Annotated in this window: 42 protein-coding genes, 1 tRNA gene and 2 pseudogenes (2 of these 45 running past the window's edge); 27 read left to right on the top strand and 18 right to left on the bottom strand. The window is 64.2% G+C overall.

Annotated elements, in window-relative coordinates:
- On the top strand, positions 1-134 hold the final stretch of the coding sequence (hisF, locus tag AC1DK9_RS08075; protein WP_476860872.1) for an imidazole glycerol phosphate synthase subunit HisF. The gene continues 643 nt to the left of window position 1, outside the view; 134 of the gene's 777 nt are visible here — the last part of the coding sequence; the start codon falls outside the window, past its left edge; it ends in the stop codon at positions 132-134.
- A gap of 128 nt (positions 135-262) precedes the next feature.
- Here the strand turns inward: hisF and AC1DK9_RS08070 are convergent, their stop codons facing one another.
- Positions 263-907: a TIGR03085 family metal-binding protein gene (locus AC1DK9_RS08070; protein ID WP_476860871.1), complete on the bottom strand. Its 645-nt coding sequence runs from the start codon at positions 905-907 to the stop codon at positions 263-265.
- Between the two features lie 144 nt (positions 908-1,051).
- Between AC1DK9_RS08070 and hisI the strand changes: the two genes are divergently transcribed.
- The 11 genes from hisI to pyk all read left to right on the top strand — a co-directional run bounded on the left by hisI (position 1,052) and on the right by pyk (position 16,527).
- Positions 1,052-1,528 (top strand): phosphoribosyl-AMP cyclohydrolase, encoded by a 477-nt coding sequence (gene hisI, locus AC1DK9_RS08065; protein ID WP_476915564.1) that lies wholly within the window; start codon positions 1,052-1,054, stop codon positions 1,526-1,528.
- Positions 1,529-1,601: 73 nt separating this feature from the next.
- The gene (locus AC1DK9_RS08060) at positions 1,602-3,170 is read left to right on the top strand and encodes an anthranilate synthase component I (protein WP_476915563.1); all 1,569 of its coding nucleotides are present in this window, start codon (positions 1,602-1,604) and stop codon (positions 3,168-3,170) included.
- Entirely contained in the window at positions 3,167-3,793 is a 627-nt protein-coding gene (locus tag AC1DK9_RS08055; RefSeq protein WP_476915562.1) for a Trp biosynthesis-associated membrane protein, read from the top strand. The genes AC1DK9_RS08060 and AC1DK9_RS08055 overlap by 4 nt, the downstream gene beginning before the upstream one ends.
- Before the next feature lie 79 nt (positions 3,794-3,872).
- A complete protein-coding gene (locus AC1DK9_RS08050) occupies positions 3,873-4,160 on the top strand; it encodes an HGxxPAAW family protein (RefSeq protein ID WP_138769525.1) in 288 nt (95 codons plus the stop codon).
- 2 nt (positions 4,161-4,162) lie between these two features.
- The gene (gene trpC / locus AC1DK9_RS08045) at positions 4,163-4,978 is read left to right on the top strand and encodes an indole-3-glycerol phosphate synthase TrpC (protein WP_476915561.1); all 816 of its coding nucleotides are present in this window, start codon (positions 4,163-4,165) and stop codon (positions 4,976-4,978) included.
- Between the two features lie 94 nt (positions 4,979-5,072).
- Positions 5,073-6,434: a tryptophan synthase subunit beta gene (trpB, locus tag AC1DK9_RS08040; protein WP_476915637.1), complete on the top strand. Its 1,362-nt coding sequence runs from the start codon at positions 5,073-5,075 to the stop codon at positions 6,432-6,434.
- Complete coding sequence (gene trpA, locus AC1DK9_RS08035; RefSeq protein WP_476860864.1) at positions 6,431-7,255, top strand: tryptophan synthase subunit alpha; 825 nt, start codon at positions 6,431-6,433, stop codon at positions 7,253-7,255. The genes trpB and trpA overlap by 4 nt, the downstream gene beginning before the upstream one ends.
- A 3-nt stretch (positions 7,256-7,258) precedes the next feature.
- A complete protein-coding gene (lgt, locus tag AC1DK9_RS08030) occupies positions 7,259-8,605 on the top strand; it encodes a prolipoprotein diacylglyceryl transferase (RefSeq protein WP_476915560.1) in 1,347 nt (448 codons plus the stop codon).
- A gap of 264 nt (positions 8,606-8,869) precedes the next feature.
- A complete protein-coding gene (gltB, locus tag AC1DK9_RS08025; RefSeq protein ID WP_476915559.1) occupies positions 8,870-13,486 on the top strand; it encodes a glutamate synthase large subunit in 4,617 nt (1,538 codons plus the stop codon).
- Positions 13,479-14,936 (top strand): glutamate synthase subunit beta, encoded by a 1,458-nt coding sequence (locus AC1DK9_RS08020; protein ID WP_476915558.1) that lies wholly within the window; start codon positions 13,479-13,481, stop codon positions 14,934-14,936. The genes gltB and AC1DK9_RS08020 overlap by 8 nt, the downstream gene beginning before the upstream one ends.
- 91 nt (positions 14,937-15,027) lie before the next feature.
- Positions 15,028-16,527, top strand: coding sequence for a pyruvate kinase (gene pyk / locus AC1DK9_RS08015; protein WP_476860860.1), 1,500 nt, complete (start codon positions 15,028-15,030; stop codon positions 16,525-16,527).
- A gap of 97 nt (positions 16,528-16,624) precedes the next feature.
- Here the strand turns inward: pyk and AC1DK9_RS08010 are convergent, their stop codons facing one another.
- A complete protein-coding gene (locus tag AC1DK9_RS08010; protein WP_056739732.1) occupies positions 16,625-17,230 on the bottom strand; it encodes an ANTAR domain-containing response regulator in 606 nt (201 codons plus the stop codon).
- A gap of 207 nt (positions 17,231-17,437) precedes the next feature.
- Between AC1DK9_RS08010 and AC1DK9_RS08005 the strand changes: the two genes are divergently transcribed.
- A tRNA-Leu gene (locus tag AC1DK9_RS08005) sits at positions 17,438-17,519 on the top strand.
- 284 nt (positions 17,520-17,803) lie between these two features.
- On the opposite strand, the gene AC1DK9_RS08000 is transcribed toward AC1DK9_RS08005, so the two are convergent.
- Together AC1DK9_RS08000 and AC1DK9_RS07995 are read right to left on the bottom strand one after the other, a co-directional pair.
- Entirely contained in the window at positions 17,804-18,526 is a 723-nt protein-coding gene (locus AC1DK9_RS08000) for an ABC transporter ATP-binding protein (RefSeq protein WP_476915557.1), read from the bottom strand.
- 511 nt (positions 18,527-19,037) lie between these two features.
- A complete protein-coding gene (locus AC1DK9_RS07995) occupies positions 19,038-21,362 on the bottom strand; it encodes a heavy metal translocating P-type ATPase (RefSeq protein WP_476915556.1) in 2,325 nt (774 codons plus the stop codon).
- 201 nt (positions 21,363-21,563) lie between these two features.
- On the opposite strand from AC1DK9_RS07995, the gene AC1DK9_RS07990 reads away from it, so the two are divergent.
- Positions 21,564-22,286: a VIT1/CCC1 transporter family protein gene (locus AC1DK9_RS07990; protein ID WP_476915555.1), complete on the top strand. Its 723-nt coding sequence runs from the start codon at positions 21,564-21,566 to the stop codon at positions 22,284-22,286.
- A gap of 233 nt (positions 22,287-22,519) precedes the next feature.
- Here AC1DK9_RS07990 and AC1DK9_RS07985 read toward each other — a convergent pair whose 3' ends face one another.
- From AC1DK9_RS07985 to AC1DK9_RS07975, 3 genes are all read right to left on the bottom strand, one after another.
- Complete coding sequence (locus tag AC1DK9_RS07985; protein WP_476915554.1) at positions 22,520-24,052, bottom strand: 2Fe-2S iron-sulfur cluster-binding protein; 1,533 nt, start codon at positions 24,050-24,052, stop codon at positions 22,520-22,522.
- Positions 24,049-25,041, bottom strand: coding sequence for an FAD:protein FMN transferase (locus AC1DK9_RS07980; RefSeq protein ID WP_476915553.1), 993 nt, complete (start codon positions 25,039-25,041; stop codon positions 24,049-24,051). The genes AC1DK9_RS07985 and AC1DK9_RS07980 overlap by 4 nt, the downstream gene beginning before the upstream one ends.
- A gap of 329 nt (positions 25,042-25,370) precedes the next feature.
- Positions 25,371-25,733, bottom strand: coding sequence for a hypothetical protein (locus AC1DK9_RS07975; RefSeq protein WP_476915552.1), 363 nt, complete (start codon positions 25,731-25,733; stop codon positions 25,371-25,373).
- A 133-nt stretch (positions 25,734-25,866) separates the two neighbouring features.
- Between AC1DK9_RS07975 and AC1DK9_RS07970 the strand changes: the two genes are divergently transcribed.
- Positions 25,867-26,550: a response regulator transcription factor gene (locus tag AC1DK9_RS07970; protein ID WP_476915551.1), complete on the top strand. Its 684-nt coding sequence runs from the start codon at positions 25,867-25,869 to the stop codon at positions 26,548-26,550.
- 11 nt (positions 26,551-26,561) lie between these two features.
- Entirely contained in the window at positions 26,562-27,956 is a 1,395-nt protein-coding gene (locus tag AC1DK9_RS07965) for a sensor histidine kinase (protein WP_476915550.1), read from the top strand.
- A gap of 111 nt (positions 27,957-28,067) precedes the next feature.
- Here the strand turns inward: AC1DK9_RS07965 and AC1DK9_RS07960 are convergent, their stop codons facing one another.
- Positions 28,068-29,021 (bottom strand): alpha/beta hydrolase, encoded by a 954-nt coding sequence (locus AC1DK9_RS07960; protein WP_476915549.1) that lies wholly within the window; start codon positions 29,019-29,021, stop codon positions 28,068-28,070.
- Between the two features lie 975 nt (positions 29,022-29,996).
- On the opposite strand from AC1DK9_RS07960, the pseudogene AC1DK9_RS07955 reads away from it, so the two are divergent.
- A pseudogene (locus tag AC1DK9_RS07955) lies at positions 29,997-30,266 on the top strand (HAD family hydrolase); the annotation flags it as partial.
- A 23-nt stretch (positions 30,267-30,289) separates the two neighbouring features.
- On the top strand, positions 30,290-30,487 hold the full coding sequence (locus AC1DK9_RS07950) for an HAD family hydrolase (RefSeq protein WP_476915636.1): 198 nt from the start codon (positions 30,290-30,292) through the stop codon (positions 30,485-30,487).
- A 44-nt stretch (positions 30,488-30,531) separates the two neighbouring features.
- Here the strand turns inward: AC1DK9_RS07950 and AC1DK9_RS07945 are convergent, their stop codons facing one another.
- Positions 30,532-31,551, bottom strand: coding sequence for a protein kinase domain-containing protein (locus tag AC1DK9_RS07945; RefSeq protein WP_476915548.1), 1,020 nt, complete (start codon positions 31,549-31,551; stop codon positions 30,532-30,534).
- A 178-nt stretch (positions 31,552-31,729) separates the two neighbouring features.
- On the opposite strand from AC1DK9_RS07945, the pseudogene AC1DK9_RS07940 reads away from it, so the two are divergent.
- Positions 31,730-32,028, top strand: a pseudogene (locus AC1DK9_RS07940) (recombinase family protein); the annotation flags it as partial.
- A 919-nt stretch (positions 32,029-32,947) separates the two neighbouring features.
- Here the strand turns inward: AC1DK9_RS07940 and AC1DK9_RS07935 are convergent.
- The 7 genes from AC1DK9_RS07935 to AC1DK9_RS07905 form a co-directional block, all read right to left on the bottom strand.
- Positions 32,948-33,805 carry a class II fructose-bisphosphate aldolase gene (locus AC1DK9_RS07935; RefSeq protein ID WP_476915547.1) on the bottom strand — a complete coding sequence of 286 codons (858 nt, stop codon included), beginning with the start codon at positions 33,803-33,805 and terminating at the stop codon, positions 32,948-32,950.
- Entirely contained in the window at positions 33,796-34,791 is a 996-nt protein-coding gene (locus tag AC1DK9_RS07930) for a 1-phosphofructokinase family hexose kinase (protein ID WP_476915546.1), read from the bottom strand. The genes AC1DK9_RS07935 and AC1DK9_RS07930 overlap by 10 nt, the downstream gene beginning before the upstream one ends.
- Entirely contained in the window at positions 34,788-35,969 is a 1,182-nt protein-coding gene (locus tag AC1DK9_RS07925; RefSeq protein ID WP_476915545.1) for an SIS domain-containing protein, read from the bottom strand. Before AC1DK9_RS07925 ends, AC1DK9_RS07930 begins: the two co-directional genes overlap by 4 nt.
- Positions 35,970-36,122: 153 nt before the next feature.
- Positions 36,123-37,118 carry an ROK family protein gene (locus AC1DK9_RS07920; RefSeq protein WP_476915544.1) on the bottom strand — a complete coding sequence of 332 codons (996 nt, stop codon included), beginning with the start codon at positions 37,116-37,118 and terminating at the stop codon, positions 36,123-36,125.
- A gap of 7 nt (positions 37,119-37,125) precedes the next feature.
- Complete coding sequence (locus AC1DK9_RS07915) at positions 37,126-37,962, bottom strand: carbohydrate ABC transporter permease (protein ID WP_476915543.1); 837 nt, start codon at positions 37,960-37,962, stop codon at positions 37,126-37,128.
- On the bottom strand, positions 37,962-38,903 hold the full coding sequence (locus AC1DK9_RS07910; RefSeq protein WP_476915542.1) for a carbohydrate ABC transporter permease: 942 nt from the start codon (positions 38,901-38,903) through the stop codon (positions 37,962-37,964). The genes AC1DK9_RS07915 and AC1DK9_RS07910 overlap by 1 nt, the downstream gene beginning before the upstream one ends.
- Positions 38,904-38,909: 6 nt before the next feature.
- Positions 38,910-40,235: an extracellular solute-binding protein gene (locus AC1DK9_RS07905; protein WP_476915541.1), complete on the bottom strand. Its 1,326-nt coding sequence runs from the start codon at positions 40,233-40,235 to the stop codon at positions 38,910-38,912.
- 213 nt (positions 40,236-40,448) lie between these two features.
- Between AC1DK9_RS07905 and AC1DK9_RS07900 the strand changes: the two genes are divergently transcribed.
- From AC1DK9_RS07900 to AC1DK9_RS07870, 7 genes are all read left to right on the top strand, one after another.
- On the top strand, positions 40,449-41,207 hold the full coding sequence (locus AC1DK9_RS07900) for a DeoR/GlpR family DNA-binding transcription regulator (protein WP_476915540.1): 759 nt from the start codon (positions 40,449-40,451) through the stop codon (positions 41,205-41,207).
- Between the two features lie 193 nt (positions 41,208-41,400).
- Complete coding sequence (locus AC1DK9_RS07895; RefSeq protein WP_476915539.1) at positions 41,401-42,576, top strand: ROK family protein; 1,176 nt, start codon at positions 41,401-41,403, stop codon at positions 42,574-42,576.
- Positions 42,577-42,710: 134 nt separating this feature from the next.
- The gene (locus AC1DK9_RS07890; RefSeq protein WP_476915538.1) at positions 42,711-44,159 is read left to right on the top strand and encodes an APC family permease; all 1,449 of its coding nucleotides are present in this window, start codon (positions 42,711-42,713) and stop codon (positions 44,157-44,159) included.
- A complete protein-coding gene (locus AC1DK9_RS07885; RefSeq protein ID WP_476915537.1) occupies positions 44,156-45,190 on the top strand; it encodes an ROK family protein in 1,035 nt (344 codons plus the stop codon). The genes AC1DK9_RS07890 and AC1DK9_RS07885 overlap by 4 nt, the downstream gene beginning before the upstream one ends.
- Positions 45,191-45,195: 5 nt before the next feature.
- A complete protein-coding gene (locus AC1DK9_RS07880) occupies positions 45,196-45,930 on the top strand; it encodes a glucosamine-6-phosphate deaminase (protein WP_476915536.1) in 735 nt (244 codons plus the stop codon).
- Between the two features lie 1,077 nt (positions 45,931-47,007).
- On the top strand, positions 47,008-48,093 hold the full coding sequence (locus AC1DK9_RS07875; protein WP_476915535.1) for an AAA family ATPase: 1,086 nt from the start codon (positions 47,008-47,010) through the stop codon (positions 48,091-48,093).
- The gene (locus AC1DK9_RS07870; RefSeq protein ID WP_476915534.1) at positions 48,086-50,620 is read left to right on the top strand and encodes a S8 family peptidase; all 2,535 of its coding nucleotides are present in this window, start codon (positions 48,086-48,088) and stop codon (positions 50,618-50,620) included. Before AC1DK9_RS07875 ends, AC1DK9_RS07870 begins: the two co-directional genes overlap by 8 nt.
- A 167-nt stretch (positions 50,621-50,787) precedes the next feature.
- Here AC1DK9_RS07870 and AC1DK9_RS07865 read toward each other — a convergent pair whose 3' ends face one another.
- Together AC1DK9_RS07865 and AC1DK9_RS07860 are read right to left on the bottom strand one after the other, a co-directional pair.
- The gene (locus AC1DK9_RS07865; RefSeq protein ID WP_476915533.1) at positions 50,788-51,543 is read right to left on the bottom strand and encodes a hypothetical protein; all 756 of its coding nucleotides are present in this window, start codon (positions 51,541-51,543) and stop codon (positions 50,788-50,790) included.
- Positions 51,544-54,466: 2,923 nt separating this feature from the next.
- Entirely contained in the window at positions 54,467-56,815 is a 2,349-nt protein-coding gene (locus AC1DK9_RS07860; RefSeq protein ID WP_476915532.1) for a vWA domain-containing protein, read from the bottom strand.
- Positions 56,816-57,465: 650 nt separating this feature from the next.
- On the opposite strand from AC1DK9_RS07860, the gene AC1DK9_RS07855 reads away from it, so the two are divergent.
- A protein-coding gene (locus AC1DK9_RS07855) for a helix-turn-helix domain-containing protein (protein ID WP_476915531.1) crosses the window boundary here: on the top strand, positions 57,466-57,671 show its 5' portion. 175 nt of this gene lie beyond the right edge of the window; the window shows 206 of its 381 coding nt (coding positions 1-206); its start codon is at positions 57,466-57,468; its stop codon lies off the right edge, out of view.

Genomic DNA, 57,671 nt, shown 5'->3' with positions numbered 1-57,671 from the left:
CCGAGCACTTCCCGCCGGCCGTCGCTGCCGGCGCCGACGCCGTCCTGGCCGCCTCGGTATTCCACTTCGGCCCGCTCGACATGATCGCCCAGGTCAAAGCCGCTATCCGCGAGGCAGGCTTCGAAGTCCGCTGACCTTGTTGCGTTTCGGGAGGCCCGGGCCGGGCCGCCGGTACGCGAAAGCCCTGGCAATCAAAAAAGCTGGCACAGAAAAGCGGGGCCACCCTTCCGGGTGGCCCCGCTTTTGCGTGTCTAAGCCGCGTCTAGAGACCGACTTCGGCCGACTGCAGCAGCGCGACGGCGTCCGGCTGGCCCTCGAAAGTCACCAGCGCGTGCCGGGTCCGGCCGTGCGCGTGCATCAGGAGTTCGCCCGGTTCGCCCACGATCGCGACCGAGACGGGGGCGCGTTTGGCAACATGACGCGGTCCGGACGGTCGCACCAGCACGATGCCCAGGTCCACACCGCGGTAGAGGATGGCGGCGCGTTTGATCAATTCGTCCCAGAGCGCGTCGGAGTACGCCTCGTCCAGGGCCCGGGGCGCCCAGCGGTCCACCGCGCGGCGGACGTCCTCCGTGTGCACGAAGTACTCGATCAGGTTGGAGCTCTCGTCCAGGGCCTTGATGCGCATGGGGGAGAGGGCGGGCGGCCCGGCGCGGAAGGTGTTGACCAGCTTCGCGTAAGCCTCCGGGGTCCGGACGTTCGCGGCGAGCTCGGCTGTTGCCTCGTCCGAGGCCTTGGACAGCCGCTTGATCAGCAGCCCCAGGCCAACGCGGGCTTTGCGCTCCCGCAGGTACAGGTGGGCCGCGAGATCGCGGGTTTGCCACCCCTTGCAGAGCGTGGGGGAGTCAGGACCGGCCGCCAGCAGGGTTTCGGCCAGAACTTCTCGGGACGGATCGACGAAATGCATCACTTGTGAAACTAGCACGAGAGGCCCGCCTCTGGGCACAGGAAGCGCCGTGGTTTCGGCCGCAGCGCGCTTTTGACCGGCATGTTAAGCGTGGTGCTGCCAGCGCCGGGCGGCGGCCGGTCCGGAGGCACTAGACTTGAGCTGATGTCTGAGCAGCCCGCCCCCGCCCCAGCCCCGCTGAACACCGCGCAAGACAACGTGGAAAATTCCCTCCCGGGTTCCGCTGCCGCGGGTCCTTCCGTGCCGGATTCGGCGCACGCCGCCGGGCCGCTTCCCGCCGGTCTCGCCGAGTCCCTGAAGCGGGACAGCGCCGGCCTGGTGGCCGCGATCGTCCAGCAGTTCGACACCAACGAGGTGCTCATGCTGGGCTGGATGGACGACGAGGCGCTACACCGCACGATGACCACCGGGCGGGTCACCTTCTACTCCCGTTCCCGGCAGGAATATTGGCGCAAGGGCGACACCTCCGGCCACGTCCAGTGGGTCAAGTCCCTCGCGTTGGACTGCGACGGCGACGCCCTGCTGGTCCGGGTCGACCAGGTCGGCGCCGCCTGCCACACGGGCACCCGGACGTGCTTCGACGGGCGGGCGCTGGACGCCGTCGTCGGCCACACCGACTGACCCGGCGCACCGCGGCGCAGACCGCGGGCATTTCGCAAGCTTTAGACCCAGAGAACAGGCGGAAAACGCAGCCATGCAGGACCTTGGAATCATCAGCCCCAGCCTGGACGAGTTCCGGGAACTCGCGGGCCACAGCCGCGTCATCCCGGTCCGGTTGAAGGTGCTGGCTGACGCCGAAACGCCGATCGGGCTCTACCGCAAACTCGCGCAGGGCCAGCCCGGGACCTTCCTCCTGGAGTCCGCCGCAGTCGGCGGCGCCTGGTCCCGCTATTCCTTCATCGGCGCGAAGTCCCGTGCCACGCTGACCACCAAGGACGGGCAGGCTCACTGGCTCGGCGAGCCCCCGGTGGGCGTGCCGCTGGACGGCAGCCCGGTCGACGCCATCAGGGACACCCTCCGGGCCCTGCACACCGACCGCTTCGACGGGCTGCCGCCCTTCACGTCCGGCCTGGTGGGCTTCCTCGGCTGGGAGACCGTGCGGCACTGGGAGAAGCTCACCAGCCCGCCGGAGGATGACCTGCAGCTTCCGGAAATGGCGCTGAACCTCGTGACGGACATGGCCGTGCACGACAATATGGACGGCACCGTGCTGCTGATCGCCAACGCGATCAACTTCGACAACAGCTCCGAACGCGTCGACGAAGCCTGGCATGACGCCGTCGCCCGGGTGAAGGAACTGCTGGCGAAAATCAGCACTCCGACGGAACAGCCCGTCTCCGTGCTCCAGCCGGCCGCCCTGGATTTCGCCTCCAGCGTGCAGGAACGCTGGGATGAAAACGAATACCTGGCCGCCCTGGATCGCGGCAAGGAAGCGATTGTCGACGGCGAAGTCTTCCAGGTGGTGATCTCCCGCCGCTTCGAAATGGAGTGCGGAGCCGATCCCTTGGACGTCTACCGCGTGCTGCGCAACACCAACCCCAGCCCGTACATGTACATTTTCAGCCTCGAGGACGCCGCCGGCCGGCAGTACTCGATCGTGGGCTCCTCCCCGGAGGCCCTCGTGACGGTCACCGGCGAGGAGGTCATCACCCACCCGATCGCCGGGTCCCGGCCCCGCGGCAAGACCATCGAAGCGGACAAGGCCCTCGCCGAGGAGCTGCTCGCGGACCAAAAGGAACGCGCCGAACACCTCATGCTGGTGGACCTGTCCCGCAACGACCTCTCCAAGGTTTGCGTCGCCGGAAGCGTGGATGTCACGCAGTTCATGGAGGTGGAACGGTTCAGCCACATCATGCACCTGGTCTCCACGGTGGTGGGCCGGCTCGCTCCGACTGCCACGGCGTATGACGTGCTGAAGGCTACCTTCCCGGCCGGCACTCTCTCCGGTGCCCCCAAGCCCCGTGCCCTCCGCCTCCTGGACGAGCTGGAGCCCCACCGCCGCGGCATTTACGGCGGCGTGGTGGGCTACCTCGACTTCGCCGGCGACATGGACATGGCGATCGCGATCCGTTCCGCCCTGCTGCGGGAAGGCCGCGCCTACGTGCAGGCCGGCGGCGGGATCGTGGCCGACTCCGTCAACGCCACCGAGGCGATCGAAACCATCAATAAGGCCGCCGCCCCGATGCGGGCAGTCCACACGGCCCAGTCGTTGCGCAACATCACGCCGGATACCGTGCCCAGTGCCGGGACGGAGCAGCCATGAGCGGCCCCGGCATCGTCAAGAGCACCAGCCCGGCCGTGCCGCGCTGGGCCCGTAAATCCACCCTGGTCCTGGTCATCGCCGCACTGGCGCTGGCAGCTTTCGGCACCACCACGCAGACCTGGCTGACCGTGCAACTGGACCCCAGCCAGCTCGGCCAGGGCCTCAGCAGCCAGAACGGCCTGCAGGTCCAGGGCAGCAAGGCGGCCACCACCGTTACCGCCCTTGCCCTCGTGGCGCTGGCCGGCGGGCTCGCCGCATCGATCGCCGGGCGCATCGCCCGCTGGGTCATCACAGCGATCGTCCTGCTCGCCGCCGCAGGGATTGTGGCCGCGGCGGCCACCGTGCTGGCCGACCCGCTGGCTGCGGCGCAGGGTTCCATCGCAGCCGCCACCGGCATCAGCGGCAGCAACGTCCAGGTTGCGGTCACCGCGTTCCCGGTCCTCGCCGTCGTGGCCGGTTCGCTGCTGGGACTGGGCGCCCTCGCCATCGTCCCGGCCGGACGCTACTGGAAGAGCCGCACCAAGTACGACGCCGCCGCCAGCGGAGGCGTTTCCGGCACCGCGCAGCCGGCCGACGAGATCGACAGCTGGGACCGGCTCTCCCGCGGCGACGACCCCACCTGAGCTCGGAGCCCGCAACGCGGCCAAAACGCCCGCCAATAAATGGCAGAATGTAAGCAGTATTGATTCTGAGGAGATTTCCATGAGCAAAGCCCCTGTTTCCGCACCCCAGCCCGCTGCCGGCACCGGCGTCTACGACGGCGTCGACCACAGCGAGCCGACCGGCCACGGCAACAGCCCGGCGGCCTGGACCACCGTGATCATCATGCTGGTCGGTGCCCTGATCGCGGCCATCGCCTTCGTCATCGCCAACACCCCGATCTTCATCGCCGGTGCGGCCGTCATGCTGATCGGCCTCGTGGTGGGCTTCGCCATGCGCAAAGCCGGTTACGGCGTCGGCGGCAGCAAGCTGAAGAACTCCGGCCACTAGTAGTGACTGTTCTCGATGACATCAACGCCGGTGTCAGGGAGGATATGGAGGCCCGCCAGCGCCTCGTCACGCTCGCCGAGCTGAAGGAGCGTGCCGCGGCGGCCGCCCCGGCCCGAGATGCCTGGGCCGCCCTGGGCGGTCCCTCGGACCGGAGCCAGCTCAAGGTGATCGCCGAAATCAAGCGGCGCAGCCCCTCCAAGGGCGATCTGGCGAGCATCGCGGACCCGGCCTCGCTTGCCGTGCAGTACGCCGACGGCGGCGCGGCCGTGATCAGCGTCCTCACCGAACAGCGGCGCTTCAACGGCTCCCTGGCAGACCTGGACGCAGTCCGGGCGGCCGTGGACATCCCGCTGCTGCGCAAGGACTTCATGATCGACGAGTACCAGATCTGGGAGGCCCGTGCCCACGGCGCCGACCTGATCCTGCTGATCGTCGCTTCACTTTCCGATGCGCAGCTGCGCGAGTACACCGCGCTCAGCCGCGAGCTGGGCATGAACGTGCTCGTGGAGACCCACACGCCGGGCGAAGTCGAACGAGCCGTGGCCGCGGGAGCGAGAATCATTGGCGTCAACGTCCGGAACCTCAAGACGCTCGACGTCGACCGTTCCGTCTTTGCGGACCTGGCCGCTGGCATTCCCGCGGGGGCGCTCGTAGTCGGAGAGTCCGGTGTGCGCGGCGTCGACGATGTGCGGCACTACGCGGCGAGCGGCGCCAACGCCGTCCTGGTGGGCGAGGCGCTTGTGAGCGACGCGACTCCGCGCGAGCGGATCGCCGAATTCATGGCCGCCGGAGCCGAAGAAATCGCCGCACGCTCCTGACCCGCGGCGCGGCCCGGCACCCGGCCGGACCCCCTGCGGGGCTCCCGTGCGGCACCGAAGATCTAGTTAGCAGTGGAACAGGATGGTGAGACTGATGGTCGATGCGCCAACAGCCGGCTCAGATGAAAGCCCCGTGGATGCGTTCCTGGAAGGCAAACGACCGGACGAGGACGGACCGCAGGGTGCACCTTCCCTGCGCCACGCCCCCGGACCCTACTTCGGCTCCTACGGCGGCCGCTGGATGCCCGAGTCCCTCATCGCGGCCCTGGACGAACTCGAGGACACCTTCGAGAAGGCCAAAGCCGACCCTGAGTTCACCGCGCAGATCGCGGAGCTGAACAAGAACTACTCCGGCCGCCCCTCACTGCTCACCGAAGCCAAGCGCTTCGCCGAGCACGCCGGGGGAGTGCGGATCTTCCTCAAGCGTGAGGACCTGAACCACACCGGCTCACACAAGATCAACAACGTGCTGGGCCAGGCGCTGCTGGCCAAGCGGATGGGCAAGACCCGGGTGATCGCCGAGACCGGAGCCGGCCAGCACGGCGTCGCCAGTGCCACCGCCGCCGCCCTGCTGGGCCTGGAATGCGTGGTCTACATGGGCGCCGAGGACTGCCGCCGGCAGGCACTCAACGTAGCCCGGATGGAGCTGCTCGGGGCCACCGTCATCCCGGTGACCAACGGATCCCAGACGCTCAAGGACGCCATCAACGAGGCCCTCCGCGACTGGGTCGCGAACGTGGGCAACACCCACTACCTGCTGGGCACCGCCGCCGGAGCGCACCCGTTCCCGGCCATGGTCCGGTACTTCCACGAGGTCATCGGCGAGGAGGCACGCGCCCAGATCCTGGAACAGACCGGCCGTCTGCCGGACGCCGTCTGCGCCTGCATCGGCGGCGGCTCCAACGCGATCGGCATCTTCCACGGCTTCCTGGATGACCCCTCGGTGAAGATCTATGGCTTTGAAGCGGGCGGGGAGGGCGTCGAAACCGGACGCCACGCCGCCACCATCACCCTGGGCAAGCCCGGCGTGCTGCACGGTGCCCGCTCCTACCTCATGCAGGACGACGACGGCCAGACCATCGAGTCGCACTCCATCTCCGCGGGCCTGGACTACCCCGGCGTCGGTCCCGAGCACTCCTACCTCGCCGACATCGGCCGGGTCAGCTACGAGCCCATCACGGACAGCGAGGCCATGGAGGCCTTCCGGCTGCTCTGCCGCACCGAGGGCATCATCCCCGCGATCGAGTCCGCGCACGCCCTGGCGGGTGCCATCAAGGTTGGCCAGCGGCTAGCGGCGGAAGCCGCAGAATCAGGCGGGAACGCAGCGGAGAAGATCGTGCTGGTGAACCTGTCCGGCCGCGGTGACAAGGACGTGGCCACCGCCGCGGAATGGTTCGACCTGCTGGACAAGGATTCACCCGAGCACGAAATCGCCCAGGAGGGGGAGCAGCTGTGAGCACCGCTGAGACCAACGCCGAAGCCACGGCCAGCAAGTCCGCGGCGGCGATCGACCGCGCCAGGGCCCAGGGCCGTGCCGCCCTCATCGGGTACCTGCCGGCCGGCTACCCGAGCGTCGAGGAGACCATCGCCGCAGGCATCGCCCTCGCCGAAAACGGCGCCGACCTGATCGAGATCGGCATCCCTTATTCGGATCCGGTCATGGACGGCCAGGTCATCCAGGCCGCCACCACCGAGGCCCTCGCCAAGGGCTTCCACGTCAGCCAGGTGTTCGACGTCGTGCGCGGCATCACGAGCAAGACCGACGCCGCCGTCCTGGTCATGACGTACTGGAACCCGGTGGTCCGGATGGGCGTGGACGAGTTCTCCCGCCGCCTGGCCGAGGCGGGGGGAGCCGGGCTCATCACCCCGGACCTGATCCCGGACGAGGCCTCGGAATGGATGGCCGCTTCGGACAAGTACGGCCTTGACCGGGTGTTCCTCGTGGCGCCCTCCTCCTCGCCGGAACGGATGAAGCGCACCGTCGACGCGAGCCGCGGCTTCGTTTACGCCGTTTCCATCATGGGTGTCACCGGGGCCCGGACCTCGGTCAGCTCCGCGGCCAAGGACGTCGTCGCCGCAGCGCATGCGGCCGGGGCCGAGCGGGTCTGCGTGGGCCTGGGCGTCTCCAACGCGGGCCACGTCCGCGAAATCGCCGCCTACGCCGACGGAGTAATCGTTGGCACGGCCCTCGTCGCGGCGATCGGTGAGGGCGGCGTCGATGCTGTAGCGTCCTTGACGAAAGAGCTCAGCACCGGCCTCACCAAGGAAGAAGCGTAAGCAATGCAGTCAGTCCTCCACGCGGCAGCGATGGTTCCCGCGAGCATTCCGAGCCCGGACTGGTCCGGCTTCGATATCCCGCTGCCCTGGGGGTCCCTGCGCATCCACGCCTACGCGTTGTGCATCCTGGCCGGCATCATCGCCGGCCTCTGGCTGACGTCGGTGCGCTGGGCGCGCCGTGGCGCACCTGAGGGCAGCGTCTGGGACATCGCCATCTGGGCGGTTCCCTTCGGCATCATCGGCGGCCGTCTCTACCATGTGGTGTCCTCCCCGGATGCCTACTTCGGTCCCGGCTTCGACGGCACCGGCGACCTGTCCCTGATCCCGCAGATCCAGCGCGGCGGCCTTGGCATCTGGGGTGCCGTGGTGCTGGGCGCCGTCGGCGCCTGGATCGGCTGCCGCCGGGCCGGCGTCAAACTCAGCGCCTTCATGGACGCCGCGGCCCCCGGGCTGCTGCTGGCCCAGGCAATCGGCCGTTGGGGCAACTACTTCAACCAGGAACTCTTCGGAGGACCCACCACCCTGCCGTGGGGCCTCCAGGTCGACGCCAACAGCCCCAACTTCCCCGCCGGCATGCCGACCGACACCCTCTTTCACCCGACGTTCCTGTACGAGTCCCTCTGGAACCTTGTCGGCGTGGCGCTGCTGCTCGCGCTGGATAAGAAGTTCGCGTTCCGGCGTGCCCGGCTCTTCTGGCTCTACGCCATCTACTACACGCTGGGGCGTGTGTGGATCGAGGCCATGCGGATCGACGATGCCGAACAGATCAGCCTCTTCGGGATCACCACCCGGCTCAATGTCTGGACCAGCATCTTCGTCCTGGTCGCGGCTCTCGTGGTCTTCATCGTGCTTGGACTGCGCAAGCGGGAGATGCCCGACACTCCGTACCTGCCGGGCCGCGAGCCCGAAGCCGCGGTGGTCGACGGCGACGCCGACGGCGAAGCGACCGCTTCCGAGGCGACCGCTTCCGACAAGGACGCCGACGCCGACGAGCACGACGAGGACCCGTCTGAGGACGACAAGAACGCCGACGACGAAGCCGCGGCCAAGAACGCCGACGACGAAGCCGCCGTCGCACCCCCCGCCGCGACCGGAGCTGCTGAGACCCGCGAGCCGGCTACGGTCCCGGCCGCAAGCACAACCATCCGCCATTCGGACTCTGCTGTCTCAGATAATGAATCGCGTGATAATCTCCGGGAGAACCAGAGCGGTCCGGACCGCGCCTCAGCCCCCGCTGCGGCCGCCGGAGAATCCACCGGCGGCACCATGCCCGCCACCGGAGAACCGGCAACCGGAGTATCCGGCCGCCGGTCCACCGAGACCGCGCCGGACGCTGACAGCACCAAGTAGCTCAGCGACGGCAATCGGGCTGCAGGGCAACCGCCGGCTGGGCCCGAGTCCACAGCGTCGTGGCAATGGGGATTGCACTGGGCAGCAGAGACCTGCACGCCATGCAAACCCGGGCCGGCAGCCCGCGTAACTGTTCGTACAGCAAGCGGCGCTGGCCTACAATTCGAGTAGGAAAATCACGTTGTTGCGCCCGTCACACCGGCGCACCGCTTCGGGCCAATGTTGTCCCTCCCATACGCACGATCAGGAGGAAGGACGTCTCCCATGACCCAAACCCTGCATAGCCCCAGCTGGTCCGGTCCGGACCAGGAACCCACGGCCGTTTCGCCGTTCAAGCGCTTCGCGGCACTGCCCGAAGCCGGCGGGCTCTACAACCCGGAGCAGGAGAAAGACGCCTGCGGACTGGCCATCATCGCCACCCTGCGCGGCGAGCCCGGCTACGACATTGTCGACGCCGCCCTGACCGCCCTGCGCAACCTTGAACACCGCGGTGCCGTCGGTGCCGACGAGGGAACCGGCGACGGCGCCGGCCTCCTCATGCAGGTGCCCGACGAGTTCTTCCGCGCGGTTACCGACTTCGAACTCCCCGGAGCCGGGCAGTACGTTGTGGGCACGGCGTTCCTGCCGGCCGAACAGCGTGAATCCGATGCCGCCAAGGCCGGCATCGAGGGCCTCGCCGCCGACGAGGGCCTCACCGTCCTGGGCTGGCGCGAGGTTCCGATCGTGGCCGACCTGGTCGGAGCGATGGCCCGGGCCTGCATGCCGTACTTCGCGCAGCCGTTCTTCGCTTCCAGCACCGGCGAAACGCTCTCCCGCAACGAACTCGATTCCCGGGCCTGGCGGATCCGCAAGCGCGCCCAGAACAAGTTCGGCGTGTACTTCCCGTCGCTGTCCTCCCGGACCATCGTCTACAAGGGCATGCTGACCACCGCCCAGCTCGAGCCGTTCTACCCGGACCTCTCGGACAAGCGCTTCAAGACCAAGCTCGCGATCGTCCACTCCCGGTTTTCCACCAATACCTTCCCGTCCTGGCCGCTGGCCCAGCCGTTCCGCACCATTGCGCACAACGGCGAGATCAACACGGTCAAGGGCAACCGGAACTGGATGCGCGCCCGCCAGTCACAGCTGGCCAACCCGCTGCTCGGCGACAGCCCGGAGGAGCTCTACCCGATCTGCACCCCGGGCGCCTCGGACTCGGCCTCGTTCGACGAGGTTGCCGAACTGCTCTGGCTCTCCGGCCGCCCCATCACGCACTCGATCATGATGATGATTCCCGAGGCCTGGGAAAACCACGCCACGATGGACCCCGCCCGGCGCGCGTTCTATGAGTACCACTCGCTGCTGATGGAGCCGTGGGACGGCCCCGCCGCAGTGTCCTTCACCGACGGCAACCTCGTCGGCGCCACCCTGGACCGGAACGGGCTGCGCCCGGGCCGGTACTGGATCACCGAGGACGGCCTCGTCGTCTTCGCCTCCGAGGTCGGCGTGATCGACGTCGAACCGTCCAAGGTGGTCAAGAAGGGCCGCGTCTCGCCGGGCAAGATGTTCCTCGTGGACACCGAAGCCGGCCGGATCATCGACGACGCCGAGGTCAAGGCCGAAGTGGCCGCAGCCAACCCGTGGGCCGAATGGCTCAAGGACAACCTGATCGACCTCAAGGACCTGCCCGAGCGCGAGCACGTGGTCCACACCGCGGCTTCGGTCAACATCCGCCAGCGCACCTTCGGCTACACCACCGAGGAACTGAAGATCCTGCTCGGACCGATGGCCCGGACCGGCGCGGAACCCCTTGGCGCCATGGGTTCGGACACCCCCGTGGCCGTGCTCTCCAAGCGGCCCCGGCTGCTTTTCGACTACTTTGTGCAGTCCTTCGCGCAGGTCACGAACCCGCCGCTGGACGCCATCCGCGAGGAACTGGTCACCTCCCTGACCTGCGCGATCGGCCCCAACGGCAACCTGCTGGACACCAAGCAGGTCCGCCAGCCGCAGGTTTCGCTGCCGTTCCCCGTGATCAACAACGACCAGCTGGCCAAGATCGCCAACATCGAGAACGCCGACGGCGACCGGGTCGCCATGAAGGTGCGCGGCCTCTACCGCCCCGACGGCGGCGAGAACGCCCTGCGCGCCCGGCTGACGGAGATCTGCGAGCAGGTCTCCGGTGCCATCAACCGCGGCGTCCAGTACATCGTGCTCTCGGACCGTGACTCCAACGCCCAGTGGGCGCCGATCCCGTCCCTGCTGCTGGTCAGCGCCGTGCACCACCACCTGCTGCGCAGCGCCAACCGCACCAAGACCGCACTCGTGGTCGAGGCCGGCGACGTCCGCGAGACGCACCACGTGGCCGTGCTGATCGGCTACGGCGCCTCCGCGGTAAACCCGTACCTGGCGATGGAATCCGTGGAGCAGCTCATCGCGTCCGGCGACGTCACCGGGGTCACCCCGCAGGACGGTGTCTACAACCTGATCAAGGGCCTCGGCAAGGGTGTCCTGAAGATCATGTCCAAGATGGGCATCTCCACGGTCGCCTCCTACACGGGCGCCCAGACCTTCGAAGCCCTCGGCCTCGGTCAGGACCTGGTGGACGAATACTTCTCCGGCACCCACTCGCAGCTCGGCGGCGTCGGCCTCGACGTCATCGCCGCGGAGGTCGCGGCGCGGCACCGGATGGCGTACCCGGAGAACGGCATCGAACAGCCGCACCAGCCCCTGCTGGGCGGCGGCGAGTACCAGTGGCGCCGCGACGGCGAGCCGCACCTGTTCAACCCGGAAACGGTGTTCCGCCTGCAGCACGCCACGCGCGAACGCCGCTACGACATCTTCAAGGCCTACACCCGCGGCGTGGACGACCAGTCCCAGAACCTGATGACCCTGCGCGGGCTGCTCAAGTTCAAGGGCGGCCTGCGCCCGGCGGTCCCGTTGGAGGAAGTGGAGCCCGTCTCCAGCATCGTCAAGCGGTTCTCCACCGGAGCCATGAGCTACGGCTCCATCTCGCAGGAGGCCCACGAGACCCTCGCGATCGCGATGAACCGGCTCGGCGGCAAGTCCAACACCGGTGAAGGCGGCGAGGACGTGGACCGGCTGCTGGATCCGACCCGCCGTTCCGCGGTCAAGCAGATCGCCTCGGGCCGCTTCGGTGTCACGAGCCTGTACCTGTCCAACGCCGACGACATCCAAATCAAGATGGCGCAGGGCGCGAAGCCCGGCGAGGGCGGCCAGCTGATGGCCCAGAAGGTCTACCCCTGGGTGGCCCGGACCCGGCACTCCACGCCCGGCGTCGGGCTCATCTCGCCGCCGCCGCACCACGACATCTACTCGATCGAGGACCTCGCCCAGCTGATCTACGACGCCAAGCGCGCCAACCCCTCGGCTCGGGTGCACGTCAAGCTGGTCTCCGAGGTCGGGATTGGCACTGTCGCCGCCGGCGTGACCAAGGCCAAGGCCGACGTCGTGCTGGTCTCCGGCCACGACGGCGGCACCGGCGCCTCACCGCTGAACTCGCTCAAGCACGCCGGTGTGCCCTGGGAACTCGGCCTCGCCGAGACCCAGCAGACCCTGATGCTCAACGGCCTGCGCGACCGCGTGGTGGTGCAGGTGGACGGCCAGCTGAAGACCGGCCGCGACGTCGTGATCGCCGCGCTGCTTGGCGGCGAGGAATTCGGCTTCGCCACCGCGCCGCTGGTGGTCTCCGGCTGCATCATGATGCGCGTCTGCCACCTCGACACCTGCCCCGTGGGCGTCGCAACGCAGAACCCGGAACTGCGGTCGCGCTTCAGCGGCAAGCCCGAGTTCGTGGTCAACTTCTTCGAGTTCCTCGCCGAGGAAGTCCGCGAGATCCTGGCCGAACTTGGCTTCCGGAGCCTCGAGGAAGCCATCGGCCACGCCGAGATGCTCGACACCCGCGAGGCGATCAGCCACTGGAAGGCCGAAGGGCTGGACCTGGACCCCATCCTGCACGGGCTGGAGTTCGACGACGACGCCCCGCTGCGCAACCTCACGGGCCAGAACCACGAGCTGGACAAGCACTTTGACCAGCGCCTGATCGCGATGGCCGCCGAGGCCCTCAGCGACCGCACCCCGGTCAAAATCGCCGTCGACGTGATCAACACGGACCGGTCCGTGGGGACCATGCTCGGCCACGTGGTCACCAAGACCTTCAGCACCGACGTGCTCGCCACGGACACCATCGACATCACGCTGACCGGCACCGCCGGCCAGTCGCTCGGCGCGTTCCTGCCGGCGGGCATCACGCTGCGGATGTTCGGCGACTCCAACGACTACGTCGGCAAGGGCCTCTCCGGCGGACGCATCATCGTCCGCCCGGACCGCACCAACGTGTTCCCGGCGGAGCGGAACGTGATCGCAGGCAACGTGATCGGCTACGGCGCCACCAGCGGCGAACTGTTCCTGCGCGGCCAGGTGGGGGAGCGCTTCATGGTGCGCAACTCCGGTGCCACCGCGGTGGTGGAAGGCATCGGCGATCACGGCTGTGAGTACATGACCGGCGGCCAGGCGCTCATCATCGGACGCACCGGCCGCAACTTCGGCGCCGGCATGTCCGGCGGCACCGCCTACGTCCTGGACCTGCAGACCGAACGGGTCAACAAGCAGGCCCTCGACGCCGGCGAGCTGCAGCTGCGCGAACTCGACGCCGAGGACCGCGAAATTGTCCACGGACTGCTGGTCAAGCACCTCGAGGAGACCGAGTCGCAGCACGCGGCCCGGCTGCTCGAGAACTTCGACGACACCGCAGCCCGCATTACCAAGGTGCTGCCGCGCGATTACGCGGCCGTGCTGCAAACCCGTCTTGACGCCATCGAAGAGGGCCTGGACCCCGACGGCGAAGAAGTTTGGTCTCGAATCCTGGAGGTGACCGGTGGCTGATCCACGCGGATTTCTGAAAGTACGCCAGCGTGAAACGCAGCCGCGCCGTCCTGTCCCGGTCCGGATCATGGACTGGAAAGAGGTCTACGAAGCCCAGAAAAAGGGTGTCCTGAAGAGCCAGGCCGGCCGCTGCATGGACTGCGGCGTGCCGTTCTGCCACCAGGGCTGCCCGCTCGGGAACCTCATCCCGGAGTGGAACGACCTGGTGTGGCGGGACAAGGGTGAGGAAGCGATGGAGCGGCTGCACGCCACCAACAACTTCCCCGAGTTCACCGGCCGGCTCTGCCCGGCACCCTGCGAGGCGTCCTGCGTGCTGGGCATCAACCAGCCGGCCGTGACCATCAAGCAGGTCGAGGTCTCCATCGTGGACCAGGCCTTCGACAACGGCTGGGTCACCCCGCTGCCGCCGGCCCGCCTCTCCGGCAAGACGGTCGCCGTCGTCGGCTCCGGCCCCGCGGGACTCGCCGTGGCGCAGCAGCTGACCCGCGTAGGCCACACCGTTGCCGTGTACGAGCGCGACGATAAGATCGGCGGCCTGCTCCGCTACGGCATCCCCGATTTCAAGATGGAAAAAGAGCACGTGGACCGCCGGCTGGACCAGATGAAGGCCGAGGGCACCCGCTTCCGGACCGGCGTCGCCGTCGGCACCGATGTGACCTGGGAGCAGCTGCGCCGCCGCTACGACGCCGTCGTGGTTGCCACCGGTGCCACCGTTCCGCGGGACCTGCCGATCCCGGGCCGAGAGCTCGAAGGCGTCCACTTCGCGATGGATTACCTCGTCCCGGCCAACCGCGTGGTGGCCGGCGAGACGGTGGAGAACCAGATCAACGCCGCCGGCAAGCACGTGGTGATCCTCGGCGGCGGCGACACCGGCGCGGACTGCCTTGGCACCGCACACCGGCACCAGGCGGCGTCCGTGACCACGCTGGCGATCGGCAAGCAGCCCTCCGCCGAGCGGGCCGCCCACCAGCCCTGGCCGACGTTCCCCACCCTGTTCGAGGTGGCCAGCGCGCACGAGGAAGGTGGTGAGCGCACGTATCTCGCCTCCACCGTGGAATTTGTCGGTGAGGACGGCAAGTTGACGGGCGTGAAGGTCGCCGAAACCGAATTCGTCGACGGCAAGCGCCTGCCCAAGGCCGGCACCGAGCGGATCATCCCGGCGGACCTCGTCTTCCTGTCCCTCGGCTTCACCGGCGCCGAACCCGCCGGGATCACCGAGCAGGTGAACGCCGAGTTCGACGGCCGCGGCAACGTGGCGCGGGACGGCTACTACATGACCAACACGGAAGGGGTCTTCGTTGCCGGGGACGCCGGCCGGGGTCAGTCCCTGATCGTCTGGGCTATCGCGGAAGGACGCGCCTGCGCGGCCGCGGTGGACAAGTTCCTGATGGGCAGCACCATTCTCCCGGCGCCAGTTGCGCCGACCGACCGGGCGATCGCCGTCCTGTAGCCGGTCCCGGATCCTGCGGGGTCCGGGCCGGGCACCGGCCGTTCATCCCCGCGACAACTTAAAACAACCAAGAGACAACTAGGGTAGGTATATGAGACGCGCTAAAATTGTGGCCACCTTCGGACCGGCGATCGCGAGCTTCGAGAACACGCTCGCCGTGCTGGAAGCCGGAGTCGATGTGGCCCGCATGAACATGAGCCACGGAGATTACTCCGTGCACGACAACACCTACGAGAACGTCCGCAAGGCCGCCGGCCAGCTTGGCAAGGCCGTCGCCATCATGGCCGACCTCCAGGGCCCCAAGATCCGCCTCGGCCGCTTCGTCGATGGCCCGCACCTGCTCGCCGTCGGTGACACCTTCACGATCACCACCGAGGACGTTCCGGGCACCAAGGACATTTGCTCCACGACGCTCAAGAGCCTCACCGAGGACGTCAACCCCGGCGACGCGCTGCTGATTGACGACGGCAAGGTGGCCCTGCGTGCCATCGAGGTCGACGACGTCAAGGTCGTCGCCCAGGTGGTCGTCGGCGGTTACGTGTCCAACAACAAGGGCATCAACCTGCCCGGTGTTGCCGTCAACGTCCCCGCCCTGAGCGAAAAGGACGAGGACGACCTCCGCTGGGCCATGCGCCGCGGCGTGGACATGGTGGCGCTCTCCTTCGTGCGCGACGCCTCGGACATCAAGCGCGTCCACGAAATCATGGACGAAGAAGGCCGCCGCGTGCCGGTGATCGCCAAGATCGAAAAGCCGCAGGCCGTGGACCAGCTCCCCGAAATCATTGACGCCTTCGACGCCATCATGGTGGCCCGTGGCGACCTCGGCGTTGAGCTTCCGCTGGAGGAAGTGCCGATCGTGCAGAAGCGCGCCGTCGAGCTGGCCCGCCGCTGGGCCAAGCCCGTCATCGTGGCCACGCAGGTGCTCGAGTCCATGATCGACAACCCGCGCCCGACCCGCGCCGAGGCCTCCGACTGCGCCAACGCCGTGCTCGACGGCGCGGACGCCGTCATGCTCTCCGGCGAGACCAGCGTGGGCAAGTTCCCGATCGAGACCGTCAAGACCATGGCCCGGATCATCGAATCCACCGAGGTCCACGGCCTGGAGCGCGTCCCCCCGCTGGGCACCAAGCCCAAGACCCGCGGCGGCGCCATCACTCGTGCCGCCGTCGAGATCGCCGACCAGCTGGAAGCCAAGTACATCTGTACCTTCACCCAGTCCGGTGACTCGGCACGCCGCCTCTCGCGCCTGCGCCCGATCCGCCCGGTCTTCGCCTTCACCCCGGTGGAGCACGTCTGGAACCAGCTCGCGCTGACCTGGGGCATCCAGCCGGTGCTGGTCCCGATGGTGGGCCACACCGACGCGATGACCGCGCAGGTGGACCGCAACCTGCTCGAGATGGACCTGGTTGAGGACGGGGACATGGTGGTCATCGCCGCCGGTTCGCCTCCCGGAAAGGCCGGTTCCACCAACATGCTCAAGGTCCACAAGGTGGGCGACCTCGCCGACGCCGGCAGCCAGGGCGAAGCGGCGGTAGCCAAAGACAAGCTCGGCCCTTGGCCGGAAAAGAAGAAGAGGAACAACAAGATCTAGTTCTTCGCCAAGCAACACAAAGGGAGGGCCCCGCCGCTGAGATTCAGCGGCGGGGCCCTTCCTTTTGTTTGTCTGTTTGCTGCCTGTTGGCCGGCGGCTAGTTGACCTGGTTGATGATGGTCTCGGCAACCTCACGCATGCTCAGTCGGCGGTCCATTGAGGTCTTCTGGATCCAGCGGAACGCCTCCGGCTCCGTCAGGCCCATCTTGGTGGTCAGCAGGCTCTTAGCGCGCTCCACGAGCTTGCGGGTGGCGAACTGCTCCTGAAGGTCGCTGACCTCGCTCTCGAGGGCCTTGATTTCCTCGTGGCGGGACAGCGCGATCTCCAGGGCCGGGATCAGGTCGGCCGGGGTGAAGGGCTTCACCACGTAGGCCATGGCGCCGGCGTCACGGGCGCGCTCGACGAGTTCCTTCTGGCTGAAGGCGGTCAGCAGCACCACGGGGGCGATGCGGGCCTTGACGATCTTTTCGGCGGCGGAGATGCCGTCCATGACGGGCATCTTGACGTCCATCAGGACCAGGTCAGGCTTCAGCTCTTCCGCGAGCTGCACGGCCTTCTCGCCGTTGTCCGCCTCGCCGACGACGTCGTAGCCCTCGCCGCGCAGGATCTCGATGATGTCCAGCCGGATGAGGGTCTCATCCTCGGCGACGACGACGCGGCGCGCCGGCTGGGAAGTGGGGGTTGACTCCGTCTGTTCTGACACGGGAACTCCTTGGAAAGGTACGGCGGGAACTCGACCATCTGAGGCAAGTCCGCTGGTGTACTGGGGGCCGGTAGGGATCAATGCGGCGTCACTGGCGCGATTCTGGAATTCAGCCTATCTGCATGTAGAGTAATTTCGCGCACCGGAAGCGATCGCGTTGCTCACAGCACCATGGAGCAGGCGAATATGACAACCGGTGTACTCCGCGCCCGAGTGGCGGAATTGGCAGACGCGCCGCACTCAAAATGCGGTATCGAAAGGTGTGTGGGTTCGAGTCCCACCTCGGGCACAGTGTTTTCCCCGTTCAGGGGCTTGTGAGCCTCTGAGTGTGGACAATTCTTCTCTGATGGGCCCCTTCGGTGGCCTTTCGTGTTGGTGGCAGTTGCTGGGGCCGGGTGGCTCCTTCTCTGCACTTGGACAGCGTTGTTGCTGTACCAGTTCATGGCCGGGGGCGGTTGGAACGGCATGACTTGCTGTCACTCGGGATCAAATCTTCATGTTCGTCTCTGTTGGCGGCCGAAACTCCGGCGAGATTTTCGTCAAGGCCTCGATAAGGAGCCGATGCTCTCGCCCTCAGGGGCACCCTGGCGCTGGGCGGCGCTGCCGCTCCCGGAACGGGCGTCTAGCGGGGCCATCGATGCGCGATCTAACAAACGGCCGGGTGGAGTCTTCAGCGAAACTTGCACGCACCTGGTGCAACGACCTCGCGGCCAGGTCTTGCAGCTTCTCGACCGCTACCAGACGTCCGCGCCGCACCACCCCGATCCTGTCCGCAACGCGTTCCACTTCACCTAAAACGTGGGAGGAGAGCAGGACGGCACCGCCAGCAGCCGTGTGTTCGCGAAGGAGCGCATGGAACACCTGCTGCACCAGAGGATCGATGCCGCTTGTTGGTTCGTCGAGCACCAGGAGCCGCGGGCTGGACATCATGGCCAGGACCACAGCAAGCTTTTGCCGGTTCCCGCGCGAAAGTGACTTGGCAGGAAGGTCAAGGTCCAGGTCGAGCCGGGTGGCGAGCTCGGCAGCCCGTTTCCCGTCATGGCGATGGCGGAGGTGGGAACAGTAAGCCACGTGGTGGCGTCCTGTCAGCCGGTTGTAGAGTGCCGGTTCCCCGGGGACGTAGCCCACCAGCCGGTGGACCTCAACCGGCTGGCGCCAGCAGTCCCGGCCCAGGATTTCGGCCCGGCCAGAGGTCGGACGCAGCATTCCCATCAGCAGGCGGATCGTTGTCGTCTTGCCTGCCCCGTTGGGGCCCAGGTAGCCGAAGACTTCGCCTGCGCCGATGGTGAGGCTCACGCCGTCGAGTGCAGTGGTCTTCCCAAAACGTTTCCTGAGGTCAGCCAACCGCACCATGGCATCCGCGCACATGACATCAGTGTCCTGTTTGAGACCACTCGGCTACAGAGTCTTTGGGCCCGCAGACCGTCAGGCCGAGACAATCACTCCGTCCCCGCGGCTGTCGCTGAGTGGCCTGCCGCTCCCTTGGTTTCCGGTTCGTGATTTGTTTACGGCGGGTAGGCCCTGGATCCCATACCCATACCCCAGCAGTTGATGTAAGACTGCAGTTATGGAGCAGTGGATTTTTGGATTTATCGTAGGTCTTTGCGTTGGTGTCGGTTCAATGGCAGCTTTCAAGGCAAAGAAATAGACGCTGAAATTCCGAGGGTTGGGACTGCCGCTGGCGGCAAGGCCGTGTCTCGGTCCCGTCGCCGGGCTCGCCTGCACTCAGGGACCACTTCGCAGGAGTGAATGGTGTGTCTGCGGGGAGCAGAACCCTTCCACTTCCTCGTTGGCTGGCGGGAGGCTGTTATGGGAGGCGCGTTCCGGAGGCTTTGCTCCCGGACGGGGCATCCGGGATGAGGCTGAAGGCCCCTTCCTCTTCCAGGGCGTTGTGGAGTCTGAGGATGGCGTAGAGGCCGTAGAGCAGGCGGCGGAGTTCGATGACGTCTTCGGCCCGGATTTCTTCATCGAGTCCGTCCAGCAGGCGGCGGAGCCGGCTGATGAGGTGTTCGATTTCGGCGTGGGTCCGGCTCATGTCGGCTGTGGCATTCGGCCCGTCGAGGGCGCGGGCGACCAGGGGAACGAGGAGCTGCTCGTCGGCGCGTTCGTGGGGGAGCAGTTCGGTTTCAAGGCGGTGGAGGAGGGTCCGGGCAGGGGCCAGGTCAGGGTCCCGGGTGGTGAGGGTGTCCGCGACGGCGCGTATCTGTTCGACGACGGCGCTCATCGCGTCGTGCTGGGATTTGAGTTGGTGTGCGGTGGCGATGTCCGCCGGCGCCATGTTGATGGTATGTGATTTTCCGGGGATCACTGCGCGCAGGGCGATCCCGATCGCGAGGACGTCGATGATCTCCTGCAGGACAGCTCCGGCGGCCGGTGCGAGGAAACCGGCGGCTGCTGCGATCATGGCCGCCAGCGACAGCCCCATACCTACAAGTACTGCCTGAAGGCCGATCCCCATGGATCGTCGGGCGATGAGGATCGCGTCTGCCAGCGCATCGATGCGGTCCACGGTCAGTACGACGTCGGCCGCTTCCGAGGAGGCCGTGGCGCCGCGTGCTGCCAGGGCCACGCCCACCCCGGCCGCGGCGAGAGCCGGCGCGTCGTTCACACCGTCCCCGACCATAATCGTCGCCGCGTCCGCTGATTCTTCAGTGATCACATGCAGCTTCTCGCCGGGGTCACAGTCTGCCCGGACGGAATCGACCCCGACGATCCGGCCCACCGTGTGGGCGATGTCCTCCCGGTCACCTGTCACGAGGACAATCCTGCTGATGCCCGCGCCGCGCAGGGCACGGATCATCCGCGGGGCGTCGGGGCGGACAGGGTCCTCCAGCAGGAAGGCGCCGGAGGGTTCCCCGTCAACCGCGATGAACACGGTGAGGGATCCGTCGAGGTCAGCGCGCCGGCGCACCTGACGTACCCAGCCCGGTTCCGTACCGGGTGTGATCCACGCGGCCTTGCCGAGCTTGACTTCATGGATTCCGACCGTTCCCTGGAGCCCGTAGCCGTGTTCCTCGCGGACGTTTTCGGGCATTTGAAGGTCAAGGTTCCGGCGGGTGGCCGCGGACACGATCGCGCTGGCCAGGACATGGGGTGAGACCTGGTCAAGGGAGGCTGCCAGCCGCAGCATCTCGTCGGCATCGATACTGTCGGCGGCCGTGATCGTGTCAGCCACGGTGGGCTGCCCCCGGGTCAGGGTGCCTGTTTTGTCAAAGAGCGCAACCCGGCCTGCGGCGAGGCGTTCCAGTGCGCCGCCGCCTTTGATCACGACGCCGATGCTCGCGGCACGCGAGAGCCCGGACATGATCGCGATCGGGGCGGCAAGCAGCAGCGGGCAAGGCGTCGCGACGACGAGCACGGCCACGGCCCGCACAGGGTCGGAGCTGAGCGCCCAGGCCGCCCCAGCCAAAACCAGGGTTAGGGGGACAAAGAAGGCAGCGAACCGGTCCGCGGTGCGCACGAACGGCGCCGAAGCGGCCTGCGCCTGCTCCACCAGGCGGACCACACCCGCGTAGGTCGAATCCGCTGCGGCGGCGGTCGCCAGCAGGTCAATCGGCGCACCGGCGTTCACCACACCGCTGCGGACATCATCGCCGACGAGTCTTTCCACGGGCAGCGATTCCCCTGTCAATGCGGACTCATCCAGAATCCCGGCCGACAGGAGCCTTCCATCCACGGCGAGGACTTCACCCGTGCCGACCACAAGCCGGTCGCCTACGGCAAGCGCTTCCACGGGAACGGATTCGACGCCGCCCTCGACGCGTCGGCGGGCCGTGCGTGGCGCACGCTCTACCAGCAGGCTCAGTTCCCGCCGGGCACGGGCCTGCGCCCGCGCTTCCAGAAGGCGGCCCGTGGCGAGCATTACCGTGATCATGGCCCCGGCGAATGGCTCGTTGACCCACAGCGCACCGCCCAGAGCCAGCACCGCGATGACGTCCACACTGGCCTGCCTGCGCCGAAACGCACCCGCCGTCCACGCGATGGCGAACACCAGGCCAAGAACTGTCCCCACCGCCCAGAACATCCCCGCCACCGGGTACCAGCCAAGCAACCAGGCCGCGCCGCCACCTAGCAGCAGAAGCGCGGAGGCAATGAACAGCAGCAACTCAGTGCGGGCACGCAGGTAGGCCATTGGCCCATACTCACATGCCGGACGGGCCCCGAAGAAGCGCCGAAAGGCCCATACCCGCGCCTATTGGGCCCCGACACCGGCACTTCTCGGCAGCAGACAAGAATCATGCTGTCACGTCGGACGGCAACAGCCGGTCGTGCGGCGCTCCGCTTGTCGACGCGGTACTGGTGCTGCCGGGCCACGGGATGGTTATCTGATGACATGACAGAGCCGATGAGCACCCACCCCGACGAACCGCACAATGCGAACTTCGCTGCCCGCCTGAATTGGCTTCGCGCCGGGGTCCTCGGCGCCAACGACGGGATCGTCTCCGTCGCCGCGACGGTCGTCGGCGTTGCCGGGGTCACCAACGAGCCCGCCCCGATCCTGGTGGCAGGCATGGCTGCCGTTGTCGGCGGTGCGATTTCCATGGCCCTGGGCGAGTACGTGTCAGTGAGCAGCCAGCGCGACAGCCAACGCGCGCTGATCGAGAAGGAACGCTGGGAACTCGCCGAGGACCCTGAGGCCGAACTGGCCGAACTCACCGGGATCTACCAGGCCAAGGGCCTGAGCCGGGACACCGCCCACCGGGTGGCCGAGGAACTGACCGAACATGATGCCCTGGCCGCCCATCTCTCGGCCGAGTTGAACATTGACGAGAGCGATGTCGTCAGCCCCTGGCACGCAGCCTATGCCTCGGCCGGCGCGTTCGCGGTGGGTGCGGTGTTGCCGATGCTTGCCATCTTGCTGCCTCCGGCGGAACTGCGGGTACCCGTGACGTTTGTTGCTGTCCTGATTGCGCTGGGCCTGACCGGAATGCTCAGCGCCTACATCGGCGGAAGCTCCAAGCGCGTCGCCGCCATCCGGCTGGTCGTTGGCGGGGCGCTGGCACTGGCGGCTACCTACTTCGTGGGCACCCTGCTCGGAGCCACAGGAATTGTGTAAACCCGATTTCACACGGCTCACCTACCACTTCCCATAGAGGCCGCACCGCACCCTCCCAGAACCCGGATGCTGGTGTCACGAGTCATTGGGTCTTAATCCTTTGCACCTGACTTGCGGTGTCTGCAGCTTGCAGGCTGGCAAAGACACACTATTGGCTTTCCAGACATTGCGAGTGCGGAAGACCTGGCGCGCGTGGTGGGCCAACTACCCTGCCGCGTTGCTGATTGCTGTCTTCAGATGTCCAGGACGAGGGAGGGACTGAATGCGCGGGATACGCAGGGGTACATGACCCCTCTGGATTCCCGGTCCTGCTCGCTCTGGATCGAGTCGAGATGTTGGGGGGAACCGCTAAGGACCCGGACTTCGCAGGTGCCGCAGAGACCTTCGCCGCATGAACCGGCAATGGGGACCGCTTGTTCTTGAAGGGCGTGAAGGACGGAGACACCGGCAGGGACGTGTATTTCTTTGCCGCTTCGCCCGCAGGTTATGTCCACGGGTCGGGCCGGCGCATTACCGCCCTTCGAGGCAGGTGAGAAGCGCTCGACGTGGAGCCTGCTGGCAGGTACGAGGTCGGTGGCCTCGCTGAGCAGGCGCTCCGGGCCGCACACGTAGACCTCGGTCTCGGCGCTCCGGGCGGCCAGCAGGGCCGCAAGGTCCAGGCGGCCCGGATGTTCATGCCGGGCATGGACCACGACGCGGTCCGGATGTGTGGCGACCAGGGTGTTGAGGTAGGGCATCGCCGTGCGGGTCCGTCCGAGGTAGACCAGGTCCCACTGCCTTCCGGTTGGTAGAGATTCGATCATGGTCTTGATGGGGGTGATCCCGATGCCGGCAGCGATGAACAGGTAGTGGTGGGCCGGGACGAGTCGAAAGTGGTTCCCCGGCCCTGAGATATCGATCCGCTGGCCGGGCTGGGCGTGTTCATGCAGCCATAGGCTTCCTCCCCGGGAAGGCTCGGCCAGGCGGACCGCGATGGTGTAACTGTCGCGCGCGGCCGGGTCCCCGCAGAGCGAATACTGCCGGTCCATACCCGTCGGCAGATGGAGGGTCAGATGCGCGCCGGGCTCCCAGAGTGGAAGGGGTTCGCCGTCAGGCGCGGCCAGCTGTATGGACAGCACACCGTCTGCCAGCGGTTGGGCCGAGCGGATTATGGCAGCCCTCGGCCCGACGCCGGCCACCCCCGGACCGGCGGCGGCCGGTTCCCTCACGGCCGAGGGGGTTTGTTTTGTGGAAACACCAGGCCCTGGTGCCAGGATTCGCACGAGAGTAGCAACGACGAGCAGAAGTACCAGCAGGATCGCCGTGAGCCGGTATCCCCAGGCGCCGGCGTCGCTCCCGGACCATCCCGCATGGAATGACACCAGCAGCACTGCCCCGTAGCTTGAGTAATGCAGGCCCTTCCAGAATCTGCGGGGCAAGCGGTGCATCAGTAAGGACGAGCCCTGGACGGCGACGAGCAGGTAGAACGCCACGATTCCCAGCGCTACCGGAACCGGACGGTACTCTGCGGCGAAGGGGACCAAGAGCTCGTCCACGGAGAACGCGGCCCAGGAGTCCAGCATGAGGGAGATCATGTGCATGCCCGCCATCAGCAGCGCGACCCCGCCCATCCACCTGTGGAGATCGCGCAACCATCCCGGGTTGTCGATTTTCCACAGGACCCGGGTGGAGAGCAGGATTCCCCAGACGGCCGAGACGCTCAGCAGGGTCCAGGCGATCATGGCGCTTGCACGGGTGACATACCACCAGATGTGCGGATCGTTCATTGGAAGTCTTTCCACCCGGTAGAAAAGAGCGGCTGTCGATCGCCGGGCACAATCATCGCCTCGCCGCCGAGCCGGGCGATCAGCCCGAATGCTGCAGCAGGTTCCGTGTTGAAGGCCAGCTTGGTCAGTGCCTCGGCCCGGGCTCCGCTGCCGGCGATGACAGTGGCGGTGACCGCGCCTGTGGTGGAGTTATGCCCTGACGAGGGATCGATCAGGTGATGCACGGGTCCCTCAACTGTTTCGAACCGGCGGTTAAGCCGGCTCGAGGTCGCGACGGCGCCGGCTCCGAGCCGAACCGTTGCGACGGGTGCCGCAGGCTCTTTGGTCGCCTCGAACGGATCTTCGACGGCGATGATCCACGCCATACCGTCGGGTGCGTCCCCGGCGACCACCAGGTCGCCCCCAACGTCAACGAGGGCACCCCGGGCACCGCCGTTGAGCGCGAATTCAACAATCATGTCCGCGGCCAGGCCCTTGCCCAGCCCGCCTGGATCCAACGTGGTGCCTTTCGGGAGGATGACAGTGCTGCCCCCTACCCGGATTCCGGCCATATCGCCGGGCCACCGAGCAGAGGCGGGAAGCACTGTCTGCAGAGCCGGATTGGTGTGGCTGGTCCGGTATCCGAGCTCCAGCAGACGGGGCAGGGTTGCCGGGTCAAAAACGCCGCCGGTCATCGACCAAGCCGCGACCAACTCCACGACCAGACGCATCGTCTCTTCGCTAAGCCGCACGGGCCTGCCTTCTGAGTTGTTGAGTACGGAGATCTCACTCCCGGGAAGGAATCGGCTCCACCGGAGCTCCAGGTCACCCAGCATGGCAAAGCAACTGTCCAACAGGGCCTGGGTCCCGCCGACCAGGGTGATCCGGGCGCTCCCTCCCATTGCCGGGCGACGGTCGTCGATGCAGCGTGGCCGGGTCGAGGGCTGGGCGTAGGCGGAGCGCACAGCATCCCGTCCACCGCGGGCCTGGGCGCTACCCGCCGGAGCCACGGGACGTTCCGTTGGGGGCGGCAGGTTTGGGCGCCGGGGTGGTGACCGCCGGTGGCCGGACCGGAACGGGGACCACGGCAGGCGCCGGAACCGGTGCGGGAACGACGCCGGGAGCTTGTGCGGGGACGACGCGAGAAGAAGTGTCCGGCTGGGGTACTGCTTGTTCGGCCGGGACCGTGGTCACCGGCAAGTTCTCGGGCGCGGGCTGCGTCTGGTTCCCGACGGCCAGTGCCGTCACGAGAGCCAGGAAAGCGGAAACGGAGAGACCCGCGACGCCGATTTTTGCATTCCGGGCCGGCGAAACGCGTGGAGCCCGCGGGGTCCGGCGATTAGTCATCATCGCCGGAGGAATCGTGTTTGGTTTCATTCTCCCCATGACCGCCCTTGTCGTTGCCGACATCGTTGCCATTCGTCGGCTGTCCCGTCCCGGCAGGGCCGGGACTCGTGCTGTTGTCATCCCCGGGCGACGGTACGAGGCTCCCGGAAGGCGAGGGGATGCCGGCGCTTGCGTCGGTGGAGGCGGGCGCGGGACTGACGGGCGTCGTCGCATTCTGCGGCAGGAGAACTTCGTTGGAGGTGCCGGTGAAACTCGGAGACGAGTTACCGAAAGTCCGGGTGTTCACCGCCAATGCCGCGGAACCCGTGAGGAGGACACCGGCAACGGATAGGACCAAAGCTGTTCGTGTCTTCATGGTTCAACCCTAGGAACCGCACGGACAGGACAGATGCCCGGCAGATCCAAGACTTGTCCAAGATCCGTACAGCAATCGGCCCTGGGCCTTTGCGGAACGGCATCAACCGTCGCCGGGGCGGACATAATCAGGTATGCAGATACTGGTGGTGGAGGACGATGAAGCAGTAGCCTCCGGCCTTGTCGAAGGGCTGACGCGGGCAGGCTTCGAGACCACCCGCGTCGGCACCGGGTCAGGGGCGCTGACAGCGGTCCGCGACAGCGGTCCGGACTTCGTGATCCTTGATCTTGGCCTGCCGGACATGGACGGCACCGACGTATGCCGGGCAATCCGGGCTTTGGCCGCGATCCCCATTGTTGTCGTCAGCGCCCGCGACGAAGAGATCGACCGGGTCCTGGCCCTCGAACTCGGTGCTGACGACTATCTCGTCAAGCCCTTCGGGATGCGCGAACTCATCGCCCGCATACGGGCCGTGTCGCGAAGGACCCAGGACCACCCCGCGGACGGGCCGCCTGCCTCGGACGCCACCCGGATCGTCGGAACGCTCAGCATCGATCAACGGTCCCGGCGCGTCCTTTTAGCCGGCACCGAGATCCACCTGACGGCCAAGGAATTCGAGCTGCTCTATTACTTGGCGGAGCAGCCCGGCACCGTGTTTCAGCGCAGCGAGATCCTACGGGCCGTTTGGGACACCAACTGGTACGGAACCACCAAAACCCTTGACGCCCATGTCGCCGCGCTCCGAAAGAAGCTTGGGGACCCGCGCTGGCTGACTGCCGTGCGGGGGGTGGGCTTCCGGCTCGAGGTGCCTCAATGAGGTTGCGGCTGATGGGGGCCTTTATGCTCGTCACCCTGTTGGTCGTCCTGGTCCAGGACATCCCGCTGGGCAACTACCTGGTGAGCGTTGAGCGGGACCGGCTCACCACGTCCCTGGAACGCGACGCCTTCCTGCTCGGCGGACGAAGCGCCGCCGCGCTGACAACCGCGGGGGCAATACCCGAGGAGGTCGCCACGGACGTCCGCCGCTATGGCCAGGCCAGCGGGGCCCGCGTGGTGATCGTCAACGACGCGGGAACAGCGGTGGCAACCTCGGATGATGACGAGTCATCCACCGGCGCCTCGTACGGCTCACGCCCGGAAATCGCTGCCGCCCTGACGGGCAAAATCACCACAGGACAGCGGTACTCCCAGACCCTTGGCACCGAACTGCTGTACGTGGCCGTTCCGGTGCTAAGCGGCGAGAAAATCGTTGGAGCTGTCCGGCTCACCTATCCCGCATCCGTTGTTGCGGATGAGGCCGCCGGCCAATTGCGTACTCTCTGGACCGTCGCGGGAACTACCGTCGCGCTTGCAGGACTTCTGGCCTTCCTGATGGCCAGTGCGGTCACTAACAGACTCAATAGACTCCGGAAAGCTACCGAACTTCTCGCGGACGGGCACCTCGAGACAAGGACGGAGGAGAACGAAGGAGCGCCGGAACTCCGCGCCCTCGGAAGCGCCTTCAACCGGATGGCAGCAAAACTGGAGCATCTGCTCCTCCAACAGCGTGGCTTTGCCTCCGATGCCTCCCACCAGCTGCGGACTCCGCTGACCGCACTTCGGCTCAAGCTGGAGAACGCGGCAGACACGATCGCCACCGAACCGGCCGCAGGAACGGCCATGGTGGAAGAAGCCCTGGCAGAGACCAACAGGCTCCAGCACATCATTGACGGTCTACTGAGATTGAGCCGGGCCGAAGGCCAGTCCATCAGTCCGACCGAAACCGATCTCAGCGAGATTGCCCGTTCCCGCCAGCAGCAATGGCAGGCACTGGCGGAGGAAACCGGTGTCCGCATCAGTGTGGACACCCCACCCCGGGCAATGATCAGGGCCATTCCGGGAGCTCCGGAACAAATCATCGACAATCTCATCGACAACGCACTTGCCGTTTCCCCCCCAGGCTCACACATCCAGCTCATGGTAGCCAAGGGCCAGCCCCCGGGCACAGTCGAACTGCATGTTCTCGATGAGGGGCCGGGGCTCTCGCCCGAAGACTGCGAGCGGGCATTCAACCGGTTCTGGAGGGGCCAGCCGAACTCCGAGGGCAGCGGCCTTGGTCTGGCTATCGTCCGACAACTGGCACAGGCCTCCGGCGCGCGGGCTGTCCTGACGCCGAAGAAGAGCCAGCCGGGGACCGATAACCCAGGGCTGGACGCGTGCGTGCAGTTTTCCGCTGCGGGGTGAGCGTGCCCGTGAGAGAGGCCACTCAAGGTACCTAGCCGCGCCCGCCGGCACCCTGCGCGGAGCCACCCTCGACGTTCGGATTTTCTGAGCGCCTATTTATCGGTTGTGGTACTAATACGAGGGCCGCCTAGGCGCCTGAAGCTTCGTCTGGATCGTGCCGGAGCCTAGGGTGACCTGTAAAAAATCGGCTTCTTTTGTGGCGATCTGCTGGAAGGGGGCACCCAGGTAGGCTTCGAAATGCCCGATCGGGTAGTGGCGGATCTCCACGACCGGGGCTTGGGCGGCGACCCTCGCGGCGAACCTGCTGGAAGCCTGCTGGTCGTGGTCGGCCAGGCACATGAGCAGGGGCATCACCAGCCGTTCGGCCGTGCCTTTTCTGTAGCGGGGCAGAGCGAACAGGAAGCGCGGCGCGAGGGCGTTCTCCCACCCCGTGCTTTCCCCACCGAGCGCCTCGAATGCTGCCTTGGCATCTGGTTCGGTGAACACCGCTATCTGGCCCGGATCCGCGATGACCGGGACCAGCAGTGGCGGCCGGCCTCTCCATTTGCGGAGGAGGTCTCGCATCGCCGCACCGGTAAACCGGACCGTGCGCGCCAAAACGTCCCGGTTCAGCCGCTCAAGCAGGCCGCGTCCCCGGTGGTACCCGTCTATCAGCGGCACCTGGGACACCGCGGCGGCGATACCGGAATCTCCGGCAGCAACTGCGAGCACATGGCCGCCACTGAGGGATGTTCCCCATAGACCGATCCGGGCAGGGTCAATACCGGGGCAGGAACGGGCATACGCGACGGCGGACCGGTAGTCATCGCGTTGTGCCTCGATGTCGATGACTTGTCGTGGTGTGCCGTCGCTTGTTCCGAAGTACCGGTAGTCGAAGACCAGGACGGCCATGCCACGGGCAGCGAATGCCTCGGAGTAACGGGGCAGACCGAGCCGTTTCGTTCCGCTGGCACCGTGACCCATCACCACGCACGGGACAGGCCGGTCCGCGGCGTCGGGCCAGTAGAGGTCGGCGGCGCAGCGTAGGCCGCCGGATATGAAGATGGCTTCACTCACGCTGGACATCGGCATCCTTCCCCCGTGATGTGTTCAGCATAGGAGTGTGGGCCGGTTCGGGGTAAGGCCCGGGGGCCGCGAGGCTCACCGACCACTCGTTTACCCGTCGAGACTGCCAGACGGAGCTGGCAGAGGCTCGAAACCCCGAGTGGAAGGCGCCGCAGGTCCGGCAATGGTTCCACAACAAGAGCGAAAAGGGCCGCGCTGCGCTCGGACAGCACAAGCATCTTTCTTTTCCTTTTTGCTGCTGTCCGTTGGATCATACGTGCCCGCTCCACCGGCTCAACCGTCCTGCGGACGGCCGCGCACCGGATGCCTTGGGTCGGCGCTTCGCTTATTTCCTCCCACAATCCATCCGCTGCTTGCCCTTCGGGTTGCCCCGGCTCCGTCGGGCACAGCTCCGCGATGCTCCGCCAGCAGGCAAAAAACATAGTGGGGGAGAGGGAAGCCGGTACTTACGGCGCCCGCCCCGCCCGAGCGAAACGGAGCATCACCTTGAGCACAAGAACCATGACCCGCACGGTCACGACCGACACCGCCGAAGCGGTCACCGCCCCGGCCCTTCCCTCCAACGACCGGGCCGGAGACGGGTACGACTGGATGGACACCCTCGAGGGCACCGAATGGTCGGTCCTGCCGAACTGGGGCAGCGACGGCTGGGACGCCGGAGCCTGGCCCCACATCATCTTCGTCGTCGCCCGCCCCCGAGACTGGAACGGGGAACTGTTCAGTTACGGCACCTGCGTCGAAGGCGACACCTCCGTCCACTGGTTCCGGTCCAGGACGCCTGCTTCGAAGCGATCACCGCCGAGGTGTTCTTCCACTGGACCGCCGGCCAGTCCGACGGACCCGAGACCCTCCCTGCCACCCCCGCCGAACTGCCGCGCAAGTACCGGAAACCCTACCCCGGCTGGACGGACTAGAAACACCCCCGGATGTCCCGGCCGCCACCGGCCGGGGCACCGGGACACCCGCCAACATCCGTTGACAACATCATTGAGATTCCCTCGAACGAACGGCGAACTGGACGAACTGTTCGCCAAATACCTCCAAAGCTATGAAGAAGCCTGGACAGCATTTCCCGACGCAATCACCACCGTTAGGGACGTCCGCGCCATGGGTTTGCCCATCGCCGTCGTCACCAACGGGAATTACAACCAACAGAGCTTGAAGATCAGCCGCATAGGACTCGAGGGACTCCTGGACGGAATCTTCAGCTCCGAACTGATGAACCATGCCAAACCGGAACCTGAGGCCTTCACCGCCCCTGTCAAAGCTTGGATGTATCGCCCTCCGAGGCCCTTTACGTCGGGGATAACTACCGTGTTGACGTTGAAGGAGCAAGGGACGCGGGACTCCAGGCACTCCATCTTGATCGCGAAGGTCCCAAGCGGGAGAGAACAATTCAAAGCCTCGCGGAACTACCGTCGCTACTTGCAGGAAGCGGGTTGCTTGCGCGGGCCGGCCGCCCGTAAGCCCATCCCCCTACGGGACCGTTGATCCTTTTGATTTCAAGGTCCTACGGGTGTCGGTATTGCGTGGCCAACGCATCCTGCATGAGGACGGCGAACATCTCAGTTATGTAGACAGCAACACTCGCGTGTTTTGCGATCAGATCCGTGCCGTCGCCGAGTGCCGCATGAACTGGGTCCAGCGCTGGCGTCGTCGGGTCAGTGGCGACAGCGCGCAATAGCTCCAGGCGCTGCGGGCCGGAGATAAAGCCGAGTTCGAAGAGCGTCCAGTGAAACAGGTGCATCAGGGCAGTGTCACGGTCGAAGCCGTCGTGCGTAGGCATGGATGCTATCTCCTCCTCGCTGAGGTCGAACTCATGGTGGAGCGCCAGACCGAAGTCTGTGAAGAGCAGTCTGCCTTCGCGGATGAGGATGTTCCCTGGGTGCACATCGAAGTGCTGGAATCCGCGCTTGTTCATCCATGCGGTGGCCTTGAGGAGCTGGTCGACCACGTCAGGGAAGACGGTCGCGGCCCTGCCTTCGGCGATACTCGTGCGGACCCAGGCGCCCAGCGTCTCGGGCACGTACTCGAGGAAAAGTACCATGCTCTTGGAAGCTTCCTTCATCGCGGTGAGCTTGGATTGGACCTGAGGCCAGTGTGGTCCCCACTGGCGGGGAGAAGCAGGGCCGTCGAACTCGCGAAGGTCTGCCTCGCACTTCACATCAACGACTCGCCAGCCAAGTAGCAGTGGAAAGAAATCAGCGGCTTCCGTGTAGACCCACCCCGATGTCAGTTGATGTGCGGCTAGTTCTCGCTCGACCGCGTGGGTAGGGCTTCCTATCCCGTAGTGGGAGACAAAGGGGAGCTGGAGTCGACTCGCCGTGGCCGTCGGCTCCGCTTCCTCGATGCTCGTCAGAGGGAGCCGTTTCACGAAAACAACCGATCCGCCGATGTCGACTGTGTTAGTGGTTCCCCCGATGCCAATGCCAACTGGCGCAGCAGTGTCAATCAGTTTTAGGATCTCCGCATCATCTAGCCCGGCGAGCATCGAAGAGATTCTTCGGGCTTCATCTATGCGTCCTGTCATGACCACACCCTACGGGCAGCGGGCGCCGCGCTCCGTCCGTAAGCCGGTCGATCACCGTGCCGGGGAAGCCAGCCGCCACGTCCCCCCGCCATTGCTGGCCGGGGCTATGCACGTAAGACCCGCACGATGAAATGCACGGTGACGGGGGGATTACTGCAACCATTTTTGTTAGCCCGGAATGAAGATCGGCTATGCCCGGGTCTCGACGAACGACCAAGACCTGACCGCCCAAGGAACCGCTCTCCTTGCCCTTGGAGTTGACATAGCCGATGAGGTGGCGTCCAAAGGGGTAGTGCTTAGTCTTCGCGGCAACAGCCACGACCCAACTGCCCCGGTCGTCCGGTTGCTTTTTAACGTCTTGAGAATGGTGGCCGAGTTTGAGGCTAATTTGATCTGGATGCGCACCTGCGCGGGCATGGGGGTCGCAAATTAATGGGTCAGCTGATGGGCAAGCAGCCAAAATTGTCTAAGACGCAGCGGGAAGGATCTTGGAAGCATCCGCGTTCTGGTGCTGGCGGCCGGGCGAAAAACAGGGTGTGCACAATGTGCACACCTGGGGCTTCGGATCGGGTCGTACTGGTGCCGGACTGGGCCGGATTGCGGAGGTTTTCGGGGGAGTGGCGGATTGCAGGGTCTGGAACCCGGTTCGAGTCCCACCTCGGGCACGTGTTTTCCCTGTTCAGGGGCTTGTTGGCCACTGAGTGCGCACAAATCTTCTCCGATGGGCCCCTGCGGGGCCCATTTTTTATTGGTGGCCGACCGTTCGGGCCTTTGCTACTTCTTCATGGATGCCAGCGGCGTCGACTACATGACGTCGTGGACTCGGGAGGGGATAGGCCGTAGGGAGCGCCCTGCTATCTGGCTCGGGGCCCTAGTGGACGGTTCGCACTTTCCCGTTTCCGGCTTGATTCCCGGTCTTCCGTTATCCGACGGTTCCAAATCCTGGGGCGTTGTTCAAGTATTCCTGGCGGGTCCGAGCGGGTTCGTCCCGACCTCCGCTGGCTGAGAGATGAGGCGGCACGATCACCGCGCAATCTGGTATCGCTGTCTGCATCGACCGAACAGTTAGTCGTGGCCATTCGGGCTCCTTGGGAACTCGTCCGGGTGATGCCGCGCGGACCTGCCCAGAACCAGAACGGCTCCGACCATCGCTGACACCGACGCTCAAATCGCTTGGCGAACGGCCAGGTGGAATTGGACAGCAAGCGTTTGGTCGGCGGCCCAGGCAGGGTACCGGGGGCGATGCTTCCAGACGCTTCAGACTTTGGCGACATCGCTTGCTGCAGATTCAGGTGCTTGAAATGAATTCCCGCCCCTGAGTTGAAGATCGATGGGGCTTGGAGGAGGACAGCTCCGGTCACTCAGGTGGCTGACCGGCCTCGGCTAAATTCAGCACTTACGCGGATCTTACGTCACGCTCGACAGCAGCAAAAAGGGTGAGCAATCTCGCCGCCTCGGGCACCAGGGCGTCTCGCCCTGCGCGGAGGTATTTGCGGGAGTCGACCATCGTTGGGTCGTTGTCGAGACACTTGCGGACGGCTCGCGTGAAGAACCCATTCAAGTGTGTGGAAACATTGATTTTGGTCATCCCTGCCGATATTGCGGCGGCTATGTTCGCGTCGGCGACACCGGAAGATCCGTGCAGAACCAAGGGAATATTTAGGGCCCGGTGCAGGGCGGCAATCAAGTCGAGGTCAAGCTCGGCGCGGCGTTCGATCATTGCGTGGGAGGAGCCTACGGCGACCGCGAGGGCGTCGACTCCGGTCGCCGCCACGAAGTCGGCGGCTTCCCTCGGGTCTGTGCGCACGCCGGGCGCGTGGGCGCCGTCCTTGCCTCCGACTTTGCCCAATTCCGCCTCCACGTACACGCCCTTTGAATGGGCGTAGTCGGTGACGCGAGCTGTTGCCGCTACGTTGTCCGGGTAATCGAGATGGGCCCCGTCGTACATGACTGAGCCGAAGCCCAGATCTACGGCCTGCATGGCGAGCTGCTCATCCTCGGCGTGATCGAGGTGCAGGGCGACGGGGACGGCCGCCGCGCGCGCCAGCGACAGCGTTGCGAGCGTCAGGGGTTCTAGTCCGCCATGGTATTTAGCGCAGTTTTCCGAGATCTGCAGGATGAGCGGAAGGCGCGCCATTTCTGCGCCTGCGATCAGGCCTTCGGCCGTCTCCAAGTGGATGACGTTGAAGGCCCCCTGCCCGATGCTGCGGACGACCGCTTCGCCGATCAGTTCTGCGGTGGGTACTAGGGGCATGGCGTGCTCTCTTCTTGGGTAACGATCAGATGCTGTGACAGCTCTGCGTGACGGGGCGAAATCTCCCCGGCGGATGTCATGAGTACCGCGGCAGCCGACCATGTGGTTGCTAGGCGCAGGATTTGCTCCGCGTCTTTCTGGCCCGAGGCCAAGGCAACTGCCGCGGCGGCGACCGCCGCGTCGCCGGCGCCGGTCGGATTGCCGGTCAGCGGCCGAGGAAGGCGGGCTTTCAGATGGTGGCCGGGACTTTGGGCGGTGAAGGCATACATGCCTTCGGGTCCGGCGCTGACGAGAACCATCCTGGCTCCCAGTTTCAGGAGGTGCTGGGCTGCCCGGTGTAAATCGCTCTCGCCTGTAGCATCCAGCAGTTCTTCACGGTTAGGCTTCAGCAGATCAGCTCCCGCCCGGGCCGCGTCCAGCAGTGCCCGGCCGGAGGTGTCTATGATCACCGGCAAATCGTGCCGGTGGGCGAGCCTGACCAGCTCCGGGTAGAAGTCCTGGGGAGCTCGTGGGGGAAGGCTTCCGGACCCGACGATAACCCCGCAACGCGGAACGCCGCCCTCGGAGCCACGGTCCAGGGACCGCTCGATGGCCTCGTTCAGGGCCCACACCTCGGAAGCGAGAAGCGGGCCGCCGTGTTCGTTGAATATGCTGGTCGAATCGTTGACCGTGTCGACGAAAGCGATGCTGCGGCGCGTGTTGGCGGTGCCAGGGATGAGCCTGTGTGGCACGCCGCTGGCCTCCAGCTCGGCCTGGAATACGGCTCCGGTCGTGCCTCCGACCGGCGCCAGTGCAAGGACAGGATGACCCATCTGGTGGGCGACGCGGGCGACGTTCAGTCCTTTGCCGCCGGCCCGCTCCCGCGGCGCGGAGACGCGGTGTGTGCCGCCCAGATGGATGCCCTCGACGTCGTAGGTCATGTCCACCGCGGGGTTGGCCGTGACGGTGACGATGAGGCGGACTTCGGCTGCTGACGGGCAGTTCACAAGGCGCCGACTTCGCTTCCCATGGCCCCCGCATCGGTCAGCGGATGAATCCGGACACCTTGGACGACTCGGTTCACGTCCCCGCCGGGAAATGGGTTGTCCGGGGTCAGCCCCAGGTGAAGCGAGGAGGCCAGTCCGAAGAGCTGTGCGATCACTGCGTAGGCGGGGGCGAGAAACGCGTCCTCCAGGCCGGCGAGTTCGGGAAGTATCCAAGCCCGGTCCTGGGACCCGTCCAACGGTGCTGTCGAAATCGTGATCAAGTTCCCGGCGGGCAGCTCCGCACGCAACTCTGCAATGATGTCCAAGTCGTAGCGGCTCGTGTAGGGGTCGGAGGACACGAAGACCAGTACGAGGGTCTTGTCGTTAAGTACAGCTTTGGGGCCATGCCGGAAGCCCAGTGACGAGTCGTGGTAGGCAACGATCTTTCCGGCGGTCAGCTCCAGAAGCTTGAGCGCGGATTCCCGAGCTAGCCCGGCTAAGGGGCCGCTCCCGAGATAGACCACCCGCTCGTAGTTGCCCGAGACTACATCGCCAACACTGCCTGGCGCAGACTCGATAACCCGCTGCGCCGCGGATGCCAGCGCGGTGACGGCGTCGTCCTGGGGGCCGCCCAGGATGAGAAGGCAGGACAAAAGCATCGCTGTGAAGCTGGAAGTCATGGCGAAGCCTTGATCGTTCGCAAATGCCGGCATGAGCACCACCCTCGAGCGCGGGCGTTCGTTGTGTTGACCGCACAGGATCCCCTCCTCATCGCAAGTGAGGACCAAGTGGCTGACGTCGCTGAGCACTTCGTCTGCCAGATCAGTGGCTGCAAGGCTTTCAGGGCTGTTGCCCGACCTGGCAAAGGAAATAACGAGGGTCGGAACATCCTCGGCAAAATACTCTCGCGGGTTCGACACGATGTCTGTGGTGGCAACTGCATCGACTCGGCGACGGAGCAGCCGAGACAACGCGGGGGCCACGATGTCGCCCGCGAATGCGGACGTGCCTGCACCGGTCAGGACGATGCGAAGGTCGGAGCGCGCAAGCAGCGGGACCAGGAAGTCATTCAGCGCCGTGCGTTGTTCCGCGACGAGTCGAGCGGTTGCGCGCCAAATATCCGGCTGTTGGGTAATTTCCCGAATTGTGAGTTCGGACCCTGCGGCAGGTGGGAAACCGGTTTTGGGGATGCTGGTCATGAAGTTCTCCGTCAATTGAAGTTGAAATGGGTCAGTTCGATGGTTCAGCCGCATCCATACGGGCGAACGCGCTCACGAACTGCCGGGCATGGGGGCCCTGGCGTGACCGCCTTGAACGCCCCAGGGCGCCACCGGATGCGGCCGTTTCGCAGATCAGGGCCCGTTTTTCCGCTGGGCCGAGGACAGGGCGTTGCGGGCAAGGATGCCAGCACCAAGGCAAGCAGCGTTTCCCCCGAGTGCCGCGGGAACGATGCCGGGCTCCTGCTGCCATATGAGATGCCGGCGAAGTGCGATCCGTACCGGGTCCAGCAGAGTTTCTCCGGCGCCGGAGACTCCGCCTCCGACGACGATCAGTCCGGGAGACAGAATTGTCACGTAGGCGACCAGGGCCCGGGCTATAGCTTCGACGGCTTCCGCCCAAACCTGCGATGCGGCTCCGTCGCCGGCCAGCATGCGTTCGACAACCTGTTTGGCGCCTGCCGCAGCACCTCCGGTCAAAGCGTTGTAGCGCCTCGCTATGGAGGGGCCGGTGGCGACAGTTTCGAGGCACCCGATGGCGCCGCAGGCGCAAAGTTCACCCGAGCCGACGTCGAGATGGCCTATTTCGCCGCCGAATTTATTGTCAACGGAGCAGCCCGCGACATACATTGCACCCGAGATCCCGGTGCCGATGGGCATGAAGAGGACATCGTCCTCCCCACGGGCGGCCCCCAGAACCCGTTCGGCGAGACCGCCTGCGCGGACGTCGTGACCGAAGCCGACCGGAAGGCCGGTCCGCTCGGACACCAGTTTCCGGAAGGCCACGTCGTGCCAGCCGATGTTTTCGGAGTAGAGGGCGATCCCAGCCTGGTCGTCAACCAGGCCGGGTACTACGAGTCCTGCCGATTGCGCATCCGGGGCGTGGCCGAGCAGTTCGTCGATGGCCGCCAGTACGGCGTTCACGACGGCCTGTGGCCCGTCCTCACGTGGTGTGGGCCAACTGTGGAACGTCACCACACGGCCATCGCCCTCGAGGACGGCGCCCTTCATGGCGGTTCCCCCCACGTCGAGTGCGATCGTGCGACCCTGCGTGCCAGAGCCGGCCAAGGGGTTTGTCGGTTGGAAGGCTGGGCTGACGCCCTCCGTTGGCGACTTCGCTGTGTCCGTCATGGGAGCCTCACTTAACGCTTCCGGTGAGCAGCCCGCTGACGATGTACCGGTTGAGGATCAGTGCGATTCCTGCCGGAACGGCGAGTGCGAGGATGCCAGCGGCGTTCAGCAACGTGTAGGGGACGAGATGCCGCCCCTGCAGCGAGGCGATCACAACGGTCAGCGGCTGCGTCGACAAATCGCTCGAGAGTACGAGGGGGAAAAGGAACTGGCCCCACGCGAACAAGAAAGTGATGATCGCGGTCGAAATGACTCCAGGGCGGGCCAGAGGCAAGACTACGTGCCAAAGGACCTGCATCCTGCTGGCGCCGTCGATGTTCCCGGCTTCTTCCAGTGCCACCGGCAAGCTGGCCATGTAGTTGTGGAGGATCCACGTCGCCAGCGGAAGGAATCCCGAGACGTATACGAGGACGATCCCCGTGTAGGTGTTGACCAGGCCGAACGTCGTCAGGATCTGGTAAAGCGGGATCAGAGTCGTGTAGGCGGGGAAGGCCATCGTCCCCAGAACCGCATAGAAGAGCACATTCCGGCCCCTAAACTTCATCCGCGCAAATGCGTAGGCGGCCAGGGTCGCCAGCAGCACCGTTACCACCGTCGCAGCCGTGCACTCGATAAAGATATTCAGAGTGGATTGTCGGATGCTCTGCGCCAAGTCCCCCTCTCCAAAGAGCAGAGAGGTGTAATTCTGCAGCGAAGCCGTCGGTGGCAAATAGTTGGACGGCTTTGAGGTCGCCTGTGTGTCCGTCTGCAGGCTGATATTTAGGGCCCAGTAAAGGGGTATCAGCGACCAGAGCAATACGAAAGCGATACCGATTCGGCGGGCCAGAGGGGTACGTTGTTTCATTAGAACTCCACCGGCCGATATACGAATTTAAGGACCATCATGGAGGCCACCAGGGTGGCCGCCGTTATCAGAAGCGAAAGAGCGTAGCCCTGCCCAAAATTGAGGTTCTGGAAGCTGATGAAATACGTCTGCATGGTCAGCGAAGCGCCCGTGGCAGCCGAACCGTTGAGGATGTAGGGCTGGTCGAAGACGTTCAGCGTCGCGATGATCGATTGGACCATGGCAATCGTGATTCCAGGCCGGGCCAACGGGAGGGTGATCCGGCTGAACGTTGTCCACGCCGAGCAACCGTCGAGGTTAGCCGCCTCATAGAGATCGCTAGGGATGTTTTGCAGTGCAGCCAGGATCAGCAGGGTGGACAGTGGCGCGATCTGCCAGACCTGCACCAACTCAATGCCCAAGATTGTCAGGAACTGATTTTGGCCCAGAAACACCTGGTAGTGGTCAATCAGGTGAAGAGAGCTGAGCAGGCTGTTGAGGAGGCCGCTGTTGCTGTCCCAGATGCTGCCCCAGACGATGCCTTCGACAATGCCGGGCAGTGCCCACGGAAGGATCAGAACAGCGATGAGGACCGAGCGCCCACGGAAGTTCTTCTGCAGGGTCACGGCCATCGCAATCGCCAGAACCGTGGACAGCAATACACCGATCACAACGTAAAGTGCGGTGTTGCCCATGCTGGTGGTGACGGCGGAGTTCTTGAACAGCTGTTGAAAGTTCTCCAGTCCGTTGAATTCGTTCGGCGGGTTAAGGGGCTGTATACGAAAGAACGCTGCGACTACAGTAAACCCGGCCGGAACCAGGGCAAGCCCGACTATGAAAAGAGTCAGCGGCGTGACCAGTGCGTAGGGCAGCAAGTCGATGCTGCGCCGTCGGCGGGGCCCCGGGCCCTGCTCGCCGACTCCCGTAGGAGCGCGATGCTCAGTTCGGATGTTTGTGGTCATCAGAATCTACTGGTTCGAAAGGGTGTTGGCGGTCTCGGCGATAGCTTTGATCGCGGCTTCAACACTCATCGTCCCGGTGGCAGCCGCATGCAGGTTGGTGTAGACGGCGTTGGAGAACTGCGGGTACCAGACCGGCGCACCTTCGGGGAAGACTGGCTTGCTGCCCTTCAGCATGGCGGTAAGTTCCTTGCCCCCCACCAGGTTGCCGGCGGCAGTGAGCTTGGACAATCCGCTCAATCGTGAGGGCAGGAAGTAGCCCGGCATCACCTTGTCCGGCCCGCTGACACCTGCGAAATCAGCCTGGTTCTCGGCTGAGGTAAACCACTCGATGAACTTTGCGGCGGCTTCCGGATACTTCGCGGTCTTGGGGATGCCAATTCCGTCCGGGTTGCTCACATTCGCGGCCGTTCCACTCACGCCCGGCGTGGGAAGGTACTGGACCTGGCCGGTAACCGACGACGACGACGGCACCTCGTAGAGGCTGCCCAGGTTCCCTGAGTAGTCAGCGAAGGTGCTTGCCGTGACACCCTTCGCCATGAGGGTCTGCTGTCCCTGGCTATCGCTGACATTGATGTTGCCCGCCGGCACGAGGCCTGTCTTGACTGCGTCGACCATCCATTGGGCTGCCTTGTAGCCGGGGGAGTCCGGAGCCTCGAACTGGGGTTTGCCCTTCTCATCCAGGATTGTCCCGCCGAAGGCTTGCGTCGTCTGGTACCAGTACGTCGACAATCCCTCAGCTGCGGCGAAGGGAATGTTCAGCGGATTCTGTGCGACGCCCGTGGACTTTAGCTTGCGAAGATCGCTGGTGTACTGCTCGATGGTCGTCGGCATCGAGGTGATGCCCGCCTTCGCAAACATCTTCTTATTGACGGTCGTCACCAGATATGAGGAGTCGAAGGGGATCCCGACGATGTGGCCACCCGATTTGAAGGAGTCCAGCTGCGGCATGTCAGCTGCGTAGGCCTTCTCATCGATGTACTTCTCCATGGGCAAGAACCAGCCCAGTTTTCCTTCTTGACCGACTCGCGACCAGTCGACGTCGGTCGCGTCTGCAAAGTATGTGTTGGAAGTTGCGGCGGCAGCGATCTTGGTCTGCAGGCTGTCCCAGTCAATCGTTGACCATTTAACGGTGATGCCCGTGCTCTTGGTGAACGCGTCCAATGAGCTCTGAGGAGGCGGCGCCCCGAACAGGGCCACTGTGATCGTGACGTCCTTCGTCTGAGACGACGCGGTTCCCCCACCACCAGCGGTGCATCCCGTCGCGACGAGGCTTAGGGCTGCGGCGCCCGCAACCAACACTGTACTTCTTACGCCGTTGCGCATCGATTTCATCAGCTGACCTTCCTTGGAGCTGTGCCTTCAGTTCCGCAGAAAGTGCGCGAACTGCGCGCCCCTTGGAGGGCGTAAGCAATATTTGCATGAGTTGCGCAGATCACACAAGAGTATGGTCCCTTTCGGACAGTAAGTGAGCGTCTTTATGCATCTTTTGTGTTCGAAACAAACAGTTTCTTGCAAATAAGTGTTCAGAAAGCTAAGGTTGCGAACGTGACACGCAAACAAAGGCTCAACCACATCGTCTCGGCGGTCCTCGAAGCCGGGACCATCGACGTCGCGACACTGGCCGAACGATTCGCGGTATCGGAGGCGACCATACGTCGCGACCTCGAACTCCTCGAAAGTCAACGTTTGGTCAGCCGTACCCGCGGAGGCGCCTCGACGAATGCGTCCTTCAACGACGTGCCCCTTAGCTATAAAACGGCCCAGGACCTCGCCGAGAAGCGCCGGATCGCCGAGCATGCATGTCGTTACCTCGACGGTGCGCGTGTAATCGGGATGACCGGAGGCACCACCTTGACGGAGTTCGCCCGGAACCTGATGGACCGTGACGGCATCAGCGTGGTTACTAATGCCCTAAATATTGCGACCAATCTGCTGGCCAACCCGGGATTGCGGGTGTTCGTTGCCGGCGGCGAAGCGCGAGCAAGCAGCCAAGAAACGGTCGGACCTACCGCTGAAGCGTTCCTTTCGGACTACAACATAGATGTGGCATTCCTCGGCGTGGACGGCGTCGACCCTGGGGCCGGATGCACTAACTACGACCCGGTTGGTGCGCGAGTGAACCGGGCCCTGCAACAGCGGGCGCGACTAACTGTCGTTCTTGCCGACGCCACGAAGCTCTCACGAGTAGCCCTCGCGAGCGTCTGCGCTATGTCTGAAGTCGACGTGCTGATCACCGACAGCAAGGCTCCGGAGGCCATCCTGGAGCGCATCCGGGAACTGGGATGCGAAGTCGTCTGTGTCTGAACCGGTACCTCCGGACTCGGGTGTGGCTCCTCGGGGCGGAGTACAGGAGCGCTGCCAGGAGCTTCTGGCGGGCTGTTATGGTCGAGGCAGGGACTGAGATGCTTGCGTACTCCGAGGCTGCGTTCGATTCGATGGTCGGGCCCCGTCCCCGCCACGTGTGGGCTTTGTCGTCATCAATATCTAGGACGTTCCAGTGAATTCTTTGGCCCAAGGCGTGCGGGCAACGGACTTAAAGCGCACCAATGAACGGGTCGTACTCGATGACGTTCGCGTTTGCGGGCCCACTACCGCGCCCGAGATCGGCAAGAGGACTGGGCTATCCAAGCCCACGGTCGGGTCTGCCCTGCGGGCCCTCCAAGGAGCTGGCTTCGTGTGCGAACAGGGTTTCAAGGGAGGACGGTCCGGTCAGGCACCCCTGCTCTGGGCAATTGACGAGAACGCCGGACTAGTCCTGTCCATAGACGTAGGAACACAGTGGGTCCGGCTCGGGCTGCGCAGCCTCAGCGGGAAATCCCGCGGCGCCTTCCGCGGAAGGTCCGAGTCAGGCTCCGCCCAGGACGTGTTGCGCGCCCTGGCCAAAGCGCTATGCGGATTGCTGGCTCAGGCGGGTGTGAAAAGGGAGTCCATCGTCTATGCCGTGATGGGCAGCCCGGGTGTCGTCGATCCCGCTTCCGGCCACCTTCAGCATGCGTCCAATCTTCCCGGCTGGGACGACCCGTCTACCCTGACCGCGCTCAGGGACTTATTCGGCCCGAGCTTCCTGATCATGAAGGATGTTTACCTGGCCGCGCTCGGGGAGGCCGAAGCGAGAAGCACAAATGGGACCAAGGATTTCGTTCTGTTGTCGGTCGGCAGAGGGGTGGGCGCCGCCGTCGTTCGCGATGGCCAGCCACTATCCGGGTCCAACGGACTCGCCGGTGAAATCGCGTTCCTGCCTCTGGGCGTGGACCCGCTCAAGCCCGGTGTTCCATCACCTCGCGGCTTCCTGGAAGAAGCAGCGTCCGTGGATTCGATGCTCTCTTCCGGCGGGGCCGGCGGCGAATTTGCCGGCGTCCCCGAACTGATTCGAGCCGCGCGGGAAGGCCACCCGGGGGCGAAAAGGGCGCTGGCCATTGAATCGCGGCTGGTCGCGTACGCCCTCAGCTCCCTTGTCCTCGTCGTCGACCCCCCTCTGGTGGTACTCACCGGGAGTGTAGGCCTTGAGGGCGGTTCGGATTTCGCCCGATCCGTGCGGCATGACCTCGAAGAGTTGCTCCCTGTCCGCGTCCCCCCCGTGGAGGTCAGTACAGCGGGTGAACTCGCAACCCTGCGGGGAGCTGAGACCAAGGGCGCCGAGTTGGCATGGGACATGCTTGCGACAGGCCTCTGACCGGGCACTGCAATAACTTGCAGCCATGCTCTTGACCTTGATCGGAAAACTGTTTTACGATTGAGCGATCTTGCACGGCTCCCGCCCATGTTCCGCATCTGGTCCGGGATCAGCCCTCTTCCAAAGGATTCACAATGGCGTCTAGTCCTGCCCGCGCACCCCAGTTGCGCCGTCGCATCGGTTCGTTTCAGGCCACCGCACTGAACATGTCACAAATGGTGGGCATCGGCCCGTTCATCACCATCCCCGCCATGATCGTCGCCTTCGGCGGACCTCAGGCGGTGATCGGGTGGATCGCCGGTGCGGTGCTCGCTCTAGCGGATGGCCTGATCTGGGCCGAACTGGGCGCTGCGATGCCGGGATCCGGAGGAACCTACGTCTACCTGCGGGAGGCCTTCAAGTACCGGACGGGACGCCTTATGCCCTTCCTGTTCGTCTGGTCCGCCGTTTTGTTCATCCCTCTGGTCATGTCGACTGGTGTCATTGGCTTCGTGCAGTACCTGGGCTATCTGGCGCCCGGGATGGACGATCTGACAGGGACTGTCGTCGGCCTTGGCCTGATCGCGGTCATCATCGCCGTGCTCTGGCGCCGCATCGAATCGCTCGGCAAACTCACTGTCGTGCTGTGGGCGATCATGGTCCTGACCGTCCTGGCGGTCATCGCCGCGTGCTTGACCCACTTCGACGCCGCTCAGGTGGTGGACTTTCCTGCTGGAGCTTTTGACATAACCTCCGGCGGCTTCTGGGTCGCTTTCGTTGCAGGCCTGACAATCGGCATCTACGACTACCTCGGCTACAACACCTCTTCCTACATGGGCGCGGAGGTCAAGAACGCCGGGAGGACCATTCCCCGGTCGGTCGTGTTCTCAGTAGTGGGGATCATGGTCATCTACCTGTTCATGCAGATCGGTGTGCTGGGCGTCGTCAAGTGGCAGGAAATGCTCGACACTGACTCGATGGCGTACCAGTCACTCGTCTCCCTTGTCCTCCAGCGCACATGGGGAGCCGGCGTCGCCAACGTTGTCACCGTGCTCATCCTGGTCACGGCCTTCGCGTCGCTGATGGTGGGTCTGCTGGCCGGTTCGCGCGTTCCCTACGACGCCGCGCGAGACGGTGTGTTCTTCAAGGTTTTCGCGAAGCTTCACCCGACGAAGGAGTTCCCGGTCGCTGGGCTGATCGCCATGGGCGTCATGACTGCTGCGGGCTTCCTCATCGGCCGGGCCACTAACATCGGCGCTCTCATTCAACTCCTTACCGCCGTCATGGTCCTGGTGCAGGCCCTCGGGCAAGTTGCCGCTGTCGTAGTTCTGCGCCGCCGCCCCGACATGGTTCGGCCCTACAAGATGTGGCTGTACCCCGCGCCGCTGATCATTGCAGGCCTCGGCTGGCTGGTCATCTACTTCTACTCTGACGTCAACGCCCCCGACCTCCACCCCGTTGAGCTGTCCATCGCTTGGGTTGGCGCAGGCGCCATCAGCTTCCTGATCTGGGCAAAGCGGGAAAAGACGTGGCCCTTCGGCCCGCTGCCGGTGGAACGGAACGAAGTCGACGACGAAATTAGCGTCCTCGAGGTCAACGCGTGACCGGTTTGGCGCCGGAACTGCTTGCTGTCGGCATCGATATCGGCGGGACCAAGCTCAAAGTTTGCGCGGCGACGCTGGACGGCCGGATCCTCGCTGTCGCCGAAGCCCGCGGGCCGTCCGGGCGTCACGCCGCACAGGTGGCAGATGACGTTCAGGCATGTTTCACTGCGGCACTGGAGGATTCGGCCCGTGCCCTCGGCCGGGAAGTGAGCGCCGGCGCAGTCGGGCTGGTCACCCCCGGAGTGATCGGAGAGAACGGCATCGCGCTCACGCCGAACAACCCGGGGATGGAAGCGTCTCTTCCGGCTGTAACAATCGGTACGCGGCTGGACGTCGAGAGCGTTTCATGGGCCAACGACGTCAAAGCCGCTGCCCTAGCGGATTACCAGTGGGGCGAACTCCAGGGTGCCCGGTGCGGTCTATACATCAATCTCGGCACGGGCATCTCAGCCGGCGCGGTCATCGACGGCCAGCCGTTGATGGGCGCAAACGGTGCCGCGCTTGAGATTGGCTACCTGATCCCGACGTCGGCGACCCATAGCCGGGGGCACCGAAGCGGTAGTGCGCCGTTGGAAGACGCTGTGTCGGGGCGGGCCCTGAGCGCCCGGGCGCTCGAAGCGACTGGAGAGCGGATAACAGCCTCCGCGGTCATTGAGTCGTGGGACAACCAGGGAACTTCCCAGACGGCTTTGTCCGAATTGGCCGCGGAATTCATCGATGAGCTTGTTCATGCGGCTTCCAACCTCGCCATCACTCTAGATCCTGACATCGTCTCCATCGGAGGAGGCGTGACAGCCGCCGCGGATATCTTCTTGCCGCGGCTGCGGGATGCTTTAGACGAATTTGTGCCATATCCTCCGGTCGTCCGGGTTTCGCCGCTGGCAGCGGATCTGTCGATGCTCGGTGCGCTGTTACTCGCGTACCGGAGCCTTCAGGAGACTATTCCTGCCATACGGCTGCCGTTGCCCCCAGTAACGACCTTGCCAAAAGAAGCCGTCCGCATACCCCAACCAGCCCCAGCCGGAGCATAAGCACCATGGAAATCATTGTCACCGCCGCACCTGACGCTCTTGGGGCGGCCGCTGCTGAGCTCGTAGCCGCCAGGGTTCGAGCGAACCCGTTCACTGTCCTAGGCGTAGCCACCGGGTCGTCGCCGCTTCCAGTTTACGAACACCTTGCCCGGCACCCCGGCGCGGACTTTAGCGCCGTGACTTGCTTTGCCCTCGACGAATATCTTGGGCTGCCAGCAGACCACGAACAGAGCTATGCCAACTTCGTTCGTCGACGGATCAGCGAGCCCTTAGGAATCCTCCCCAAAAACGTCCATGTCCCGCGTGTTGGGAAAGGCAACGGCGCAACGGCCGGAGACGAATACGAGAACATGATCAAGTCCGCGGGAGGGATAGACCTCCAGATCCTGGGAATCGGACGCAATGGCCATCTGGCCTTCAACGAACCCGGCTCGCGATTCGACTCGCGAACCCGCGTTGTCGCGCTCACTGAGGACAGCAGGAAAGCAAATGCGCGTTTCTTTCCGTCGCTTAGAGACGTGCCGACGCATTCGATAACCCAGGGCCTGGGAACCATACAGGAAGCGCGCCATCTCCTGGTGGTCGTCAACGGCGAAGAGAAAGCAGCGGCCGTCGGGCGGGCAGTCGACGGACCCGTCACCGAAGACGTGCCCGCATCCATCCTCCAGACACACCCCAACGTGACCCTAATACTGGATGAACCGGCGGCCAGCCTGCTCAGTAGGTGCGCCGCCCGCTGAGAGGTCGCGAAAAGCGAGTGGGCGAACCTGTCCCGGTCATTCAGGTCTGTAAACCAGGAATAGCTTCGTCCAATGGGTGTGCACATTGTGCACACCCCAAGCTTCGGACCGGGTCGTACTGGTGCCGGACTGGGCCGGATTCCCTATGTTTCGGCCGAGTCCCAGCGTTTGCAAGGTCCGGAACCCGGTTCGAGTCCCACCTCGGGCACAGTGTTTTCCCTGGTCAGGGGCTTGTGGGCCTCTGAATGTATAAAAATCTACTTTTTATGGACCCCTGCGGGCCCATTTTTGTTGGTGGCCGTTGCGGTCTGTCGGCTCCTCTCTTTGCTTGAACAGCGTCTTTGTTTGAACGGCGGTGTTGCTTCGTACTCCTTCATGGCGGGGAGCGCTTGAAACTGCATGACTTGCTGCGAGTGGACCGAGCGATCCGATCGAGTTCGGTGACGACCAGGGTGGCCCGGCCTGGACAGCAGCCACGGCGGGGGTTCCTTGATAGCTGTGCCGGGGGCTGATAGGTAGATTGACCGCCAGAGGTGTGTGGATGAGATGGGGGAGCTTCTGCTCAGTTGGTGACGCACTTGAACGGTGACTTGGTCGACGCGACGTAGATTGCCAACGAGCCGTGGCATGACATGGTGAATGACCCTGGGCTACAAGGACCTGATGTTGGTGGGCCGCGGGCCAGGCGTGTCACGTGAAGGGCTGGCAATTCTTTAAGCACTACCTTTCCGTCGACTGCGTCATCGAGCATAAGTCCGAGTCCGACCGGCACCTGGTGATGAAGCGGGCGCTGAAGGACAGGATCGACGCGGCGGACGCCTGGCGCGAGTGTAGGGACGTGATCAGCGGACGTTGGGTGGCCGCGCTCTCGCCGGCCAGGTGTCCTAATGAATGTCCGTCGACTTGCGTTGTAGGCGGCGCTTCCCAGCCTTTTGCTTTTCATCCTGGTGCCGGGACTTGGCAACGGGACTTCTTGATCAGCAGCGCGGACTTCAGCCGACAGGTGGGATCATTGAGGGTTGTTGGGATCTGCAAAGCCCCCAGTGCACCATTGCTGGATCGCCGAGACCGGAAGTTGTGAGCAACGACGCCTGCTCTTCAACTCACTTTGTAGGCGAGGCTTCCCTGGTGGCAGTTGGGCGCATCGTAGGATTATCAGGGACATTGTCCATCACTGGAGAGGAAGGGGGAGGCATGGCTGGGCTCGGGGAGCACATTACCGCGATGGTCCGTAGCCATGCCTCGGGCGACGACGCCGCCTTCTATTCAGTAGCCCTGCAGATTGCGGCGCGTGAAGCCAAACAAGGTCACCATGTGCTTGCCGGCGACATCAAGAAGGCTGTCGACTCGTCGCGTGAGCGCACTCCGCTAACCAACGTCACCACGCTTACTCAACCACGTGGCGAGCTGGCCGAGATTGTTGAGGCGTCAAATCCCGAAGTCCACCTCCGTGAGTTGGTCGCGCCCGCTGAATTGGTGGGGCAGATCAAGCAGGTGCTAGCCGAACAACGTCAGCGCAAGAACCTACTTGATCATGGATTCGCGCCAGCACATCGGCTGCTGCTCGAAGGGCCGCCCGGTACTGGAAAAACGATGACTGCATCAGTGCTGGCTACGGAACTCGCTCTGCCAATGTTCACGGTGCGACTGGACGGCCTTCTGAGCAAATTCATGGGAGAGACCGCGGGCAAGCTCCGCCTCGTGTTCGAAGCGGTCGCCCAACGCCGAGCGGTTTACTTCTTCGACGAGTTCGACGCACTCGGCGCCGACCGGTCCGGAAACGATGTCGGTGAGGCTCGCCGCATCCTGAACTCCTTCCTTGTCTTCCTGGAAGAGGCAAGCTCGGAGTCAATTTTGATCGCCGCAACAAATCACCGCTCAATCCTCGACCGAGCATTATTCCGCCGATTCGACGCGGTCATGACATATTCACTCCCAGACGCACGTCAGGCGGTCGCAGTGATCAAGGCTCGTCTGGGATCGCTCGCTACCGGAACAAGCATGGCCAAGCTTAGTGAGTACACCGACGGCCTTAGTCATGCGGACCTCGTGAAAGCAGCGGAGTCCGCGGCCAAGTCAGTGCTCCTGCGCGGCGAAACCAAAGTTTATCGCGATGACATTGTCACTGCGCTGAACGCACGGCGAACGGCTAGCCTTGACTGATCCGTCTCAACACCATGACCACCTCTATGTGCAGGGTCATGCCGCAACTCAAGACTTCCACCGCACCGGCGGGGGACCGGCGAAGTTGAAGCTGGTAGACCGCGGCGGCCATGGAACGAAGCTGGTAGGAGAAGCAGACAGCACCTTCGCGACAAGCGACGCAGAACGACTGTCCCTGCAGCTTTCTGAAGACGATCTCCGCGCCCTCGGAACTGTCCTCGTATTGGAGGGCAACGACGACGCCTACCCATTGAAGCTCGACTCGCTCAACCGACTGACCACGCACACAAGGCAACCAAAGAAGCCCCGTTGGATGCTGCTATCGGTACGCCCACCCACGGACACCAGCCCAGAGCAGGCAACCGTATGGGTTGCCGACGAACATCGCGCGGCCTTCCTCAAGCTCTTCCAGGACTACCTCGACGTCTCGACCGCCAATGGAAACCCGAAGAACCGAGAGCTGGTTGCGAACATCTCACGCATCCGGACGGCCGTCCTTACTGATCTTTGGACGTCCGATGGCGAACCCCCTGTTCACGGGAAGCACTGGTGGGAAGTCTGGCTCGACGCGACAAGCCAGCACGTCGATACGATCCATGGATACGCTGCCGCCTACAATCTTCGTGCCCTACCTCGATCCATCCGGCTGCGGGATCGGGTCGTGTTCTGGATTGAAGCTACCTGGGCGCAGCTCGAAATCCTGCCGTTCACCGCCGTACCGCTTGCGGAGATCCGGCGACCGGAGTTCATCGAGACCGTTGAAGACCTTCCCCTAGACGAGCAGAACGAGTACGTCGTCGATCTTGCCGACCGGATCGTTCAAGCCCCTGATGACGCCCCGGCAGTTTGCCATCTCGATACCGGGGTGCTGCGCACCCATCTCCTCCTGAACTCATCCCTCGCAGAGTCCGACCACCACACGATCTTTGGCGTCTCGGGCAATGACGTCCACAAAAGTGGCCACGGAACCTCAATGGCGGGCTTGGCTCTCTTCGGCGACCTCGACCAGTACCTCCAAGGCGCCCAACAGGTGAATCTGCTCCACCGCCTTGAATCCGTGAGGATTGCGCCGGGGTCCCAAGAAGTCGACATCGATCCGCTCGATTACGGAAGTGCCACCGTTCAAGCCGTGGCCCTTCCGGAGATCGCGCATTCGCGACGTCGTGTCTTCTGCCTCACGCTCAGCACCCGACCGGATAACCCGGGTGAGCCGACTCTCTGGTCAGCGGCTGTCGGCGCTCTCGCCGTCGGCACCGACTCAGCCCGCGATGGCGACCAGTTCCAGCTGATTTCGGCTCCCGACCCCGATGCGGCTCGGTTGATCCTCGTCGCGGCGGGCAACGTCGACGACTACAAGTCCGACTACCGCGCCAATTCCGAGATCTCGGCTGTGGAAGACCCCGGTCAGTCCTGGAATGCCCTAACCGTGGGTGCTTACACCGAACTGACAGACACCCCGCAACACCCTCAGTATGCCGGCTGGGTTCCGCTCGCCAACCCCGGAGAACTGTCACCGCACAGCCGAACCTCTCATTTGTTTGGCCAACGTAAATGGCCCATCAAGCCCGACATCTGCATGGAAGGCGGGAACGTCCTCAGCGACGGCAATCAGATGTTCGAGCCGAAGCTACCAAGCCTCTCGCTGCGCTCCACCAGCAACGCGAACGACAGCGCCCTTACCTCTGCGAACGCCACGAGCGCCGCCACCGCCCAGGCCTCGAGACTCGCGGCCCTGGCTATGGGCCGGTACCCCGAGTACTGGCCCGAAACCGTTCGAGGACTCCTCACGCACTCAGCCGAGTGGAGCCCTGCGATGAACGCCGAAGTCGCGTCGAATTCCTCAAAGACTGCCCGGCTCCAGCTTCTCCGGAACTACGGATGGGGCGTTCCTACCGAGGAAGCCGTCCTCAACTCCTCGAAGCGAGCGGTCACCTTGGTGACACAGGATCAGTTCGTGCCGTTCGACGGCCAAAGTTTCGCAATGAGGCGCTTCCGGCTCCACAAACTCCCTTGGCCCACCGAAGTACTCCAAGAACTCGGGGCGAACGATGTGCGACTGCGCATAACATTGTCATATTTCATCGAGCCCACGGCCTCTCGCCGTGGGTGGCGACAGCGTTACGCCTACGCGTCACACTCGCTGCGCTTCGATCTCCAAGGTCCCCTTGAGACACAGCAGGGGTTCATATCGCGGATCAACCGAGAGGCTCAGTCCGATGAATACGGCGCTTCGCGGAGCGGTACCAGGTCCGACCGCTGGCTCCTCGGCGAGAATCAGCGAAAGCTCGGATCGCTCCATCAGGATGAATGGCACGGCACCGGCAGCGAGCTTGCCATGTGTAACTCCGTCGCTGTCTATCCCGTTGGAGGTTGGTGGAAGAACAATAACCGCGCCGACAGACGCGACTTCCCTGTCCGGTATGGACTACTCCTGTCCTTGACGACCGCAGAACAGGACATCGATCTGTATACGCCGATTGCCACTCAGTTACGCATTCCTATTGCGACTGAAATCTCTGGCACCTGATCAACTTGGAGTTCCGGCGCAAGTCGACCGGAGTCGCTTGTGTCTCCAACAACTTGTCAAAAGTCTCCCCATGGTCCGACGCGGTCGTACGACAGCGATCGAGAGCAATTGAACCGAAAGGGTCATGCCATTTTTCGACTCCTTCGCATCGTCAGCACTAATATCAGCTAACAGACCGAGAAGAATGCACTACTCAGCCGAGTGACCGCTGCATCCCCCACTCCCTCATCTGTGAGGAGCGAGCAGGTCGTCACGATGACCAGCATCGAAATGTCCCGATGCCCGCTTAGGTCTTGATCGAGAACACTGGGTAAACCCTGTCCGAGTATCTCGTTGTCGATGGCAGGGGCATATTCTCCCGCAAGAGGACCTGTGGGATGCGCAAGGTAGGAATCCTCCCGCCACATCGCGAACACTGGGCCGTTTTTCACGTCGGTCGCGTGCGCCGCTGCCGCGAACTTGCGCGCTTGGTTCTTGACGTCCCCGTTGGCGTCTGCGAGAACGAAGGCGTTCATCTCCGTCGGGTCGAACTCCATATCCCAGCCCATGTCACGTAGGTGCTTATGGGTACCAAGCCTGGTCTCACGAGCGACTTTGAGAATCTCATCCACGGCGCTGGGACGCACCTCCTTTGGGAGGTCAAGCATCCACTGGAGCCGGATGGCTAGCTCTGCGAAAAGCCTCCTGTTCGGCGCACAAGCCGAAGATGTGCCGCTGATGGCAAGTTGCCCGACGACTTGGCTCTGCGCAAATGCTGCTCGGCACCACCCAACGATGAACTGGGTCACTCGTGTGAGTGGTACGTCGTCGAGGTCGACCGCGAGAACAGCCTTTGCCGATCGAACAATCCATTCGGCATTCACTAGGACCGTAGGTCGTTCTGATAATATCTGCCGCTCCGCCTTCGCTCGTTTACCGCTCATAATATAAACCTACAGTCCGGGCTGCGGTACGGCGGACCAGCTCTCGCAAGACCCACCCGAGCGTCCAAGACACAACTGCCACGCCCGAACGTCCGTATGAGCAGCCTGGTTGGGGTGCCGAATGAGCAAGAAAGAGGGTGTGCACAATGTGCACACCCTCTTTGGATCGGGTCGTACTGGTGCCGGGCTGGGCCGGACTGGCGATGTTTCCGGGGGAGTGGCGGAAATTCAACTGCTGGAACCCGGTTCGAGTCCCACCTCGGGCACCGTGTTTCCGCAGGTCAGCCGCCCTTTGGGGGTGCTGAGTGTGGACAAAAGTACTAAACGTGTGGACAGCGGCGTAGCATTTTTCCTATGGCCAGCATTCCAAAGCGCACAAAAAGGACGGTTCGACGTCTTTTATGGTCTGTTGGCGGGACCCGGCCAACCGCCAGGAGCAAGGCATCACGCTGCCAACGGAATCCGAAGCGATCACCCTGAAGCGCCTCCTTGACGCCAACAATCACTCGTTTGAGATCGCCCAGCATGCGATGCTCGCGAACCAGACCAAAGCGCCCACCGTCGCGGCCGTGATCCAAGAGCTCATCGACCTTCTGGTCCGGCCTTCCGTTGGTACCGGCGCATGGACGAAAACACGTCGCCGACGTCGTCGATAGCTATGCGCAGGCCAGCGCTTCAGAGTGGGGCAAGCGCTGCTGAGACGTGCATAATCGGCAACGGCTGAGCGCTGGGTCAGCTCCACGACGATTCGCCCGGGTTTCAGACCGGTTTCAGACCGGAATCGATCACGATGTGACTTAGCCTCGGATCAGGGCATGCCGCCGGGGAGAGATTGACGGCTAAATAGAGATAGGCAGGGAGATCCGCGGCAGCAAGTAACGCCGTTTCCAAGGCAAGGAATTCGGGTTCGGGGCCGCGCCAGATTGAATTCGCGTCGACGAACCATTGATCCGGAGACCTGAAGAGAGAGCTGACGAATCGAGGGAGCCCTTCGGCGCCGACAATTTCGCCGGTTCCCAAATTACGGATCGGCTGGAACGCTGTTATCAATGTCCGGGTGGTGAGCAAGTGATCGAGGCGCGTGCTGATTTCCTGGTTCGCCGGGCTCTGCGCCGCGCCGTCAGCCAGCGGGCGCGCGATCCCCTCAAATCCTGATCTTACGTCGCCACCCTCGGACCGGGGTCAGCCGACGACGTCGACGCTCAGGCGATGCCCGTCCCGGTGGCGGATGTTAAGGACAAGCCCTTCCCGACCAGCGCGTGCATCTGGTGTCCGTGCGGCCCTTAATCAGTTGTTCGTAGGTCAGGTCCTCCACTCCTGCTGCGGGCGCGGATGCACTCAATTGAACATCGATGCAAGGCGGGAATCTACGCCAACGAGAATCGCAAGATAGTTCACAGTCTTGTTCCATTCCCAGGAGCGAGAATCGGGTCTCAGGGAAGGTCGAGTTGATGACGGCCCTGGTCGACGGCGCTGAGCCGAAGCAGACCGTCCACGTGGCACACTTTCCATATGGGAAATAGGGAGCGTCAGGCGGTCGTTCTGATACACGGGATAGGGGAGCAGCGTCCGATGGATACGCTGCGCAGTTTTGTTCAGGGCTTGGGGGAAGAACGGTTCTACAGCAAGCCGGATCGGCTCTCTGATTCCCTGGAGTTGCGCCGGTACACGCTGCCCAGCACCAGACACCGTCCCCTCACTGACTGTTATGAGCTGTACTGGGCGCACCACTTCGATACAGGAAAACTTCGTGAGACTCTTCGGTGGGCAGTCACCCTTGTCTTCCGCCAACCATTCTGGCAGTTGAACCGGACACTGCGCGGAGTCGTCGGCGTGGTCCAAACGGTAGCGGTCCTGATTGCAGTCGTCCTGGCGTGGCTGTTCGTCGAACAATTGCTCACCAAGGGCGCTATGGATGCCTGGCGGTCTTGGCAGGCGGGACTCACCGTGGTTCTTCTCGTCGTGGAGGTGGTTGCGGGACGGTTTATCACCGAATCCCTGGCGGATGCTGCGCGCTACCTAACTCCCCACCCGCGGAATGTTTCGGCTCGCAACAGTATCCGCGCTGACGGCCTGAAGTTGCTGAAGAAACTACACGACGACGGACAGTATCAGCGGATCGTATTGGTCGGTCACAGCCTGGGAAGCGTTATTGGCCTCGATTTGCTCCGTCTGGCCTGGGACGACCTTCRTCACCCCAATCCCAATCCCACCAGCCTTGGCCCACAGACTGAGGCTAAGGCCTTCGACCAGCACGGTGCGGCGCTCGGGGATGCTCGGAGTCCCGCCCAGATCGAGGCGTTTCAACAGGCGCAACGCCGGCTTTGGGACGAAAACCGCGCGCTAGGCGTCCCTTGGCTTGTCACAGACTTCGTGACTCTTGGTTCCCCGCTCGCACACGCTTCTCTGCTTCTCGACACCCGCACGGTAAAGCTCCGACAACGACAAGATGAGCGGGAATACCCCCGGTGCCCACCGCTGACTGAGCAACGTTCGTCGTTCATCCCGAGCAACTTCACAGTGGGAGGCCAGCCCCGTTCCCTGCGGGTGGCGCACCACGGGGCGCCCTTCGGGCCCACGCGCTGGTCGAACCTTTACTTCCCTGTGCGGACCGGGTTGTTGGGTGACCCCGTTGGAGGACCTTTGGCGCCGGAATTTGGGCCTGGCGTTCGTGACATCCCTGTTCGGCTTTCACTTAGCGGCTGGAGGTCCATCGTCTACCAGCTCTTACCGTTGCCGCACACGAGATACTGGTCTCACGACCGGGTACGGCCGAGCGCCGATATAACAATCCGAAAGCAGCGAGACCAAGCGACCGGAACTCGAGACTCGAACTTGATACTGCGCCAAGTCCTTAGACTCTAGGAATCACGACATGGCGGCGGCCGCCTTCGTGTCTGGTCTGGTGGCCATGTTCGCCGTCCTAATTCTCCGCCGCGCCCCGCCCGCTGGTGATAAACGTCTCTAGGGGGGCTAGCTTGAAGCCGGCCGTTCCCGCGAAACCGTCCCACGTCCCGTCTTTTGAGTCCAGCCAGTCACTGGCAACTTGCAGTTGGCACCCTAAATGGAGCAAGGCTTGGACCTCGGCGGTGAAATCGATCATGTAAGGACAGCCCTGAGTGTCGTGGGGTGGCGCATCTGTGAGGACTAGAATTGTCTGCGCACCAACGTCGTCGACTAGCTCTCGGCACCTTTGCATGGCGTCCTCGAGTGCCTCTTCATAGTCGCCCCCGCCTCCGTTGGGTTGGGCTCGAACACTGTCGAGCAACGCTGCCAGGTTGGGAAACGGCCCCAGCTTGCGCACAAGAAACGGCTCGCTGTTCCCATGGTCGCTGAATAGTACAGCCCGGTAAGTCTCGAATTGTGCTGCTTTGAGGGCATTGAGTTCCGCAAACGCGGCCTCCAGACGAGGCTGCATGCTTCCGGTCACATCCACTGCCAGGACTAACCCCGTAGCTAGCCTTGGTTGGCCCTCGATTGTTAGTTCTCCGCTTTGCGCAGGCTCCAGGGCGGCCCTCACTGACTCGGTGAAAGCTCTAGGCACCAAGCCGGGCCGGAACTGGTCTGCAAGGTGGATTTTCGTCCACGCGTCACCGTGATTGATTGTAGGGTCGACACCTTGACGGAAATCACAATGGTTGCAGATCCAGGTTGCATTCGGATGGAGCCCGGAGGCATATTTTTGGGCAACCCCCAGCGCCGTGCGTTGGCTGGATTCCGACCGGCCGGCAGGCCCCACAACCGCTCCCCTCCCAACGGACATCTTCACACGATCCTTCCCCTCGACTACGAGCAGGTCGCGGGGGTACAGACCAACGGTAGAAACAGTCACATCCGGTGTCAGTTTCCCCACCGATGTCTCGCGAGCAGGTTCCCGCCATACGTCGAGTGAGACCCCCTCCTCTGCTGGCAAGCGAAGTCTGGCTGTCGGCGTGGCTGTCGGTCCGACGGAGAGAACCCATGCGCCAGCGGTCGCTGTAAGGCCGCTCAACTCAACGGTCCACCCGGCGACCTCGCAGGCGTCAAGTGTTGAGCAAAGAACCCACACTTCGTATAGCAAGTTACGCTGCCGCCACAGGGGCAGGTTCAGAAACTCTTCCAGGGCATCGATCTGTTCAGAGACGTCTACCGCGCTAGTGACATCGAGAACCTCGTTCTCTAACCAGGCCGTGGCCTCCGAGCAGGCTGAAGCAACCCGAGAGAGCCACTCTGCCGTGATGATCGGGTCACGGAGACGATCCATGTTCTCAGGCCGCTGCTGCGGCCGTTCCGCCCAGAGACCCAGCCGCCACATCGCGACGAAGGCAGCGAGGCCACCAATCCCCGTCGAGGGCCAGAAGTCACTAACAGGAATGACCACAGGCTCTAGGTCGTCTAGCAAGCCGACACCGCTCTGTTCTTGGATGCCGTGCACGAAGCCCGGCAGGGCAGTTGTGCCAAACGAGCGCTCAGCCCGGAAACGCTCAACTTCGTCCAGGCGGGCGCCGCCCCTCCGATCGCGTTCGTTTTCCGCAAAGACTTCCTGGGCGGCAGTCCCCGTCTCGACGTCAACAAGGGCATTTAGGTGGGAGATGTGGGAGACAACGAGAACCTCCGCGGCTGAGACCAGCCTCTCGGCTGCACGCTGCGCCTCCGCCCAGCGAGACGCAGCGTCTGTCCAAACAGGGTCCGTGGCTTCGCGCCCCCGGATGAACGGGCCGATCCACGAGAGATCCAGTGTGGCGTTTACGAGCCTGTCTTCCGTTTCATGGCTGGTGATGGGCCAATGTCCGTACGACTCCCCGTTGTCCCAATTTGTAAATAACAGGAGAGCGTATTCGTCGATTTTTCCCACGGGAACACGATGTATCCGTTCCATAATGTGGTGCACCTGCTCAAGGAAGGCAGGACTGATGGTCAGTTGTGTTTCGTCGACCCCGTTTCGCTCGAGTCGGAACGTCTCTGAGGAGCCGGACGTCGTGGCAGAGTGTCGGTACAGCCGGTCATACGTCTCATCAAGCATGGACACGAACCTCCCTCCGCATCGAACCACGACGTTGAGTAAGTCAGCTGCTGTCGGAGCGGCGTCCGCCAACTGACCGGCAGCGTATTGCTGCAGCAATTCCGTGCGTCTTGTACTCAAGTTAGCGAAGCCGGCCTCAGTTTCACTCCAGTCGAGGTCGAATGCGCTGAAGACTTCATCCACCACATCCCACTCTTGTTTTCCGCTGCCAATCTCCAACGCCTCGAGAAAGACGGTGGCGAGTCGAAGTCGAAGGTCGTCATCTGTCATACCCGTTAGTATCACCCTCCTGCACCGCCGCGCGCACCCTTCCGACTAAGACGGGACTGCCCCCGGTTTTGTTGACTCTTTGACCTAGCGAGCGAGGGCTAGTGGAAGGATGTTGACGATGCACGCGGCGTATCGTGCGGAGTTCATCAATGCGAGTTGTGGCGACGGCTGCGGCGGCCTGCGCTGCGCCGTTGGTGGTGCGTGCTCACGTCGCGGAGGATTGAGCTAGCGGTTTGTCATGCAGGTTGCTGTCCTCCTATCCATGAGATGTTGGAGGAGGAACCCGTCGCCATGATGATCATCGATTTCAGCATGAGGGCCGCTCCCTGGTGCAGTGCTCGTTCGGGGCCGGGGCTTGCTGTTCCTATGGGAGCGAAATCGCGCGCAAAAGACAACCGCTCCGCGCGAACGGCCAAATAGGCAGCCTGGTGGAGGGCGAACCGAGCAAGTACAGAGGGTGTGCACAATGTGCACACCCTGGCGTTCGGATCGAGTCGTACTGGTGCCGGACTGGGCCGGATTGCGGAGGTTTTCGGGGGAGTGGCGGATTTGCAGTGTCTGGAACCCGGTTCGAGTCCCACCTCGGGCACAGTGTTTTCCCTGTTTGAGTTCGGCTGCGTTTGATCAGCCCGCGGGCGTAGATTAGGTCCGTGGCGAGAAACACGGCTTTCGGAGAGTACCTGCGGGCGCGACGCAAGCTTGTCCGGCCRGAGGACGTCGAACTGCGCAGCTACGGGCGGCGCCGGGTTCCGGGTCTTCGGCGTGAAGAGGTTGCCGGCATCGCGGGCATCAGCGTGGATTACTACGTGCGCCTGGAGCAGGGGAAAGACCACGACCATCCCCGCAAATACTGGAC

It is taken from the genome of Arthrobacter sp. 01T414 (genome assembly GCF_056398965.1).
This window is presented reverse-complemented; position numbering and strand designations above follow the sequence as displayed.

What these genes read in the sequence shown, in the direction of transcription:
- AC1DK9_RS08070 (WP_476860871.1), bottom strand. Translation starts at nt 907, where the DNA reads ATGCATTTCGTCGATCCGTCCCGAGAAGTTCTGGCCGAAACCCTGCTG.
- hisI (WP_476915564.1), top strand. Translation starts at nt 1,052, where the DNA reads ATGTCTGAGCAGCCCGCCCCCGCCCCAGCCCCGCTGAACACCGCGCAA.
- AC1DK9_RS08060 (WP_476915563.1), top strand. Translation starts at nt 1,602, where the DNA reads ATGCAGGACCTTGGAATCATCAGCCCCAGCCTGGACGAGTTCCGGGAA.
- AC1DK9_RS08055 (WP_476915562.1), top strand. Translation starts at nt 3,167, where the DNA reads ATGAGCGGCCCCGGCATCGTCAAGAGCACCAGCCCGGCCGTGCCGCGC.
- AC1DK9_RS08050 (WP_138769525.1), top strand. Translation starts at nt 3,873, where the DNA reads ATGAGCAAAGCCCCTGTTTCCGCACCCCAGCCCGCTGCCGGCACCGGC.
- trpB (WP_476915637.1), top strand. Translation starts at nt 5,073, where the DNA reads ATGGTCGATGCGCCAACAGCCGGCTCAGATGAAAGCCCCGTGGATGCG.
- lgt (WP_476915560.1), top strand. Translation starts at nt 7,259, where the DNA reads ATGCAGTCAGTCCTCCACGCGGCAGCGATGGTTCCCGCGAGCATTCCG.
- gltB (WP_476915559.1), top strand. Translation starts at nt 8,870, where the DNA reads ATGACCCAAACCCTGCATAGCCCCAGCTGGTCCGGTCCGGACCAGGAA.
- pyk (WP_476860860.1), top strand. Translation starts at nt 15,028, where the DNA reads ATGAGACGCGCTAAAATTGTGGCCACCTTCGGACCGGCGATCGCGAGC.
- AC1DK9_RS07995 (WP_476915556.1), bottom strand. Translation starts at nt 21,362, where the DNA reads ATGGCCTACCTGCGTGCCCGCACTGAGTTGCTGCTGTTCATTGCCTCC.
- AC1DK9_RS07990 (WP_476915555.1), top strand. Translation starts at nt 21,564, where the DNA reads ATGACAGAGCCGATGAGCACCCACCCCGACGAACCGCACAATGCGAAC.
- AC1DK9_RS07985 (WP_476915554.1), bottom strand. Translation starts at nt 24,052, where the DNA reads ATGAACGATCCGCACATCTGGTGGTATGTCACCCGTGCAAGCGCCATG.
- AC1DK9_RS07975 (WP_476915552.1), bottom strand. Translation starts at nt 25,733, where the DNA reads ATGAAGACACGAACAGCTTTGGTCCTATCCGTTGCCGGTGTCCTCCTC.
- AC1DK9_RS07970 (WP_476915551.1), top strand. Translation starts at nt 25,867, where the DNA reads ATGCAGATACTGGTGGTGGAGGACGATGAAGCAGTAGCCTCCGGCCTT.
- AC1DK9_RS07965 (WP_476915550.1), top strand. Translation starts at nt 26,562, where the DNA reads ATGGGGGCCTTTATGCTCGTCACCCTGTTGGTCGTCCTGGTCCAGGAC.
- AC1DK9_RS07960 (WP_476915549.1), bottom strand. Translation starts at nt 29,021, where the DNA reads ATGTCCAGCGTGAGTGAAGCCATCTTCATATCCGGCGGCCTACGCTGC.
- AC1DK9_RS07945 (WP_476915548.1), bottom strand. Translation starts at nt 31,551, where the DNA reads ATGACAGGACGCATAGATGAAGCCCGAAGAATCTCTTCGATGCTCGCC.
- AC1DK9_RS07935 (WP_476915547.1), bottom strand. Translation starts at nt 33,805, where the DNA reads ATGCCCCTAGTACCCACCGCAGAACTGATCGGCGAAGCGGTCGTCCGC.
- AC1DK9_RS07925 (WP_476915545.1), bottom strand. Translation starts at nt 35,969, where the DNA reads ATGACCAGCATCCCCAAAACCGGTTTCCCACCTGCCGCAGGGTCCGAA.
- AC1DK9_RS07920 (WP_476915544.1), bottom strand. Translation starts at nt 37,118, where the DNA reads ATGACGGACACAGCGAAGTCGCCAACGGAGGGCGTCAGCCCAGCCTTC.
- AC1DK9_RS07915 (WP_476915543.1), bottom strand. Translation starts at nt 37,962, where the DNA reads ATGAAACAACGTACCCCTCTGGCCCGCCGAATCGGTATCGCTTTCGTA.
- AC1DK9_RS07910 (WP_476915542.1), bottom strand. Translation starts at nt 38,903, where the DNA reads ATGACCACAAACATCCGAACTGAGCATCGCGCTCCTACGGGAGTCGGC.
- AC1DK9_RS07905 (WP_476915541.1), bottom strand. Translation starts at nt 40,235, where the DNA reads ATGAAATCGATGCGCAACGGCGTAAGAAGTACAGTGTTGGTTGCGGGC.
- AC1DK9_RS07890 (WP_476915538.1), top strand. Translation starts at nt 42,711, where the DNA reads ATGGCGTCTAGTCCTGCCCGCGCACCCCAGTTGCGCCGTCGCATCGGT.
- AC1DK9_RS07880 (WP_476915536.1), top strand. Translation starts at nt 45,196, where the DNA reads ATGGAAATCATTGTCACCGCCGCACCTGACGCTCTTGGGGCGGCCGCT.
- AC1DK9_RS07865 (WP_476915533.1), bottom strand. Translation starts at nt 51,543, where the DNA reads ATGAGCGGTAAACGAGCGAAGGCGGAGCGGCAGATATTATCAGAACGA.
- AC1DK9_RS07860 (WP_476915532.1), bottom strand. Translation starts at nt 56,815, where the DNA reads ATGACAGATGACGACCTTCGACTTCGACTCGCCACCGTCTTTCTCGAG.